The 55,860-nt window shown below is 71.9% G+C and carries 54 protein-coding genes, 2 pseudogenes and 1 riboswitch (1 of these 57 only partly in view); of the genes and pseudogenes, 33 read left to right on the top strand and 23 right to left on the bottom strand.

Going from position 1 to position 55,860, the window contains the following annotated elements; all coding sequences use genetic code 11:
• On the top strand, positions 1-1,045 hold the 3' portion of the coding sequence (gene ftsH, locus AB0G56_RS29620) for an ATP-dependent zinc metalloprotease FtsH (protein ID WP_360974998.1). Its footprint begins 902 nt before the window's first position; only the last 1,045 of its 1,947 coding nucleotides appear in the window; the start codon falls outside the window, past its left edge; it ends in the stop codon at positions 1,043-1,045.
• 74 nt (positions 1,046-1,119) lie between these two features.
• Here ftsH and AB0G56_RS29615 read toward each other — a convergent pair whose 3' ends face one another.
• Entirely contained in the window at positions 1,120-2,085 is a 966-nt protein-coding gene (locus AB0G56_RS29615) for an SAM-dependent methyltransferase (protein WP_360974995.1), read from the bottom strand.
• Between the two features lie 533 nt (positions 2,086-2,618).
• Here AB0G56_RS29615 and AB0G56_RS29610 point away from each other — a divergent pair.
• From AB0G56_RS29610 to AB0G56_RS29530, 17 genes are all read left to right on the top strand, one after another.
• A complete protein-coding gene (locus AB0G56_RS29610; RefSeq protein ID WP_018567945.1) occupies positions 2,619-3,218 on the top strand; it encodes a hypothetical protein in 600 nt (199 codons plus the stop codon).
• Between the two features lie 305 nt (positions 3,219-3,523).
• Positions 3,524-3,937, top strand: coding sequence for a 30S ribosomal protein S16 (gene rpsP, locus AB0G56_RS29605; protein ID WP_360974992.1), 414 nt, complete (start codon positions 3,524-3,526; stop codon positions 3,935-3,937).
• A gap of 5 nt (positions 3,938-3,942) precedes the next feature.
• Positions 3,943-4,182, top strand: coding sequence for an RNA-binding protein (locus AB0G56_RS29600; protein WP_005479813.1), 240 nt, complete (start codon positions 3,943-3,945; stop codon positions 4,180-4,182).
• An 82-nt stretch (positions 4,183-4,264) separates the two neighbouring features.
• Positions 4,265-4,945: a ribosome maturation factor RimM gene (gene rimM / locus AB0G56_RS29595; protein ID WP_360974989.1), complete on the top strand. Its 681-nt coding sequence runs from the start codon at positions 4,265-4,267 to the stop codon at positions 4,943-4,945.
• Positions 4,945-5,778, top strand: coding sequence for a tRNA (guanosine(37)-N1)-methyltransferase TrmD (trmD, locus tag AB0G56_RS29590; RefSeq protein ID WP_360974986.1), 834 nt, complete (start codon positions 4,945-4,947; stop codon positions 5,776-5,778). Before rimM ends, trmD begins: the two co-directional genes overlap by 1 nt.
• 134 nt (positions 5,779-5,912) lie before the next feature.
• Positions 5,913-6,263 (top strand): 50S ribosomal protein L19, encoded by a 351-nt coding sequence (gene rplS / locus AB0G56_RS29585; RefSeq protein WP_360212008.1) that lies wholly within the window; start codon positions 5,913-5,915, stop codon positions 6,261-6,263.
• Positions 6,264-6,308: 45 nt separating this feature from the next.
• Positions 6,309-7,040 carry a signal peptidase I gene (gene lepB, locus AB0G56_RS29580; RefSeq protein WP_360974983.1) on the top strand — a complete coding sequence of 244 codons (732 nt, stop codon included), beginning with the start codon at positions 6,309-6,311 and terminating at the stop codon, positions 7,038-7,040.
• Positions 7,033-8,175, top strand: a complete 1,143-nt coding sequence (gene lepB / locus AB0G56_RS29575) for a signal peptidase I (RefSeq protein ID WP_360974980.1) — start codon at positions 7,033-7,035, stop codon at positions 8,173-8,175. The genes lepB (AB0G56_RS29580) and lepB (AB0G56_RS29575) overlap by 8 nt, the downstream gene beginning before the upstream one ends.
• Positions 8,150-9,022, top strand: a complete 873-nt coding sequence (gene lepB, locus AB0G56_RS29570) for a signal peptidase I (protein ID WP_360974977.1) — start codon at positions 8,150-8,152, stop codon at positions 9,020-9,022. The genes lepB (AB0G56_RS29575) and lepB (AB0G56_RS29570) overlap by 26 nt, the downstream gene beginning before the upstream one ends.
• A 162-nt stretch (positions 9,023-9,184) precedes the next feature.
• Entirely contained in the window at positions 9,185-9,961 is a 777-nt protein-coding gene (gene lepB / locus AB0G56_RS29565) for a signal peptidase I (protein WP_360974974.1), read from the top strand.
• Complete coding sequence (locus tag AB0G56_RS29560; protein WP_360974971.1) at positions 9,951-10,481, top strand: NUDIX hydrolase; 531 nt, start codon at positions 9,951-9,953, stop codon at positions 10,479-10,481. The genes lepB (AB0G56_RS29565) and AB0G56_RS29560 overlap by 11 nt, the downstream gene beginning before the upstream one ends.
• A 56-nt stretch (positions 10,482-10,537) precedes the next feature.
• A complete protein-coding gene (locus tag AB0G56_RS29555; protein ID WP_003965949.1) occupies positions 10,538-10,846 on the top strand; it encodes a DUF2469 domain-containing protein in 309 nt (102 codons plus the stop codon).
• A gap of 142 nt (positions 10,847-10,988) precedes the next feature.
• Positions 10,989-11,360: a YraN family protein gene (locus AB0G56_RS29550; protein WP_360974968.1), complete on the top strand. Its 372-nt coding sequence runs from the start codon at positions 10,989-10,991 to the stop codon at positions 11,358-11,360.
• Positions 11,360-12,988, top strand: coding sequence for a YifB family Mg chelatase-like AAA ATPase (locus tag AB0G56_RS29545; RefSeq protein WP_360974965.1), 1,629 nt, complete (start codon positions 11,360-11,362; stop codon positions 12,986-12,988). The genes AB0G56_RS29550 and AB0G56_RS29545 overlap by 1 nt, the downstream gene beginning before the upstream one ends.
• Positions 12,985-14,166, top strand: a complete 1,182-nt coding sequence (gene dprA, locus AB0G56_RS29540) for a DNA-processing protein DprA (RefSeq protein ID WP_360974962.1) — start codon at positions 12,985-12,987, stop codon at positions 14,164-14,166. Before AB0G56_RS29545 ends, dprA begins: the two co-directional genes overlap by 4 nt.
• A gap of 270 nt (positions 14,167-14,436) precedes the next feature.
• Complete coding sequence (whiG, locus tag AB0G56_RS29535; protein ID WP_360974959.1) at positions 14,437-15,279, top strand: RNA polymerase sigma factor WhiG; 843 nt, start codon at positions 14,437-14,439, stop codon at positions 15,277-15,279.
• Positions 15,280-15,386: 107 nt separating this feature from the next.
• The gene (locus tag AB0G56_RS29530; RefSeq protein ID WP_360975132.1) at positions 15,387-15,941 is read left to right on the top strand and encodes a helix-turn-helix domain-containing protein; all 555 of its coding nucleotides are present in this window, start codon (positions 15,387-15,389) and stop codon (positions 15,939-15,941) included.
• Between the two features lie 126 nt (positions 15,942-16,067).
• Here the strand turns inward: AB0G56_RS29530 and AB0G56_RS29525 are convergent, their stop codons facing one another.
• Positions 16,068-16,670 carry a M23 family metallopeptidase gene (locus tag AB0G56_RS29525; protein WP_360975129.1) on the bottom strand — a complete coding sequence of 201 codons (603 nt, stop codon included), beginning with the start codon at positions 16,668-16,670 and terminating at the stop codon, positions 16,068-16,070.
• Positions 16,671-17,045: 375 nt separating this feature from the next.
• On the opposite strand from AB0G56_RS29525, the gene rpsB reads away from it, so the two are divergent.
• The 5 genes from rpsB to AB0G56_RS29500 all read left to right on the top strand — a co-directional run bounded on the left by rpsB (position 17,046) and on the right by AB0G56_RS29500 (position 21,992).
• The gene (rpsB, locus tag AB0G56_RS29520; protein ID WP_360974956.1) at positions 17,046-17,972 is read left to right on the top strand and encodes a 30S ribosomal protein S2; all 927 of its coding nucleotides are present in this window, start codon (positions 17,046-17,048) and stop codon (positions 17,970-17,972) included.
• 163 nt (positions 17,973-18,135) lie between these two features.
• On the top strand, positions 18,136-18,981 hold the full coding sequence (gene tsf / locus AB0G56_RS29515) for a translation elongation factor Ts (RefSeq protein WP_360974953.1): 846 nt from the start codon (positions 18,136-18,138) through the stop codon (positions 18,979-18,981).
• A 207-nt stretch (positions 18,982-19,188) separates the two neighbouring features.
• Complete coding sequence (gene pyrH / locus AB0G56_RS29510) at positions 19,189-19,947, top strand: UMP kinase (RefSeq protein ID WP_360974950.1); 759 nt, start codon at positions 19,189-19,191, stop codon at positions 19,945-19,947.
• 189 nt (positions 19,948-20,136) lie between these two features.
• Positions 20,137-20,694, top strand: coding sequence for a ribosome recycling factor (gene frr, locus AB0G56_RS29505; protein ID WP_014675285.1), 558 nt, complete (start codon positions 20,137-20,139; stop codon positions 20,692-20,694).
• Positions 20,695-20,834: 140 nt separating this feature from the next.
• Positions 20,835-21,992: a phosphatidate cytidylyltransferase gene (locus AB0G56_RS29500; protein WP_360974947.1), complete on the top strand. Its 1,158-nt coding sequence runs from the start codon at positions 20,835-20,837 to the stop codon at positions 21,990-21,992.
• A gap of 528 nt (positions 21,993-22,520) precedes the next feature.
• Here the strand turns inward: AB0G56_RS29500 and AB0G56_RS29495 are convergent.
• A pseudogene (locus AB0G56_RS29495) lies at positions 22,521-23,447 on the bottom strand (site-specific integrase); the annotation flags it as partial.
• Between AB0G56_RS29495 and AB0G56_RS29490 the strand changes: the two are divergent.
• Positions 23,446-23,724, top strand: a pseudogene (locus tag AB0G56_RS29490) (YdcF family protein); the annotation flags it as partial. The pseudogenes AB0G56_RS29495 and AB0G56_RS29490 overlap by 2 nt on opposite strands.
• A 663-nt stretch (positions 23,725-24,387) precedes the next feature.
• Here AB0G56_RS29490 and AB0G56_RS29485 read toward each other — a convergent pair.
• The 3 genes from AB0G56_RS29485 to AB0G56_RS29475 all read right to left on the bottom strand — a co-directional run bounded on the left by AB0G56_RS29485 (position 24,388) and on the right by AB0G56_RS29475 (position 26,269).
• Positions 24,388-24,618: a hypothetical protein gene (locus AB0G56_RS29485; protein ID WP_360974944.1), complete on the bottom strand. Its 231-nt coding sequence runs from the start codon at positions 24,616-24,618 to the stop codon at positions 24,388-24,390.
• Positions 24,615-25,439, bottom strand: a complete 825-nt coding sequence (locus tag AB0G56_RS29480; RefSeq protein WP_360974941.1) for a hypothetical protein — start codon at positions 25,437-25,439, stop codon at positions 24,615-24,617. Before AB0G56_RS29480 ends, AB0G56_RS29485 begins: the two co-directional genes overlap by 4 nt.
• Before the next feature lie 254 nt (positions 25,440-25,693).
• Complete coding sequence (locus AB0G56_RS29475) at positions 25,694-26,269, bottom strand: hypothetical protein (RefSeq protein WP_360974938.1); 576 nt, start codon at positions 26,267-26,269, stop codon at positions 25,694-25,696.
• Positions 26,270-26,279: 10 nt separating this feature from the next.
• On the opposite strand from AB0G56_RS29475, the gene rlmN reads away from it, so the two are divergent.
• The 4 genes from rlmN to AB0G56_RS29455 all read left to right on the top strand — a co-directional run bounded on the left by rlmN (position 26,280) and on the right by AB0G56_RS29455 (position 31,383).
• A complete protein-coding gene (gene rlmN, locus AB0G56_RS29470; RefSeq protein WP_360974935.1) occupies positions 26,280-27,386 on the top strand; it encodes a 23S rRNA (adenine(2503)-C(2))-methyltransferase RlmN in 1,107 nt (368 codons plus the stop codon).
• A 69-nt stretch (positions 27,387-27,455) separates the two neighbouring features.
• A riboswitch (TPP riboswitch) is annotated at positions 27,456-27,562 on the top strand.
• Between the two features lie 82 nt (positions 27,563-27,644).
• Positions 27,645-28,715, top strand: a complete 1,071-nt coding sequence (locus tag AB0G56_RS29465; protein WP_360974932.1) for a thiamine ABC transporter substrate-binding protein — start codon at positions 27,645-27,647, stop codon at positions 28,713-28,715.
• Between the two features lie 44 nt (positions 28,716-28,759).
• Positions 28,760-30,364, top strand: coding sequence for an iron ABC transporter permease (locus tag AB0G56_RS29460; RefSeq protein WP_360975126.1), 1,605 nt, complete (start codon positions 28,760-28,762; stop codon positions 30,362-30,364).
• Positions 30,364-31,383 carry an ABC transporter ATP-binding protein gene (locus AB0G56_RS29455; RefSeq protein WP_360974929.1) on the top strand — a complete coding sequence of 340 codons (1,020 nt, stop codon included), beginning with the start codon at positions 30,364-30,366 and terminating at the stop codon, positions 31,381-31,383. The genes AB0G56_RS29460 and AB0G56_RS29455 overlap by 1 nt, the downstream gene beginning before the upstream one ends.
• 335 nt (positions 31,384-31,718) lie before the next feature.
• Here AB0G56_RS29455 and AB0G56_RS29450 read toward each other — a convergent pair whose 3' ends face one another.
• The 5 genes from AB0G56_RS29450 to AB0G56_RS29430 form a co-directional block, all read right to left on the bottom strand.
• Positions 31,719-32,135, bottom strand: a complete 417-nt coding sequence (locus AB0G56_RS29450) for a VOC family protein (protein WP_360974926.1) — start codon at positions 32,133-32,135, stop codon at positions 31,719-31,721.
• A gap of 118 nt (positions 32,136-32,253) precedes the next feature.
• On the bottom strand, positions 32,254-33,534 hold the full coding sequence (locus AB0G56_RS29445) for a hypothetical protein (RefSeq protein ID WP_360974923.1): 1,281 nt from the start codon (positions 33,532-33,534) through the stop codon (positions 32,254-32,256).
• Positions 33,516-34,265 (bottom strand): ATP-binding cassette domain-containing protein, encoded by a 750-nt coding sequence (locus AB0G56_RS29440; RefSeq protein WP_360974920.1) that lies wholly within the window; start codon positions 34,263-34,265, stop codon positions 33,516-33,518. Before AB0G56_RS29440 ends, AB0G56_RS29445 begins: the two co-directional genes overlap by 19 nt.
• A gap of 271 nt (positions 34,266-34,536) precedes the next feature.
• Positions 34,537-35,916, bottom strand: coding sequence for an aspartate aminotransferase family protein (locus tag AB0G56_RS29435; RefSeq protein WP_037863979.1), 1,380 nt, complete (start codon positions 35,914-35,916; stop codon positions 34,537-34,539).
• Entirely contained in the window at positions 35,901-36,425 is a 525-nt protein-coding gene (locus AB0G56_RS29430; RefSeq protein WP_360974917.1) for an Lrp/AsnC family transcriptional regulator, read from the bottom strand. The genes AB0G56_RS29435 and AB0G56_RS29430 overlap by 16 nt, the downstream gene beginning before the upstream one ends.
• Positions 36,426-36,596: 171 nt before the next feature.
• Here AB0G56_RS29430 and AB0G56_RS29425 point away from each other — a divergent pair, with 171 nt between their 5' ends.
• Positions 36,597-38,036: a gamma-aminobutyraldehyde dehydrogenase gene (locus AB0G56_RS29425; protein WP_360974914.1), complete on the top strand. Its 1,440-nt coding sequence runs from the start codon at positions 36,597-36,599 to the stop codon at positions 38,034-38,036.
• Between the two features lie 350 nt (positions 38,037-38,386).
• Positions 38,387-39,601 carry a spermidine/putrescine ABC transporter substrate-binding protein gene (locus AB0G56_RS29420; RefSeq protein ID WP_360974911.1) on the top strand — a complete coding sequence of 405 codons (1,215 nt, stop codon included), beginning with the start codon at positions 38,387-38,389 and terminating at the stop codon, positions 39,599-39,601.
• Between the two features lie 36 nt (positions 39,602-39,637).
• Here AB0G56_RS29420 and AB0G56_RS29415 read toward each other — a convergent pair whose 3' ends face one another.
• From AB0G56_RS29415 to AB0G56_RS29380, 8 genes are all read right to left on the bottom strand, one after another.
• Positions 39,638-41,185: a zinc ribbon domain-containing protein gene (locus AB0G56_RS29415; protein ID WP_360974908.1), complete on the bottom strand. Its 1,548-nt coding sequence runs from the start codon at positions 41,183-41,185 to the stop codon at positions 39,638-39,640.
• Positions 41,182-41,766, bottom strand: a complete 585-nt coding sequence (locus AB0G56_RS29410) for a phage tail protein (protein WP_360974906.1) — start codon at positions 41,764-41,766, stop codon at positions 41,182-41,184. The genes AB0G56_RS29415 and AB0G56_RS29410 overlap by 4 nt, the downstream gene beginning before the upstream one ends.
• Positions 41,766-43,727, bottom strand: coding sequence for a putative baseplate assembly protein (locus tag AB0G56_RS29405; protein WP_360974903.1), 1,962 nt, complete (start codon positions 43,725-43,727; stop codon positions 41,766-41,768). The genes AB0G56_RS29410 and AB0G56_RS29405 overlap by 1 nt, the downstream gene beginning before the upstream one ends.
• Positions 43,727-44,161, bottom strand: a complete 435-nt coding sequence (locus AB0G56_RS29400) for a GPW/gp25 family protein (protein ID WP_360974900.1) — start codon at positions 44,159-44,161, stop codon at positions 43,727-43,729. Before AB0G56_RS29400 ends, AB0G56_RS29405 begins: the two co-directional genes overlap by 1 nt.
• Before the next feature lie 76 nt (positions 44,162-44,237).
• Positions 44,238-46,145: a VgrG-related protein gene (locus AB0G56_RS29395; RefSeq protein WP_360974897.1), complete on the bottom strand. Its 1,908-nt coding sequence runs from the start codon at positions 46,143-46,145 to the stop codon at positions 44,238-44,240.
• Positions 46,145-46,870: a tail protein X gene (locus AB0G56_RS29390; protein WP_360974894.1), complete on the bottom strand. Its 726-nt coding sequence runs from the start codon at positions 46,868-46,870 to the stop codon at positions 46,145-46,147. Before AB0G56_RS29390 ends, AB0G56_RS29395 begins: the two co-directional genes overlap by 1 nt.
• Positions 46,871-46,884: 14 nt before the next feature.
• Positions 46,885-47,307 (bottom strand): phage tail protein, encoded by a 423-nt coding sequence (locus AB0G56_RS29385; protein ID WP_360974891.1) that lies wholly within the window; start codon positions 47,305-47,307, stop codon positions 46,885-46,887.
• Positions 47,308-47,414: 107 nt separating this feature from the next.
• Positions 47,415-48,056: an extensin gene (locus AB0G56_RS29380; RefSeq protein WP_360974888.1), complete on the bottom strand. Its 642-nt coding sequence runs from the start codon at positions 48,054-48,056 to the stop codon at positions 47,415-47,417.
• 1,267 nt (positions 48,057-49,323) lie between these two features.
• Between AB0G56_RS29380 and AB0G56_RS29375 the strand changes: the two genes are divergently transcribed.
• Positions 49,324-49,620 carry a hypothetical protein gene (locus AB0G56_RS29375; RefSeq protein WP_360974885.1) on the top strand — a complete coding sequence of 99 codons (297 nt, stop codon included), beginning with the start codon at positions 49,324-49,326 and terminating at the stop codon, positions 49,618-49,620.
• Positions 49,621-51,083: 1,463 nt separating this feature from the next.
• Here AB0G56_RS29375 and AB0G56_RS29370 read toward each other — a convergent pair.
• The 4 genes from AB0G56_RS29370 to AB0G56_RS29355 form a co-directional block, all read right to left on the bottom strand.
• Positions 51,084-51,242 (bottom strand): DUF6760 family protein, encoded by a 159-nt coding sequence (locus tag AB0G56_RS29370; RefSeq protein WP_018568006.1) that lies wholly within the window; start codon positions 51,240-51,242, stop codon positions 51,084-51,086.
• A complete protein-coding gene (locus tag AB0G56_RS29365) occupies positions 51,239-51,763 on the bottom strand; it encodes a hypothetical protein (RefSeq protein ID WP_360974881.1) in 525 nt (174 codons plus the stop codon). Before AB0G56_RS29365 ends, AB0G56_RS29370 begins: the two co-directional genes overlap by 4 nt.
• Positions 51,763-52,206 (bottom strand): phage tail protein, encoded by a 444-nt coding sequence (locus tag AB0G56_RS29360; protein WP_037862822.1) that lies wholly within the window; start codon positions 52,204-52,206, stop codon positions 51,763-51,765. The genes AB0G56_RS29365 and AB0G56_RS29360 overlap by 1 nt, the downstream gene beginning before the upstream one ends.
• Before the next feature lie 67 nt (positions 52,207-52,273).
• Positions 52,274-53,884 (bottom strand): phage tail sheath subtilisin-like domain-containing protein, encoded by a 1,611-nt coding sequence (locus tag AB0G56_RS29355; protein ID WP_360974878.1) that lies wholly within the window; start codon positions 53,882-53,884, stop codon positions 52,274-52,276.
• A gap of 210 nt (positions 53,885-54,094) precedes the next feature.
• Between AB0G56_RS29355 and AB0G56_RS29350 the strand changes: the two genes are divergently transcribed.
• Positions 54,095-54,268: a hypothetical protein gene (locus tag AB0G56_RS29350; protein WP_360974875.1), complete on the top strand. Its 174-nt coding sequence runs from the start codon at positions 54,095-54,097 to the stop codon at positions 54,266-54,268.
• Between the two features lie 8 nt (positions 54,269-54,276).
• Positions 54,277-55,716, top strand: a complete 1,440-nt coding sequence (locus AB0G56_RS29345; RefSeq protein WP_360974872.1) for an RICIN domain-containing protein — start codon at positions 54,277-54,279, stop codon at positions 55,714-55,716.
• Positions 55,717-55,860: the final 144 nt, after the last annotated feature.

Here is a 55,860-nt window from a genome sequence, read left to right as displayed (position 1 = left end):
GATCGACACCATCGGGCGGGCGCGCGGCGGCGGCGCCTCGATGGGCGGCCACGACGAGCGCGAACAGACCCTGAACCAGATCCTGACCGAGATGGACGGCTTCTCCGGTTCCGAGGGCGTGATCGTGCTGGCCGCCACCAACCGCGCCGACGTCCTGGACCCGGCCCTCACCCGCCCCGGCCGGTTCGACCGGGTGGTGAGCGTGGCGCCCCCCGACCGCGGCGGCCGGGAGGCCATCCTGCGCATCCACACCCGCGAGATCCCGCTCGCGGCGGGCGTGGACCTCACCCGGGTGGCCCGTACGACGCCGGGCATGACCGGCGCGGAACTGGCCAACCTCGCCAACGAGGCCGCCCTGCTCGCGGTCAAACGCCGGCAGCGCGAGGTGACCCAGGCCGACTTCTCCGAGGCCCTGGAGAAGGTCCAGCTCGGCGCCGAACGCGCCCTGGTGATGCCCGAGGAGGAACGCCGGCGCACCGCCTACCACGAGAGCGGCCACGCCCTGCTCGGCATGCTCCAGCCCGGTGCCGACCCGGTCCGCAAGATCACCATCGTCCCGCGCGGGCGGGCGCTCGGGGTGACCCTGTCCACGCCGGAATCGGACAAGTACGCGTACACGGAGGAGTACCTGCGCGGCCGGATCATCGGCGCGCTCGGCGGCATGGCGGCCGAGCAGGTCGTCTACGGCGTCATCACGACCGGTTCGGAGAGCGACCTCGAACAGGTCACCAACATCGCGCGCGGGATGGTGGCCCGCTGGGGCATGAGCGAGCACCTGGGCCGCCTGTCCGCCCTGCCGAACGACGCCCAGCAGGCCTACGGGCTCTCCGCCGCCCCGCAGACCCTGGACGCCATCGACACCGAGATGCGGCGCATCGTCGACGAGTGCTACGACGAGGCGTGCCGCAAGCTGCGCGACCACCGTCCGCAACTGGACGCGCTGGCCGAAGCGCTGCTGGAGAACGAGACGCTCGAGGAGGCGCACGCCTACCGGGTCGCCGGCATCACCCGCCTGAAGAAGGACCTGGAGGCGGAGGTGGAATGAGACGGTCCGCTCCTGCGGCGCGTGCCACGGCGTGCGTGCCACGTCGCGCGTGCGTGCCACGGCGCGCGTGCGTGCTACGGCGTGCGTGCGATCAGGTAGCGGAACACGTTGGGCATCCACACCGTGCCGTCGCGCCGCTGGTGGGCGTGGAGGGCCTCGGACAGCTCCTTGTCGACCTGGTCGGGTCCGGCCGCCGCGATCGCCGCGTCGAACAGGCCCGTGGAGAGCATGCCGCGTACCGCGCTGTCCAGGTCCGCGTACCCGAACGGGCAGGCGACGCGGCCGGAGCCGTCCGGGCGCAGTCCCGCGCGGCGGGCCACGTCCTCCAGGCCGTCGCGCGCCACCGGCGGCGGATCGGCCGCCCGGGTGGCCACGCGCAGCACGGCCGACGCCGCGCACCGCTCCGGAGGCCCCCAGCCGGCCAGCACCACCGGCGCTCCGCGCTCGGCGAGCGGCACCGCCGCGACGAGCGCCCCGGCGGGCTCCTCCGTGCCGCCCGCGAGGCATCCGAGCGGCTCGAAGGCGGTGACGAGGGTGTACGCGGCCGTGCCCACGGCCGCGCCGTCCGCGCGGCCGGCGCCGGGGGCTCCGCAGGTCCCGGCCGTGCCGCCGCGCCCGTGGGTCCCTTCGCGGTCCGTGTCGAGCGCTGCGCCGCCGAGGCCGTCGAGCGGTGCGCCCGCGGCGGCGCGGGGTGGCGGCCCCTCGACGATCCGGGCGTCCGCACGCGCGCGCGTGCCCCCTGCCCCGGGGGCCTCGGGCAGCAGCCGCTGCCGTGCGAGGGCCAGCCGTTCGGGACAGGAGTCGACGCCGGTGACCGCGGCGCCTCTGGAGGCCGCCATGAGCAGGGCGAGCCCGGAGCCGCAGCCGCGGGCCAGCAGCCGCGTGCCGGCGCCCACGTCCAGTCGCTCGTAGACGGCCTCGTAGAGCGGCACCAGCATCCGCTCCTGGATCTCGGACCAGTCACGCGCGCGTGCACGCAGGTCCACCTGGGGCGCGGGGCCCGCGGGAGGACGGTGCTGACGCACGAGCGTAGGTGTCATGGATAAGCGCCCCAATCCGCCGAGAATTGCCGCTGTACCGATTCCGTGGCCCCGTGCAGTGCGCGCGCACTTCCGTATGTCAGGTAACTCCCCGCTCCGCATCGCGTCCAGGGGTCGTGAGGGCCTGTTCGTCCGTTCCGGGCGTCCGGCCCGGAGATTTCACATCCCGGAAACCCGGGTCTCGCCCCGCCGTCGCGGAGATTCTGGGGACGGGGCGGTGCGGGACACCTGGGACGCGCCCGGTAACGTCACCGCCGTCGCGCACGCCCGCCGAGGTACAGCCTTCCGCGGGGGATGCGGCCGAAACGTCTCTTGTACACCGCGCGTGCACCTGTGCACCGGCGCGCGTCGAGAGCTACGCGCGGGTGCGTACGCGGGGCTACGCACCACCTTGGTATGAGCTGTGAGGCTTCTCCGCAGATCAGCGCACCCGCCCTCGTCAGGACGCATCAGCGGCAACTGACGGGTACGTGCAAATTATTTGGGATGCCCCGGAATAGGAACACAGTGGCACTCCCGCTCGTTGTCATTACGTGAGCACGACACAGACACCACCTGTTCTCGCAGCGGAGCTGGCGCAGGCGTGGGCCGACATTCAGCGGTACCACCCCGAGCTGCCTGACCTTGCCGCCCCCGAGTCCCTGATCGGGGAGTCGTCGTCCGCGTGCGGGCACGAGCTCTCCTTCGAGCGACTGCTCCATGAGGCAGTCCACGGCATCGCCGCCGCGCGCGGGGTGCGCGACACCTCCCGCGCCGGCCGCTACCACAACCGCCGGTTCCTCGCGATCGCCGAGGAGCTGGGCCTCGACCACCCCGACGAGCCGCACCCGAGCAGCGGCTTCTCCCTGGTCACGCTCAGCCCCGAGGCCAAGCGCCGTTACCGCCCGACGATCGAGCGCCTCCAGCGCGCCCTGAAGGCGCACACGGCGGCCACCTCCGCCGACACCGGCCGCAGCTTCCGCGGTCCGGCCGCCCGGCACGGCTCCTCCGGCGGCGGGGTCCGGGTCAAGGCGGTCTGCGACTGCGGGCGCAACGTACGCGTCGTCCCCTCGGTCCTGGCCCAGGCCCCGATCGTGTGCGGCGGGTGCGGCAAGCCGTTCAGGATCCCCGAGGTCGTGGGCGCGGCGGGCTGAGACCGCGGCTGCTCGTGGCAGCCGCGCTCCGGCCGCCGTCCGGCGATCCGGTCCAGGGCCTGAGGGAGGGGCTTGCGGAGGGCTGACGGCACCCGGCCGCCGGGTGCCCCTGTGGCGTGCCCCGGCGGTGCCCACCCTGCGCCGGAAGGGCATCGCCGGGTATGGCACAATGGCTAGCTGTACTCGACAGCCGCACAGGACCCCTCTCTCCTCCGGCTGACGCGTCCGTCGGGCACTCGGGTACCGCAACCCCACGCGGCGTTCCGCCGTGCCCCACCACGTCAAATCCAGGAGAACCCACTCCCGTGGCAGTCAAGATCAAGCTGAAGCGTCTGGGCAAGATCCGTTCGCCTCACTACCGCATCGTCGTCGCCGACTCCCGTACCCGCCGTGACGGCCGGGCCATCGAGGAGATCGGTCTGTACCACCCGGTGCAGAACCCCTCGCGCATCGAGGTCGACGCCGACCGCGTGGCGTACTGGCTCTCCGTCGGCGCCCAGCCGACCGAGCCCGTGCTCGCCATCCTGAAGAAGACCGGCGACTGGCAGAAGTTCAAGGGCGAGCCCGCCCCGGCTCCGCTGCTGCAGCCGCAGGAGAAGGCCGCGCGTCCGTCGTTCGAGTCGCTCGGCGGCGAGGACGAGGGCAAGGGTGAGGCCATCACCCAGAAGAAGAAGGCTGAGAAGAAGGACGAGGCCGCTGCCGAGTCCACCGAGGCCTGAGCAGCATGCTCGAAGAGGCGCTTGAGCACCTCGTGAAGGGCATCGTCGACAACCCTGACGATGTGCAGGTCGCCTCGCGCGACCTGCGCCGCGGGCGGGTGCTGGAGGTCCGGGTCCACCCCGACGACCTCGGCAAGGTGATCGGCCGCAACGGCCGCACCGCGCGCGCCCTGCGTACCGTCGTGGGCGCCATCGGCGGCCGCGGTGTCCGCGTCGACCTCGTCGACGTGGACCACGTCCGCTGACGCTTCATCGCAACCGGCTCGGGCCGGGGAGGGCCACTGGGCCGTCCCCGGCCCGCAGTCGTATGACAGGAGATCAAGCACAGTGCAGCTGGTAGTCGCACGGATCGGCCGTGCCCATGGCATCAAGGGCGAGGTCACCGTCGAAGTACGCACGGACGAGCCGGAGCTGAGACTCGCCCCCGGCGCCGTACTCGCCACCGACCCCGCCTCCGCCGGGCCGCTGACCATCGCCGCGGGCCGGGTCCACAGCGGCCGGCTGCTCCTGCGCTTCGACGGCGTCACCGACCGCACCGGCGCCGAGGCCCTGCGCAACACCCTGCTGATCGCCGACGTGGACCCGGACGAGCTGCCCGAGGACGAGGACGAGTTCTACGACCATCAGCTCATCGACCTGGACGTGGTCACCGAGGACGGCACCGAGGTCGGCAGGATCACCGAGATCTCGCACCTGCCCTCTCAGGACCTGTTCATCGTGGAACGCCCGGACGGCAGCGAGGTCATGATCCCCTTCGTGGAGGAGATCGTCGCCGAGATCGACCTGGAGGAGCAGAAGGCCGTCATCACGCCGCCGCCCGGCCTGATCGACGACCGCGCCGAGATCGCCTCCGTCCGGGACGCCGCGCCCGACCGGACCACCGCGCGGACCTCGCCGTCCGCGGAGGCCGACGGGAACCCGGAGCCCGATGGGACCGCGGAGGCCGAGTGGAACCCCGAGCCCGACGGGACCCCGGGCTCCGCAGGGAACTCGGGGGACGCGTCGTAATGCGCCTCGACGTCGTCACGATCTTCCCCGAGTACCTCGAACCGCTGAACGTCTCCCTCGTCGGCAAGGCACGCGCGCGCGGGCAGCTCGACGTGCACGTGCACGACCTGCGCGCCTGGACGTACGACCGCCACAACACGGTCGACGACACGCCCTACGGCGGCGGCCCCGGCATGGTCATGAAGACCGAGCCCTGGGGCGACGCACTGGACACCGTCCTCGCCGACGGGTACGAGACGGGCGCCCACGCGCCCGCGCTGATCGTCCCGACCCCCAGCGGCCGCCCCTTCACCCAGGACCTCGCCGTAGAGCTGTCCGAGCGCCCCTGGCTGATCTTCACCCCCGCCCGCTACGAGGGCATCGACCGCCGTGTCATGGACGAGTACGCCACCCGGATACCGGTCTACGAGGTGTCCATCGGCGACTACGTCCTCGCCGGCGGCGAGGCCGCCGTCCTGGTCGTCACCGAAGCCGTGGCCCGCCTGCTGCCCGGGGTCCTCGGCAACGCCGAGTCCCACCGGGACGACTCGTTCGCGCCCGGCGCCATGGCGAGCCTCCTGGAAGGCCCCGTGTACACCAAGCCGCCGCTGTGGCGCGGCCGGGACATCCCGGACGTACTGCTCAGCGGCCACCACGGGAAGATCGCCCGCTGGCGCCGCGACGAGGCCCTGCGGCGCACGACCGCCCACCGCCCCGACCTCATCGAGCGCTGCGCACCCGGCGCCTTCGACAAGAAGGACCGCGAGATGCTGTCCATCCTGGGCTGGTCCCCGGACCCGGCGGGGGAGCCGTACGGCCGATTTTGGCGCAGGACCGACGACGTGGAAGAATAGGCCGCTGCTGTGCGCCGTCCGGTGGGCGCCCCTGCCACAGGGGGACACGACGACCGCCCCGACCGCCCGGCAGACCTCATGGAAAATCCTAGTTCCCGTTGATGACCTGTGGCATCAGCGAAGAAAGCAGAGACATGTCTCACCTGCTCGACACCGTCGACTCCGCGTCGCTCCGCGACGACGTCCCCGCCTTCCGTCCGGGTGACACCGTCAACGTGCACGTCCGCGTCATCGAGGGCAACCGCTCCCGTGTGCAGCAGTTCAAGGGCGTGGTGATCCGCCGCCAGGGTTCCGGCGTGCGCGAGACCTTCACGGTCCGCAAGGTCTCGTTCTCCGTCGGCGTCGAGCGCACCTTCCCGGTGCACACCCCGATCGTCGAGAAGATCGAGCTGGTCACCCGTGGTGACGTGCGCCGCGCCAAGCTGTACTACCTCCGTGAGCTGCGCGGCAAGGCCGCGAAGATCAAGGAGAAGCGCGAGAACTGAGCGCTTTCGGGAGTTCACACCGGGGCGGGATAGCATTCCGCCCCGATGGACACCGAAGCACAGCCGACCGAGCGCGACCGCTCCTTCGGCCCCTCCACAGCCGGAACCGAACAGACTCCGGACGCGCAGGGGCCGAAGGACCGGTCGCGCTCGTCGTTGGCGGCGCGTCTGACCGACGGGGTCCCCGGCGGACGGATCACCCTGTCCGTGGTGATCTGCCTGGTCCTCCTGCTGCTCGTCAACGCGTTCGTGGTGCAGCCGTTCCAGATCCCCAGCGGTTCCATGGAGCAGGGGCTGAGGATCGGGGACCGGGTGCTCGTGAACAAGCTGGCCTACCGTTTCGGCGCCGGCCCGCGGCGCGGCGATGTCGTCGTGTTCGACGGCACCGGATACTTCGGGGACGCCGACTACGTCAAACGCGTTGTGGGTGTGGGGGGAGACCACGTGGTCTGCTGCGACGAGAAGGGCAGGATCGAGGTGAACGGACAGCCGGTCGACGAGTCGGCGTTCCTTCATCCGGGTGACAGTCCCTCCGCGGTGCCCTTCGACGTCGTGGTGCCCGACGGCACCCTCTTCCTGCTGGGCGACCACCGCAGCGACTCCAGCGACTCGCGCGACCACCTGGGCTCCCCGGGCGGCGGCATGGTTCCGGTCGGGGACGTGATCGGCCGGGCCGACTGGATCGCCTGGCCGCCTGGCCACTGGACCCACCTCACCCGGCCCGGCGCCTACGCGCGCGTGCCCGCTCCCGCCTCCGCGGACGGCGGCCATGGGTAGCCGCGGCCGGCCACGCGGCGGACCGGCGGACGCCGCCGACGACCCGCTGCCCACCGGCATCCGGCGCGCGGCGAGCCCGGCCGGCGGGCGCACCCGCGCGGAGCGCCGCAAACTGCAGCGCAAGGTCAAGCGCAAGCGCAGGCGCTCGGCGGTCCGCGAGATACCGCTCCTGGTCGGTGTGGCCGTGCTCATAGCGCTGGTGCTGAAGACCTTCCTCGTGCAGGCCTTCGTGATCCCGTCGGGCTCCATGGAGCAGACGATCCGCATCGGCGACCGGGTCCTCGTCGACAAGCTCACCCCGTGGTTCGGGGCCGAGCCCCGGCGCGGTGACGTCGTCGTCTTCCGCGATCCGGGTGGCTGGCTGGACGGGGAGGGGACCACGCAGAAGAACGACCCGGTCGTGGTCAAACAGGTCAAGGCAGGCCTCACCTTCATCGGCCTGCTGCCCTCAGACAACGAGAAGGACCTGATCAAACGGGTCATCGGGGTCGGCGGTGACCACGTCAAGTGCTGCGACAAGCAGGGGCGGGTGACCGTCAACGGCGTTCCCCTGAACGAGGGGGATTACCTCTACCCGGGCAACGCCCCCTCCGACACCCCGTTCGACATCACGGTCCCCAAGGGCCGGCTGTGGGTGATGGGCGACCACCGCGGCAACTCCGCGGACTCGCGCGCCCACCGCAACACCCCCTATGGCGGTACGGTCTCGGTGAAGTCGGTGGTGGGCCGGGCCCTGGTGATCGGCTGGCCGTTCAGCCACTGGACCACCCTGAGGGAGCCGGAAACCTTCGCCGCGGTCTCCGACTCGGCGGCCGGGTCGGACGCCGCCGACCCGCTGTCGCATAGGGTTGGCCCCTACGATCCCAACAGATCGGTTCAACTCCCGAGCCCTGCGGAACTCCCGCTCGTTATGGGAGTGGTGGGCCTGCCCCGTGCACGGGGCAGGCGGTGGCGCGGAGTGAGGAGTTGGCGTGGGGGATGTGGCGGTTGGCGCACGGTCCGGCAGCGACGGCGAGGAGCACCGCGGACACCCCGTGGACGCGGCGGCCCCCGCTGCGGACAGCGCCGTGACCTCCGGGAACGACAGCAAGGCAGCCGAGGACGGCACGGTGACGGAGCACAACGACAGCGATGAGCAGGCCACCGGCCGCAGCACCCAGGAGGCCAAGAAGCCGCGTTCCTTCTGGAAGGAACTGCCGATCCTGATCGTCATCGCCCTGGTACTGGCGCTGCTGATCAAGACCTTCCTCGTCCAGGCGTTCTCCATCCCGTCCGACTCGATGCAGAACACCCTGCAGCGCGGCGACCGGGTCCTGGTCGACAAGCTGACCCCCTGGTTCGGCTCCGAGCCCGACCGGGGCGAGGTCGTCGTCTTCCACGACCCGGACGACTGGCTGGCCGGCGAACCGACGGCGAGCCCCAACGCCCTGCAGACGGTGCTCAGCTGGATCGGCCTGATGCCGTCCGCCGAGGAGAAGGACCTGATCAAGCGGGTCATCGGGGTCGGCGGCGACACCGTCGAATGCCAGGGCACCGGCCCGCTGAGGGTCAACGGCAGGGCGTTGAACGAGCCGTACGTCTACCCCGGCAACACCCCGTGCAGCCAGGACGACCAGGGCGGCCAGTTCAAGGTCAAGGTGCCGGAGGGCTTCATCTGGGTCATGGGCGACCACCGGCAGAACTCCCGGGACTCGCGCTACAACCAGGCCGACAAGAACCACGGCATGGTCCCGGTCAAGGAGGTCGTGGGCCGTGCCATCGTGCGCGCCTGGCCGGTCAACCGCTGGGGCACCCTGCCCGTCCCCGACACCTTCGACCAGCAGGGCATCGGCCAGCAGTCCTCGGCCGCGGGTGCACTGACGGTGGCACCCGGCGGCGTGGCGCTCACCGCCGCGGTGCCCATGGTGATCTGGCGCCGCAGGCGGATCCTGAAGGCCGAGACCGGCACCGGCACACCGACCACGGCCACCGGGAGCCGCTGACCGACGGCCATGGGGCGGAGCCCTGATCCGTACCAGGAAGCCCTGACCGGTACGGCGGCGCCCTGATCCGTACGAGACGCCTGTGAAGCCCCCGTGGAGCTGTGGCTCCGGCCCCGGAAGGGGGCTGCCCGGGCTCGGTACCGCCGGGTAGGGTGCGGATCCATGGGTGGCGAGAGCACGACGCGTACGGCCCCGCGCAGCGGCGGCACAGGCAGGGCACCGGCAGGCGGCAGGACGGGACAGCGGCTGTCCGGGCTCGCCGTGGCGCTCGGGCTGGTGCTGTTCCTCGGCGGATTCGCCTGGGCTGCGGTGGTGTACCGGCCCTACACCGTGCCCACCAGTTCCATGACACCGACGATCGGCATGGGCGACCGCGTGCTGGCCCAGCGCGTCGACGGCGACGAGGTGCGCCGCGGCGACGTCGTCGTCTTCCACGACAAGACATGGGTGGCGAACGCGCCCGTGGTCAAGCGGGTGGTGGCCGTCGGCGGCGACGAGGTCGCCTGCTGCACCGACGGCAAGCTCACCGTCAACGGCAAGCAGATCGACGAGCCGTACCTGAAGGGCGGCCCCGCCGAGATCACGAACTTCCCGACCGTCAAGGTGCCCGAGGGCCGTCTGTTCCTGCTCGGCGACGAACGCCAGGGCTCCTTGGACTCCACCGCCCACCTCACCGACGCGGCCCGCGGCACGGTCTCCCGCGCCGACGTCACGGCCCGGGTCGACTCCGTGATCTGGCCCGTGAAGGGCATGCTGGAGCGCCCCACCGGCTTCGAGACGCTGGGCGCCCTGTCCCGGCCGGGACCGCTGCGCACGATCGTCGCCCTGATCATCGCGGGCGCGGTGCTGGTCCTGGCCGGTGGTGCCTACGGCCCGATCGCCAAGCTGCTGGGCGGCTCCCGTGGCCGTACGCGGACGGAGCCGGCCCGTGCCCGCTGAGACCGCCGACGCGGGCCCGGACGCGCACGGCTGCGACTCGAAACCGCGCAAGGTGGCCCGGGTGGTCCTGCTCGACCCCACGGACCGCGTCCTGCTGCTGCACGGCCACGAGCCGGACGATCCGGCAGACGACTGGTGGTTCACGCCGGGCGGCGGCCTGGAGGGCGAGGAGAGCCGCGAGGAGGCCGCGCTGCGGGAACTCGCCGAGGAGACCGGCATCACCGACGTGGACCTCGGGCCGGTGCTCTGGCGCCGCCGCTGCTCCTTCCCGTTCGCGGGCCGCCGCTGGGACCAGGACGAGTGGTACTTCCTGGCCCGGACCACCCAGACGGCGACGGCGGCCACTGCCCTGACCGAACTGGAGCGGCGCAGCGTCGTCGGAGCACGCTGGTGGACGTGTCGGGAACTGGCACGCACGCATGAGACCGTGTATCCGACCAGACTCGCCGAGCTGCTGCGCACCGTGCTCGACGAAGGTCCCCCGGCCGCGCCCGTGACCCTCGACACCGAAATCGTCTAGGGGCTCACGGGACTGGCGCACAATGGGGAGACCGTACGGCTGAAGGGGAACATGCCATGAGCGCCGAGGACCTCGAGAAGTACGAGACCGAGATGGAGCTGAAGCTCTACCGGGAGTACCGCGATGTCGTCGGTCTGTTCAAATACGTGATCGAGACCGAGCGGCGCTTCTACCTCACGAACGACTACGAGATGCAGGTCCACTCCGTACAGGGCGAGGTCTTCTTCGAGGTCTCGATGGCCGACGCCTGGGTGTGGGACATGTACCGGCCGGCCCGGTTCGTGAAGCAGGTGCGCGTATTGACGTTCAAGGACGTGAACATCGAGGAGCTGAACAAGAGCGACCTGGAACTCCCCGGCGGCTGAGCCTGCGCGGGAGCCCGTGGCCGGGCAGGCCGGGAAAAACACTCGTGTGGGTGACGGAGTTGTCCACAACCGGTGAGTAACCCACCAAGATCCACACCGCGGACGCGGATCCGTGACGGTGGGCGCCGGAGGTGGTGCCGACATGAGCACGCATCAGGCACGCAGTGCACTCGGCAAGTACGGAGAGGGTCTGGCCGCGCGCCGACTGACCCAGGCAGGCATGACGGTCCTGGAGCGCAACTGGCGCTGCGGCAGGACCGGCGAGATCGACATCGTGGCCCGCGACGGCGACGTCCTGGTCGTCTGCGAGGTGAAGAGCCGCAGGGCCGGAGCGTTCCAGCACCCCATGGCCGCCGTCACACCCGAGAAGGCCGCCCGCCTGCGCGGCCTCGCCGAACGCTGGATCCACTCCCACGGCGGCGCACCTCCCGGCGGCGTCCGCATCGACCTGGTCGGCGTCCTGCTGCCGCGGCGCGGCGCACCCGTCGTCGAACACGTACGGGGGGCAGCCTGATGGGATTCGCACGCACGTGCTCCGTGGCCCTCGTCGGCGTCGAAGGCGTGGTCGTCGAGGTCCAGGCCGACCTCGAACCGGGCGTCGCCGCCTTCACTCTCGTGGGACTACCGGACAAGAGCCTGACCGAGAGCCGGGACCGCGTACGGGCCGCGTTGGTCAACTCCGGCGCCGAGTGGCCGCAGAAGAAACTCACCGTCGGACTCAGCCCCGCCTCGGTACCCAAAGCCGGCAGCGGCTTCGACCTCGCCGTCGCCTGCGCCGTGCTCGGCGCCGCCGAACGGATCGACCCCCGCGTACTCGCCGACATCGTGATGATCGGCGAGCTGGGCCTGGACGGCCGCGTCCGCCCCGTACGCGGCATCCTGCCCGCGGTCCTGGCCGCCGCCGACGCCGGATACGAACAAGTGGTCGTCCCCGAATGCGCCGCCGCCGAGGCCTCCCTGGTCCCAGGCGTCTCCGTGCTCGGCATCCGCAGCCTGCGACAACTCATCGCCGTCCTCACCGACGAACCCGTCCCGGACGAAGAACAGAACGAACACGGCCGCCCCGACCCGCTCCTCGCCGGACTGCGCCTACCCGGCACCGGAGCCGCCACCGGCATGCACAGCATGGGAGCAGCCCAGCACGACCAGGGACACGACCTCGCCGACGTCGTCGGCCAGCGCTCCGCACGCACCGCCCTGGAGGTCGCCGCCGCCGGCGGACACCACCTCTTCCTGCAAGGACCACCCGGCGCGGGCAAGACCATGCTCGCCGAGCGACTGCCCGCCGTCCTGCCCCCGCTCGCCCGCCAGGAATCCCTGGAAGTCACCGCGGTCCACTCCGTGGCCGGACTCCTCCCACCGGGCAAACCACTGATCGACCTCGCCCCCTACTGCGCCCCCCACCACTCCGCGACCATGCAGGCACTCGTCGGCGGCGGCCCCAACGTCGCCCGCCCCGGCGCCGTCTCCCTCGCCCACAGAGGCGTGCTCTTCCTGGACGAGACCCCCGAATTCAGCAGCCACGCCCTCGACGCCCTGCGCCAGCCCCTGGAGGCAGGACACGTCGTCATCGCCCGCAGCGCCGGTGTCGTCCGCTTCCCGGCGAAGTTCCTCATGGTCCTCGCAGCCAACCCTTGCCCCTGCGGACGCTTCTCCCAGCGCGACACCCTCTGCGAATGCCCACCGTCCTCCATCCGCCGCTACCAGTCCCGGCTCTCCGGTCCCCTGCTGGACCGGGTCGACCTACGGGTCGAAGTCGACCCCGTCACCCGCGCCGAACTGGCACAACGCGACGCCCGGGGCGAATCCACACAGACCGTGGCCTGCCGCGTACGCGCCGCCCGGGAACGCGCCGCCACCCGGCTCGCGGACACACCCTGGCGGACCAACAGCGAAATCCCCGGCCGCGAACTGCGCAGCCGCTGGCACGCCGTCCCCGGCGCCATGGACGAGGCCGAACGCAACCTGGAACGCGGCGTCCTCACCGCCCGCGGCCTCGACCGCGTACTGCGCGTCGCCTGGACGGTCGCGGACCTCGTCGGCCACGACCGGCCCGACGCGAGCGACGTCGCGCTGGCCCTCCAACTGCGCACCGGAGTACCCCGCGGAGTGCCCATGGCCACCCTCGGAGCACCGGCATGACCACGACCCCGCACCCCCGAGACCCCCTCGACACACCCGACCCCGAACTGCCGGCCCGGGTCTTCCTCAGCCGCGTCCTGGAGCCCGGCGACGCCACCGGCGGACGCTGGGTGCGGGAGCTGGGCGCGGCGGCCACGGCCCGCCGACTGCTCGACGGCGGACCGCCCCTGCCCGGTGTCTCCCACAAGCGATGGTCGGGACTGTGCGCGCGCGCCGCCCGAGCCGACCCCGAACAGGACCTCGCAGCCGCCCGGGACGCCGGCGTGCGGTTCGTGTACCCCGGCAGCCCGGAATGGCCCGCCCAGCTCGACGACCTCGGGGACGCCCGACCCACCGGACTGTGGGTGCGCGGCCGGGCCGCCCTGCGCATGTGGGCCCTGCGTTCGGTGGCCCTGGTCGGCGCCCGGGCCTGCACCGAGTACGGCGCCCACATGGCCGCCACCCTCGCCGCTGGCCTCGCCGAACGCGGCTGGGTAGTGGTCTCCGGCGGCGCCTACGGAGTCGACGGCGCAGCCCACCGCGGCACACTCGCCGGCGGCGGCGCCACCGTCGCCGTACTCGCCTGCGGCGTCGACCGCCCCTATCCCCGCGGCCACACCGAACTCATCACCAGAATCGCGCACCAGGGACTCGTGATCGGCGAGCTGCCACCCGGCGACCACCCCACACCCAGCAGATTCATCGTGCGCAACCGGGTCATCGCGGCCCTCACCCGCGGCACCGTGGTCGTCGAGGCCGCCCACCGCAGCGGGTCACTCGTCACCGCGCGCGCCGCGCAACGCCTGGGCCGCCACACCATGGGCGTGCCCGGACCGGCCACCAGCGCCCGCTCGGCCGGCGTCCACGCACTGCTCCGCGACGGCGCGACCCTCATCACCGACGCCGCGGAAATCATCGAACTCGTCGGCGACATCGGCGAACTCGCCCCCGACCGGCGCGGCCCCGTCCTCCCGCGCGACCTGCTCGAACCGGAGGCCCGACAGATCCTGGCCGCACTGCCCGCCCGCGGCGCGCCGACCGCCACCGACATCGCCCGCGACGCCCGGACGACCCCGGACGACGCGATCGCCAGACTGTACGAACTCCGTTCGCTCGGTTACGTCGAACGACATGGCGACGGATGGAAGTTGACACGCCAGGCGATGATCTCGGGCCGAGCCGTTCCGGACGGCTGCTGACCGAGCGTGTTCGGCCGTCCGGGGGAACACCGACGCCTGCGTAAATTCCCGCAGTTGGGCGTTACCGCTGTCACCCAGGGTGACGCGGATGACCCGGTGGAGCGCCTTGCGGAACGTATCTGCGCACGCCCCGCGCCCCGCCGTTCGCGCACCGCGACACCCCAGTCACGCTACGCTCACGTGGTTCCGAGGCGGACACCCGATACCGAACCCAGACCGACAGCTCACCCAGAAAGCCGCATCCCACGGCAGAACGGCACAAGGCGACGAATGCCCCAGCACACCTCCGGGTCCGACCGGGCGGCGATCCCCCCAGCCGCCCGCGACGGTGGCAGCGTGCGGCCGCCCGCTCCCTCGACGCTCGACGAGCTGTGGCGGTCGTACAAGGCGACGGGGGACGACAGACTGCGGGAGCAGCTGATCCTGCACTACTCGCCCCTGGTGAAGTACGTCGCGGGACGAGTGAGCGTCGGCCTGCCTCCCAACGTGGAACAGGCCGACTTCGTGTCCTCGGGCGTGTTCGGGCTCATCGACGCGATCGAGAAGTTCGACATCGACCGGGAGATCAAGTTCGAGACGTACGCGATCACCCGCATCCGGGGCGCGATGATCGACGAACTGCGCGCACTGGACTGGATCCCCCGGTCGGTACGGCAGAAGGCACGCAACGTCGAGCGGGCGTACGCCACCCTGGAGGCACGGCTGCGACGCACCCCCTCGGAGACCGAGGTGGCCGCCGAGATGGGAATCGCGGTCGACGACCTCCACGCCGTGTTCAGCCAGTTGTCGCTGGCCAACGTCGTGGCCCTGGAGGAACTGCTGCACGTCGGCGGCGAGGGCGGCGACCGGATGAGCCTCATGGACACACTGGAGGACACCGCAGCCGACAACCCCGTGGAGGTGGCCGAGGACCGGGAACTGCGCCGCTTCCTGGCCCGGGCGATCAACACCCTGCCCGAACGGGAGAAGACCGTCGTCACGCTGTACTACTACGAAGGCCTCACCCTCGCCGAGATCGGCAACGTGCTCGGAGTGACCGAGAGCAGGGTCAGCCAGATCCACACCAAGTCCGTGCTCCAGCTGCGCGCCAAACTCGCGGGCTTCGGACGCTGACGACGAGGAGCGCGGGGGGCCGGCGCGGGCGCCCGGCCCTGTGCGGCTCCCGCCGTGCGCGACGCCTCCGTAAAGTGGTCGACGTGCCAAGGATTCGAGCGGCCTCCGTGGCCGAGCACCGGTCGATGCAGCGTGCCGCCCTGCTGGACGCGGCGCGGACCCTGCTGTCCCAGGGCGGCACGGAGGCGCTGACCTTCCCCGCCCTGGCCGAGCGGACGGGACTCGCCCGGTCGTCGGTGTACGAGTACTTCCGCTCGCGCGCCGCCGTGGTCGAGGAACTGTGCGAGGCCGACTTCCCGGTGTGGGCGGCGGAGGTGTCGGCGGCGATGGCCGCCGCCGACGGCCCCGAGGCCAAGGTCGAGGCGTACGTCCGCAGCCAGCTGGAACTGGTCGGGGACCGGCGGCACCGGGCCGTCGTGGCGATCTCGGCGAGCGAGCTGGACGCAGGCGCCCGGGAGAAGATCCGCGCCGCGCACGGCGGCCTGGTCGCCATGATCGTCGACGCCCTGGAGGGGCTGGGACACACCCAGCCGCGACTGGCGGCGATGCTGCTGCAGGGCGTCGTGGACGCGGCCGTACGACGGATCGAACTGGGAGCCGAGGAGCCGTCGACGGTCGCGGAGGCGGCGGTCGGGATGGCACTGCGGGGGATCGGCAGCTGACACGGGCGCCGCTGGGACGGCATACCGTCGGGACGGCACCGACGCCCAGCGACCGTCTCCCCCGGGCCCCCTCCCCCTCCCCCCGCCTCCCTCCCACCCCCGGAAAAAATCGAGAATCTCCCCCCGCTATCCCGGCAACGGCACCCCCAGCACTGGCAGCAGCCGGGGCGGGCCGCCGTTCAGGAGCCAGGGGGGCAGGAGCAGCAGCGGGTTGAGGTAGGTCTGGTCGCGCAGCAGGCCCCAGTGCAGGCAGGCGTCCCCGCAGTGGGTGCCCGGTGCCGTGGTCTCCAGGGTGCCGATGATCTCGCCGGGCACCACGTGGTCGCCCTTCTCCACCGACGCCCGCACCGGCTGGTACGTCGTGCGCAGGGGCGGGGCGCCCGTTCCTGCCAGCTCCACCGACACCACGCCCCGTCCTGCCACCTTCCCGGCGAAGGAGACGCGGCCCGCGGCCGCCGCCCGTACCTGAGCGCCCGGCGGCGCGCTCAGGTCCACGCCCCGGTGGCCCGGGCCGTAGGGCGTCGCCGGGGGTTCCCAGCCGCGCAGGATCCGCGGCCGCGTCCCCACCGGCCACACCCGGCCCACGGCGGGCACCGGAGCGGCCGGACCGTCCCCGCTCGCCCACTCGGACGGGGCCGGTCCCGAGGCCTGGACCGGTCCCGAAGCCTGGACGGTCCCGGCAGTCGGGAGGGCCGCCGAGGCCGGTGAAGCCGCAGTGACCGGTGACATCGGCCAGCCCGGTGGGCCCGGTGGGGCCGGGCCGGTTGTGATCGTCGCCAGTAGCAGGCCGAGCCAGGGGCCCGCGTATCGCATCGCATGCATCCGTGTCATGCGTCCACGCTCCCGTACATCGCCCGAACCGGCTGGAACCTGTGGACAACTCACCGGTTGTGGACAGCGGCGTCACCCGGCACCTTCCGGGTCCCGTACACTTCTGGTGGCGACCCGGGTCACCGGGTCGACTTCGCACGCCCCGACACACAGCCGGCAACGGCGGTCGTGTCAGCGCCCCTCGGTCCTTCGTGGCAGGGCGCGCCGTGGGCGTCAGGCGCGGGAGCCGTCCGGCACCCGCGGCACAACCGAGAAATTCAAGGAGATACGGCCATGGCCGTCGTCACGATGCGGGAGCTGCTGGAGAGCGGCGTCCACTTCGGTCACCAGACCCGTCGCTGGAACCCGAAGATGAAGCGCTTCATCTTCACCGAGCGCAACGGCATCTACATCATCGACCTGCTCCAGTCGCTGTCGTACATCGACCGCGCCTACGAGTTCGTCAAGGAGACCGTCGCCCACGGCGGCACGGTCATGTTCGTCGGCACGAAGAAGCAGGCGCAGGAGGCCATCGCCGAGCAGGCCACCCGCGTCGGCATGCCCTACGTCAACCAGCGTTGGCTGGGCGGCATGCTCACCAACTTCTCGACCGTCTACAAGCGCCTGCAGCGCCTGAAGGAGCTCGAGCAGATCGACTTCGAGGACGTGGCCGCCTCCGGCCTCACCAAGAAGGAGCTGCTGGTCCTCTCCCGCGAGAAGGCCAAGCTGGAGAAGACCCTCGGCGGTATCCGCGAGATGCAGAAGGTGCCCAGCGCCGTCTGGATCGTGGACACCAAGAAGGAGCACATCGCCGTCGGTGAGGCGCGCAAGCTCAACATCCCGGTCGTCGCGATCCTCGACACCAACTGCGACCCCGACGAGGTCGACTACAAGATCCCGGGCAACGACGACGCGATCCGCTCCGTCACCCTGCTCACCCGTGTGATCGCCGACGCCGTCGCCGAGGGCCTCATCGCCCGTTCCGGCGTCAACGCCGGTGACAAGGGCGAGAAGGCCGCGGGCGAGCCGCTCGCCGAGTGGGAGCGCGACCTGCTCGAGGGCGAGAAGAAGGCCGACGAGGCTCCGGCCGCCGAGGCCGAGAAGCCGGCCGAGGCCGCCGCCACCGAGGCTCCGGCCACCGAGGCTCCGGCCACCGAGGCTGCGGCTGCCGAGGCGCCCGCCGCCGAGGCCCCGGCCGCCGAGGGCGAGCAGCAGGCCTGACCCGTCAGCGTCCGTGTCGACGGCGGGAGCGGCGCATGAAGTCCGCTCCCGCCGTTCACCCGTAGCTCAGCGGCGTGTCAGCGAGCCCCCGCCTCTCGGGCGGTGGGGCCCGCAGACCCCCTGATCTCCGATCTTCCAGACTTCGAGAAAGATTCACAGACTCATGGCGAACTACACCGCCGCCGACGTCAAGAAGCTCCGTGAGCTCACGGGCGCCGGCATGATGGACTGCAAGAAGGCGCTGGACGAGGCCGAGGGCAACGTCGACAAGGCCGTCGAGGCGCTGCGCATCAAGGGCCAGAAGGGCGTCGCCAAGCGCGAGGGCCGCTCCGCCGAGAACGGCGCCGTGGTCTCGATCCTCGCCGACGACAACTCCTCCGGTGTCCTCGTCGAGCTGAAGTGCGAGACGGACTTCGTCGCCAAGGGCGAGAAGTTCCAGGCCGTGGCCAACGCCATCGCCGAGCACGTGGCCAAGACCTCCCCGGCCGACCTGGAAGCCCTGCTCGCCTCCGAGATCGAGGCCGGCAAGACCGTCCAGGCGTTCGTGGACGAAGCCAACGCCAACCTCGGCGAGAAGATCGTCCTGGACCGCTTCGCGCAGTTCACCGGCGGCTTCGTGACCGCGTACATGCACCGCACGATGCCCGACCTGCCCCCGCAGATCGGTGTCCTCGTCGAGTTCGACAAGCAGACGGACGAGATCGCCGCGGTCGCCAAGGGCGTCGCCCAGCACATCGCCGCCTTCGCGCCGAAGTACCTCTCCAAGGAGGACGTGCCGGCCGAGGTCGTCGAGTCCGAGCGCCGCATCGCCGAGGAGACCACCCGCGCCGAGGGCAAGCCCGAGGCCGCGATCGCCAAGATCGTCGAGGGTCGTCTCAACGGCTTCTTCAAGGACGCCACGCTGCTGGGCCAGCCCTACGCGCTGGACAACAAGAAGTCCGTCCAGAAGATCCTGGACGAGGCCGGTGTCACCCTGAAGCGCTTCTCGCGCATCAAGGTCGGCATCTGAGTCTCAAGTCCGTACCGCGACGGACGTCCGACCCGGATAGGGTCGACAGCAGTCGTCCCCGTCGCGCGCGTATGCCGGCACGCGGCCGCGCGTGACGGACGACAGCAGATCTGACGAGGAGGCCATTGCCGCTGCATGGGATGCGAAACACGCCCCACCGGCAATGGCCTTCTTCGCATGTGTACCACGTAAAAGAGGCGGGATCTCATGACCACCAAGGCCCAGAAGAGCGACGACGGCAAAGTGACCGGCCGGTTTCTGCTGAAGCTGTCCGGAGAGGCCTTCTCCGGCGGCGGGGGCCTGGGCGTCGACCCGGACGTGGTGCACGCCATCGCCCGTGAGATCGCGGCCGTCGTCCAGGACGGCGCGCAGATCGCCGTCGTGATCGGCGGCGGCAACTTCTTCCGCGGTGCCGAGCTCCAGCAGCGCGGCATGGACCGCGCCCGCTCGGACTACATGGGCATGCTCGGCACGGTGATGAACTGCCTCGCGCTGCAGGACTTCCTGGAGAAGGAAGGCATCGACAGCCGGGTCCAGACCGCCATCACCATGGGCCAGGTCGCCGAGCCGTACATCCCGCTGCGCGCCGTGCGCCACCTGGAGAAGGGCCGCGTGGTCATCTTCGGCGCCGGTATGGGCATGCCGTACTTCTCCACCGACACCACCGCAGCCCAGCGGGCCCTGGAGATCGACGCCGAGGCGCTGCTCATGGGCAAGAACGGCGTGGACGGGGTGTACGACTCCGACCCGAAGGCCAACCCGGACGCCGTGAAGTTCGACTCCCTCGGCTACGGCGAGGTCATCACCCGCGACCTGAAGGTCGCCGACGCCACGGCGATCACGCTCTGCCGCGACAACCGGCTCCCGATCGTCGTCTTCGAGCTCCTGAAGGAGGGCAATATCGCCCGCGCCGTCAAGGGTGAGAAGATCGGCACGCTCGTGGGTGACCAGGCCGGCCGGAGCTGACCGGCAGCCCCGGGCCGCGGGGCCGCCGGGAAGCCACCTGTCCGGGGGACGGACGGGACGGACCCGGGCCGGGGGATGGACAATGTCCTGCCGGTCGGGAACCGTGCAGGAAGAAGACGCGACGCAGCCGGCCGGCGGCCCCGACCGGGAACCGCAGCCGGGCCTACTCAAGACACGCAGGAGCAAGTGGTGATCGAAGAGACCCTCCTCGAGGCCGAGGAGAAGATGGAGAAGGCCGTCGTGGTCGCCAAGGAGGACTTCGCCGCGATCCGCACCGGCCGTGCGCACCCGGCGATGTTCAACAAGATCGTGGCCGACTACTACGGTGCGCCGACGCCGATCAACCAGCTGGCCTCGTTCTCCGTGCCGGAGCCGCGCATGGCCGTCGTGACCCCGTTCGACAAGAGCGCGCTGCGCAACATCGAGCAGGCGATCCGCGACTCCGACCTGGGCGTCAACCCGAGCAACGACGGCAACATCATCCGTGTGGTGTTCCCCGAGCTGACCGAGGAGCGCCGCCGCGAGTACATCAAGGTGGCCAAGGGCAAGGGCGAGGACGCCAAGGTGTCCATCCGCTCGGTGCGCCGCAAGGCCAAGGACGCCATCGACAAGCTGATCAAGGACGGCGAGGTCGGCGAGGACGAGGGCCGCCGTGCGGAGAAGGAGCTCGACGACACCACCGCGAAGTACGTCGCGCAGGTGGACGAGCTGCTCAAGCACAAGGAAGCGGAGCTGCTCGAGGTCTGATGAACGACTCTTCCCGGGGAGCGCCGCAGCCGGCCGGGTACTGGGGACCCGCGGACGGGGCACCCGGCCAGGGACCCGTCCCGGGCACCACCCCCGCGGGTCCCGCCTACGATGCGCGGGGCGCCCAGCAGACTCGCCCCATGCCCGTCGTGCCCGAGGTGCCCGCACCCGGCGGAAACCAGGATGACGACCGGGGGGCCGCGCGCACGAGCGGCCCCTCGTTCCGCGACGAGCCGCCACAGCAGCAGCCGTACGAGCCGCCACGGCAGCAGCCGTACGACCCCGCACGCGCGCAGCCGTACGACCCGTCGCGCCCGCAGCCGTACGACATGCCGCAGCCGCATCCGCAGCCGTACGAGGCGCCGCAGCCGCGGCCCTACGACACGCCGCGAACGCCGCCCGCCCACGGGTCGGCGCCGCAGAATCCGGAGCCCATGCCCGACGCCCCGCAGCCGGCGCCCGCCCCGCAGGCGCCGCAGAAGAAGAGCGCGGGACGGGACCTGGGCGCTGCCATAGGGGTCGGTCTCGGGCTCGGCGTGGTGATCATCGCCTCGCTGTTCGTCGTCAAGGCCGTCTTCGTCGGCGTCATCGCGGTCGCTGTCGTGGTCGGCCTGTGGGAGCTGACCTCGCGACTCCAGGAACGCAAGGACATCAAGGCGCCCCTCGTACCGCTTGCGGTCGGCGGCGCCGCGATGGTGGTCGCCGGATACGTCCGGGACGCCGAGGGCGCCTGGGTGGCGATGGCGCTGACCGCGCTCGCGGTCCTGGTCTGGCGGATGACCCAGCCACCGGAGGGCTACCTCAAGGACGTCACGGCGGGTGTCTTCGCCGCGTTCTACGTGCCGTTCCTGGCCACGTTCGTGGCGATGATGCTCACCGCGTCCGACGGCCCGTTCCGGGTGCTGACCTTCCTGATCCTCACCGTGGTCAGCGACACCGGCGCGTACGCCGTCGGCTGGCGCTTCGGCAGGCACAAGCTCGCCCCGCGCATCAGCCCGGGCAAGACCCGCGAGGGCCTGGCCGGCGCGGTCGCCTTCGCCATGGTGGCCGGGGCGTTGTGCATGCAGTTCCTGATCGACGACGGAGCCTGGTGGCAGGGACTGGTCCTCGGCCTCGCGGTCGCCGCCAGCGCCACCCTCGGCGACCTCGGCGAGTCCATGATCAAGCGGGACCTGGGCATCAAGGACATGGGCACCCTGCTCCCCGGTCACGGCGGCATCATGGACCGCCTGGACTCCCTCCTGCCGACCGCGCCCGTGGTCTGGCTCCTGATGGTCCTGTTCGTGGGCTCCGCCTGAGCGGCGGTAGCAGGGCCCGTGCGGCCCGCGAGGACCTTTCCGGCGGCCGGGCCCCTCTCCGAGGCCCGGCCGTCGGGGTTCCGTCCCCCGGGGCGGGGGCGGCGGGCGAAGGACTGCGCCTGCCACGGCGATCTGCCGTGCGGTGACGCGAGGCGCTCACCGGCCAGGACGGGCACCGCGGACCGCGCCGCCACCGCGGCGGCCCGCACCGCACGAAGACCTACGACTCCCGCGGCGTCACCGGCATCGCCGCCGTCCGGCCCTGACCACCACCTCGACCGCGCCGCCACGGCGTCGTACCGGTGCGCCCACCTCGACCGCGCCGCCACGGCGTCGTACCGGTGCGCCCACCTCGACCGGGCGGCCCCAGTCGCTCGGCGTCGTACCGGAGCACCCGGCCCGACCGGGCCACCCGAGTGGATCTGCGACACTGGTACCACCATGCCCAAGCCCGGAGAACTGGCAGCGAGCGGGCAGCAACAAGCCCCCCACCAGCGCGTTTAGCGCAGACAGGGGGCCTGCTTCGGGTCACTGGGCCGTCTCTGGGCCGTCAGGCTCGCGTGGGGCCGGGAGAAGCACCCGATCCACAGCCTTCCTCGTACGCTCCTGGCTCGACGGCATCAGGTGCGCGTACACCCGCAGCGTCAACCCAGGGTCGGAGTGGCCCAGGTACTCACTCACGGCCTTGATGCTCTCGTCGGCGTCCAGGAGCACCGAGGCGTAGAAGTGCCGGAGCGCGTGCATGCCGTGCTCACGAGCGGATGCGTACTTGCCGTCCTCCCCGGCCTCCGAGATCAAGCCAGCAGCCGCAAGAGCAGGCTTCCACTCTTGGATGTTGAAGTTGCTGCGCCACACGAGGCCGCTCGCGGTGTTCGTGAACAGGAGGCGGGCCGACACCTTCGGGCCGTCCGGCTTGCGCCAGGGCAAGGTGATCTCGACCGGCTTGAAGGCGTCCATATGCGCCCGAAGAGCCTCAGCCACCGAGGGAGGCAACGGTACGTCCCGCTCCTTGTTGCACTTCGGCGGAGCGAACACGGCCTTGCCGCGGATCAACTTCACTTGCCGGACCACCCGAATGACGCCGCTGTCAAAGTCGAGGGCATCCTCAGCCAGCCCCACGATCTCCCCTTGACGGAGCCCGCATCCGGCGCCCACGTCCACCATGGCCCGGTAGCGCTGGGGGAGCGCGGCGCGAACCGCGTGAACCTGCGCAGGCAGCCAGGGCACGACACGGCGTTGTTCGGTGGCCGGCGGGCGGACGGACTTCGCGGCGCACGGGTTGCGGGGCAACAGCCCGTCGTCAACGGCCGCACTGAGCACGGCCCGCACGTCGCCGTAGATGTTCCGCGCATAGCCGCCGCTCACGGCCGGATCGTTCTCCAGCGCGCTCACCAGGCCCCGGATGTGCTCCGGGCGGAACGAGTCCAGCGGCCGAGAGCCGATCAACCGGAACGAGCGGAGGGCGTACGCCACCGCCCGCAAACTCTGGCCCGAGGTCGAGATCATCAGCGCATCTACCCCGATGTCGCTGGACGAGTACGTCGACTCCATCGGTGACGCCCGACTGGTGATTGACATGCTCGTGGGCGCGCTTCAGCGACTGCTGATCTACCCGGAGCAGGGCTTTATGATCAGCCAGCACGTCCCAGCCGACGTCCTCCAGGCGTACGAACGCTTGCGTCAGCGCGGCTTCACCAGCCGACTCCTTCGGAGCGACGCGACCTCTTCCTGACACCACCGAGCCACCGTGCCGAAACTGCGCCGTGCCGAGCGAGCTGTTACAGGTTTCTCTACCTCATCAAGCCCCGGCTGCGCTCCGCTCCGCCGGGCGCGCTTCCCGGCTCCGCTCCGCGCGCCGCTCCTGCCTTCGGCCCGCTCCGCGCGGGCTGCGCCGACGCGCGCCCACATGTGGATAGGGCCAGCGGCCATGAGCCGAGCACCGCACATCGCTCACCTGACGGTCAGGACAATGCCTCCGGCGGGGGATCGGCCGGCACCGGGATGGAGGGGGCACCGTCGCCGACCGCGGGCACGAAGGGGCGTGCGCGGGGGCTCCCATCCCGTCCACCGCCGACCCAGGCAGAGCCGAGCAGACGCGGCCCAGGGGCGTCAAGGTCGTTCGTACAGGGGCGCGCTCCACCTTGACGCCCCTGAACCACGCCCGCTCCACGGTGTGTGGGTCGACGGCGGACGGGATGGGAGCTGGGGAGAGCGGTGGATAGAGAAAGATGGGAGGGTGCGGCTCAGTGCACGGCCCGTTGCTGCACAGCAGTTGCCAACACGTACTGCGCAGGGAGCCCTCCGCAACCGATGGACGACTCCCGCCAGCTTGACTCGGCATTGAGACTCCACCGGCCTAGAATCTCCAAGCGACGGCGGAACCGAGGATGGTAACTCAAGCCATACGAGCGGCGAGCTCATCCAAGCTGAGAAAATACCGAGCGTGGGTACGCAGCAGGTCAGCGCGGCTCTTGGCGCTCAGCACCACGACCTCAACGTTCCCGTGATCGCGATAGCGCCTCTCAGCCTCAAAACGTGCCATGAACGCTTCTCGCCTGTGCTCAAACTCCTGCTCATGCAGCAAGCGACCGGCCGAGCGGTCATACACAACGAGAACGTTAGTCATGAGCCCACGCTACCAAGATCACCTCGGTCTGAGACAGGTGTCATGCCGCTCATGCGCTCGCGGAACTCGGCGAGGTCTTCACGAACGTCATCCCACAACTCCTGCACCTCAGTCTTGCCTACTCCTGAGACCTCAGCGTCCTCAAGGGCGTCAATGAGGTCACTGAGCGCCACGGCACTCTTCGCAAGAGCCTCATGCCAGCGGTACGACGCGTCGTAGAGCTCGCGGAAGACGGCCGCTTGCTTCGGCGTCTTGCCATCGGTCGCATGCGCCACAGCATCCCACCAGTGCGCAGGCGGCTCACCGTAACGAATGCCGCGGCCGATCAAGTCTGCGAGCTTTTCGAACATGTCAGCCCACTCGTGCTGCCACTGCGTCCTGACCTGGACCTCGACAGGGATGCCGTCGGGATACACGATCACGTGCACTGCCCGGTAGCCCTGGCTAGGCTGCGCCCGACGATCAATGACCTTCGTCTCGCGCTCAGCCGAATCGAAAGCTAGAGCGATTGCTCGCACCGCCTCGTCCTGGACTGCCCTGTCACCATCCAGCACGATCCGCATCCCAGCGAGATCCTGGATGCTCTTGAGCCAGGACCCGCCATGCCGAGCCAGCTTCTCCAAGATCGTTCCAGTGTTCTTCACCCGGCTTGTGGGATCAAACCCCAGGCTCCGAACAACTCCCAAGGCCGAGTCCAAGGTGTCATCGTAGGCAAGAAGCAGTTCACTAAGCGCCGTGAGATCCTCGTCACTCGGCTCGCTCGCCTTGACGAGACGCTCGCCGAGGCGGGTGATCTGCGACTTACTGAAAGGCAGTGCCATGCTGAAGTTCTAACATCCGACGGGACTGACCGCGCCTGCGTTTCGATGGATCGAGCGATGTTCGTGTCCCTCGCGTGCCCGCAGCAGAGAGAGACAGCGGGGAATCACGGGGAACAACAGCGACCGACCCCAGGAACGGCAGGTCAGCGTCTCGCCAGCTCAGTGGCCATCCACATACGCGGTCTTCCAAACTGGTGCCCCAGTACCGAGCGCGCCGGCGCTTGACTGGACCATAAAAACTCAGCTCGAAGCCGCTACGCCGACCTCAGTCGCCTGCGTTTCCGGATCAGCTCAGCCAGCATCCTCTCTGCATCTGGCTCCGTGATCTCCCACCTGTTGAGGTCACCGCTCACTCTGTAGAAGGGCTCAAGAGCCGCCAGCGCCACCTTGGCCTCGTGCATGGAGTCGACGAAGCGGTCAATGCCCCGCTCCCTTAGCCGTTGGTTGTAGTCCTCGACCGTGGCCGCGTCGCCTCCGATGTAGTGCGCGGGGACTCCGTTCGCAAAGTGGCGGGCCACCTGGGCAGTCCGAAGAGCAGAGATCGCCTTGTTGAATGCCTCTCGGCGGGTACGCCTCCATGCCAGGTGAGCAGTCATCCACGGTGCCAACGATGCGCCAACGAACGCCCCTACAAGACCCAGCACGGGTGTCAGCCACGGGCTCATTGCACCCCCCTCTTTCTTGATCTGCGGTGGTAGACGCACCGGCACCGGGCGCAGTTCCGGGCCGTCCCTGGGCCGTCCGAGGCCGCTCAACGGCCACCAGTAACGACCACTACCGACAGTCGTAGCAGCCGACAGCCGCAGGTCACCCAAGTCGATCTGCGACACTGGTACCACCATGCCCAAGCCCGGAGAACTCACTTTCGTCGCCCCGCGCGGAGCCAAGAAGCCGCCGCGGCACCTTGCCGATCTCTCGCCTGCCGAGCGCAAGGAGGCCGTCGCCGCGATCGGCGAGAAGCCGTTCCGTGCCAAGCAGCTCTCGCAGCACTACTTCGCGCGGTACGCGCACGATCCCGAGCAGTGGACGGACATCCCGGCCGGCTCGCGCGCCAAGCTGCGTGAGGCGCTGCTTCCCGAGCTGATGACGGTCGTCAGGCACCTTGCGACCGACGAGGGCACCACGCGCAAGACGCTGTGGCGGCTGTTCGACGGGACGCTCGTCGAGTCGGTGCTGATGCGCTACCCGGACCGGGTCACCATGTGCATCAGCTCCCAGGCCGGCTGCGGCATGAACTGCCCGTTCTGCGCCACCGGCCAGGCCGGACTCGACCGCAACCTGTCGACCGCCGAGATCGTGCACCAGATCGTCGACGGCATGCGGGCCCTGCGCGACGGCGAGGTGCCGGGAGGACCGGCACGGCTGTCCAACATCGTGTTCATGGGCATGGGCGAGCCGCTGGCCAACTACAACCGCGTCGTCGGCGCCGTCCGCGCGCTGACCGACCCCGAGCCCGACGGGCTCGGCCTGTCCCAGCGCGGGATCACCGTCTCCACGGTGGGCCTGGTCCCGGCGATCCACCGGTTCGCCGACGAGGGCTTCAAGTGCCGCCTCGCCATCTCCCTGCACGCCCCCGACGACGAACTGCGCGACACGCTCGTGCCCGTCAACACGCGGTGGAAGGTGCGGGAGGTGCTGGACGCCGGGTTCGAGTACACCGCCCGGTCCGGGCGCCGGCTGTCCATCGAGTACGCGCTGATCCGGGACATCAACGACCAGGCCTGGCGCGGCGACCGGCTCGGCCGCCTCCTCAAGGGCAAGCCGGTGCACGTCAACCTCATCCCGCTCAACCCGACGCCGGGCTCGAAGTGGACCGCCTCGCGGCCCGAGGACGAGAAGGCGTTCGTCGAGGCGATCGCGGCGCACGGCGTGCCCGTCACCGTCCGGGACACCCGCGGCCAGGAGATCGACGGAGCCTGCGGCCAGCTCGCCGCCACCGAGCGGTAGCCGACCGGTAGCCCACCGACAGCCGACCGGTACGCTGAGCCCCACACAACTTCACATCCCGGCATCTTCACATTCCGACAGGGGAGCGCCACAGCGCTGAGAGTGCGGCATCCGGCCGCAGACCCTCTGAACCTCGCCCAGGTCATTCTGGGTAGGAAGTTCGGTCATCACTCGAGCTGTTGCGCCCTGCCCGGCATCCTTCGCGGATCCCGGGCAGGGCCGCGTCTCTTCCTGGCCACCACCCAGGAGGAAAATCCAGTGCACCGCAAGACGTTCGTCGCCGCGGCGGTCGGACTCGGCCTGGTCACGCTCTCCGCGTGCGGGTCCTCCGGCGGCGAGGCGGCGGACTCCAGGACCGTGACCCTGGTCAGCCACGACTCGTGGGCCGCCTCCAAGAGCGTGATCGCGGACTTCGAGAAGACGTCCGGCTACAAGGTCAGGGTGCTCAAGGACGGCGACGCCGGACAGGCCGTCAACAAGGCCGTCCTCACCAAGGACAACCCGCAGGGCGACGTCTTCTTCGGCGTCGACAACACGCTGCTGTCCCGTGCGCTCGACAACGGACTGTTCCAGTCGTACGAGCCGAAGGACTCCGACAAGGTCGCGCCTCAGTACCGGGTCGACCAGGCGAAGCACCGCGTCACCCCCGTCGACACCGGCGACATCTGCGTCAACTACGACAAGAAGTACTTCGCCGACCACAGGCTGGCCCCGCCCGCCTCCTTCGACGACCTCCTGAAGCCGCAGTACAAGAACCTCCTCGTCACCGAGAACGCCGCGACCTCCTCGCCCGGCCTCGGCTTCCTGCTCGGCACCGCCGCGAAGTACGGGGACACCGGCTGGCAGGGCTACTGGAAGAAGCTGAAGGACAACGGCGTCAAGGTCGTCGACGGCTGGGAGCAGGCCTACAACCAGGAGTTCTCCGGTTCCGCCGGCGGGAGGAAGGCCAAGGGGGACCGGCCGCTCGCCGTCTCCTACGCCTCCTCGCCGCCCGCCGAGGTCATCTACGCCGACCCCAAGCCGAAGACCGCGCCGACCGGCGTCGTGCAGGACACCTGCTTCCGGCAGGTCGAGTACGCCGGCCTGCTCGGCAACGCGAAGAACACCAAGGGCGGCAAGGCGTTCCTCGACTTCCTGATCAGCCGGGAGTTCCAGGAGGACATGCCGCTGAACATGTTCGTCTACCCGGTGCGCGAGAAGGCCGCGGTGCCGGCCGAGTTCGCGAAGTACGGTCCGCAGGCCGAGCACCCCCAGACCATGGCCCCGGACAAGATCGCCGCCAACCGTGACCAGTGGGTCAGGTCGTGGACCTCGCTCGCAGTGAAGTGACCCGCGCGCGCCGCCGGTCGGGGAACGCGGTGCGGCTCGCCCTGATGGCCGCGCCCGTCGCGTTCTTCGCGGTGTTCTTCGCCTACCCGGTGACCGCGATCGTCCGGCGCGGCCTGCAGAGCGACGGCACCTGGCACATCGGGCGGATCGCGGACGTGCTCGGCCGCTCCGACATCCGGCACGTGCTGTGGTTCACCACCTGGCAGGCGCTCGCCTCCACGGCGCTCACCCTGCTGATCGCCCTGCCCGGCGCGTACGTCTTCGCCCGCTACGACTTCCCCGGACGCCACGTCCTGCGGGCCGTGGTCACCGTGCCGTTCGTGCTGCCCACGGTCGTCGCCGGCACCGCGTTCCTCGCCCTGCTCGGGCGCGGCGGACTCCTCGACGAACTGTGGGGGGTGCGGCTGGACACCACCGTGTGGGCCATCCTCCTCGCGCACGTCTTCTTCAACTACGCCGTCGTCGTACGGACCGTGGGCGGCCTGTGGTCGCAGCTCGACCCGCGGCAGGAGGAGGCCGCGCGGATGCTCGGCGCGGCGCCGCTGACCGCCTGGCGCAAGGTCACCCTGCCCGCCCTGGCGCCCGCGGTCGCCGCCGCCGCGCTCATGGTGTTCCTCTTCACCTTCACCTCCTTCGGCGTGGTGCAGATCCTCGGCGGCCCCGCCTTCTCCACCCTGGAGGTGGAGATCTACCGGCAGACGTCCGAACTCTTCGACCTGTCCACCGCCGCCGTCCTGACGATCGTGCAGTTCCTCGCGGTGGGCGCGATCCTCGCCGTGCACGCCCGCACCGTACGGCGCAGGGAGAGCGCGCTGAAACTGGTGGACCCCTCCCGCACCGCCCGCCGCCCGCGCGGCGCCGGGCAGTGGACGCTGCTGGCCGCCGTCCTCACGAGCATCGCCCTGCTCCTGCTGCTGCCGCTCGCCGTACTGGTGCAGCGCTCGCTCACCGCCCCCGGATTCGGCTACTACCGTGCACTGACCGACCCCGACGGCGGCACCTTCCTCGTCGCCCCGATCCACGCGGTCGGCGCCTCGCTGTCCTACGCCGCCGCCGCGACCGCCATCGCCGTCGTCATCGGCTCCCTCGCCGCCGCCGCGCTCACCCGCCGGGACACCGGCCGGCTCGTCCGCGGCTTCGACGCGCTGCTGATGCTGCCGCTCGGGGTGTCGGCGGTGACCGTCGGCTTCGGTTTCCTGATCTCCCTGGACAAGCCGCCGCTGGACCTCAGGCAGTCCTGGATCCTGGTCCCCCTCGCCCAGGCCCTGGTCGGCGTGCCGTTCGTCGTACGGACCATGCTGCCGGTGCTGCGCGCGGTGGACGTACGGCTGCGGGAGGCGGCGGCCGTGCTCGGGGCGTCGCCGTGGCGGGTGTGGCGGGAGGTGGACCTGCCACTGGTGCGGCGGGCACTGCTGGTCGCCGCCGGGTTCGCCTTCGCCGTCTCCCTCGGGGAGTTCGGCGCGACGGTGTTCATCGCCCGCCCCGACAACCCGACCCTGCCGGTGGCCGTGGCCCGGCTGCTCGCCCGGCCCGGCGACCTCAACTACGGCCAGGCCATGGCCCTGTCGACGATTCTCATGGTGGTGTGCGCGGTGTCCCTGCTCGTGCTGGAGAGACTGCGCAGTGCGGACCGGACGGGGGAGTTCTGATGCTGCTGAGCCTTGCGGCGGCCACCGTCCGCTTCGGCGGCCGGGCCGTCCTGGACACCGTCGACCTGGCGGTCGCCGAACACGAGATCGTGTGCGTGCTCGGCCCCAGCGGCAGCGGCAAGTCGACGCTGCTGCGGGCCGTGGCCGGACTGCAGCCGCTGGACTTCGGCCGGGTGCTGCTCGACGGGCGCGACCAGGCGGGGGTGCCGGTGCACCGCCGCGAGGTCGGCCTGATGTTCCAGGACCACCAGCTGTTCCCGCAGCGGGACGTGGCGGGCAACGTCGGCTTCGGGCTGCGGATGCACGGCACGGCCCGGCAGGAGAGGACGGCCCGAGTGGCCGAACTGCTGGAACTGGTCGGCCTCCCGGGCGCGGGAGCACGGGCCGTCGCCGCCCTGTCCGGCGGCGAGCAGCAGCGTGTCGCCCTGGCCCGGGCGCTGGCGCCCCGGCCCCGCCTGCTCATGCTGGACGAACCGCTCGGCCAGCTCGACCGCTCGCTGCGCGAACGCCTCGTCGTCGAACTGCGCGAGCTGTTCGGCCGGCTGGGCACCACCGTCCTCGCCGTCACCCACGACCAGGGTGAGGCGTTCGCGCTCGCCGACCGCGTGGTGGTGATGCGCGAGGGCCGAATCGCCCAGTCCGGTACGCCTCTTGAGGTGTGGCAGCACCCGGCGGACGCCTTCGTGGCCCGCTTCCTCGGATTCGAGAACGTCGTCGAGGCGAAGGTGGACGGCGAGAGAGCGATCACTCCGTGGGGCAAGGTCCCGGTGCCCGCGGGCGCCCCGCAGGGCACCCGGAGCGTCCTCGTACGGCCGGCCGGTGTCCGCCTCGTCCCCGTGGACGAGGGCCTGCGCAGCACGGTGGTCGCCCGCACGTTCAAGGGCACCCATGTCGCCGTCCGCCTCCAGCCGCCAAACGCGCCGCGGCTGGAGGCGGCCTGCCCGCTGCGGTCGGCCCCCGAGGTCGGGGACGAGACGGGCGTGGCGTTCGACCCGGACGACATCGTGGTGCTGGGCTGACCGGCGCCCCGCGCGAGAGGCCGAGCGGAGGGCGCGTCAGGGGAGGGGGAGCGGAGCGGCGCGTCAGCCGTCGGCGCGTGCGCCGCGTCGGCGCGGCGGGAGATGGCCAAGACGGTCACGGTGCCCTTCACAGATGCGCAAGTGCGGGGGTGCCGGGGCGCTCCGGGGAAGACCCCGGAGCGCCCCGGCACCCCGGGGGCGCTGGTCTGCGAGCGCTCCGGAGCGGGTGTCGACGCATGCGTCCCGCGGGGGCGCCCGCTTTGCCCTTCCTTGACCGCCCGCAGGTTCCCGCATCTACGGGGCCCCGCGCACCGTGTCCGTCCGGCTGTGTCCCGTCAGCCCTGGACCGCCGCCGGGTCCATCCACATGACCTCCCAGGTGTGGCCGTCGAGGTCGTCGAAGGCGCGGCCGTACATGTGGCCGTAGTCCTGGGTCTTGCCGGTCACCGTGCCGCCCGCGGCGACCGCCTTCTCGACCAGCTCGTCGACCTTCTCGCGGCTCTCGGCGCTCAGACAGATCAGCACCTCGCTGGTGCGGGTGGAGTCCGCGATCTCCTTCTCGGTGAAGTCCGCGTAGCGCTTCTTGCCGAGGAGCATCGCGATGATCGTGTCGCTGATGACGACGCAGGCGCAGTCGTCGGTGGAGAACTGCGGGTTGATGGTGTAGCCCAGCTCGGTGAAGAACTTCCTGGACGCGGCCACGTCCTCTGTCGCCAGGTTCACGAAGATCATCTGCTGGTAGCTGTTCGACATGGTGGGTCTCTCCCTCTGCGGTGCCGCCGTTCGTGCTGTTCGATGGGGTGGACCGGACACGCGCCCGGAACTCATCGGTGCCGCGGAACTTTTCTCGTACGGGTTTTCGTGCGGGCGTTCAGCGCGCCAGGGGCAGCGCGGCGAGGCCCGCGACCGCCAGGGTCAGCGGGACGAACAGGGCCAGCAGGGCGCCCGCGCGCAGGGCGGCGGCGGACCGGAGCGTGGTGGCGGGGGCGCCGAGCCTGCGCAGGGCGGCGATGGTGGCGGACCGGGACTGGCGGGCCTCCACGGCGGCGGTGAGCAGGGCCGCCACCGCGCAGCCGGCCACGAGGAGTCCGCCGAGGGCGGTCAGGGGGCCGAGGGAGGGTGCCGAGCCGCCGGACAGGGCGACCGCGGCGTACGCGCCGGAGGCAACCGCGCAGACGACCCCCAGCGGCCGGCCGATGCGGCCCGCCTCCTCCATCAGCACCCTGCCCGCCAGCAGCCGTACCGCGCCGGGGCGCACCGCTTGCAGGACGCGGCCGCACAGGTGGGTCAGGCCGGGGCCGGCCAGGGCCAGGCCGAGGGCGGTGAGCAGCCAGCCGGCGAGGACCGGCGCGGAGTCGGCGGCGAGTCCGCCGGGCAGGGCCGTGCGGGAGGCGGAGCGGCCCGCGTAGGCCTCCACGGTGAGGCCCACCGCCAGGACGGCCACTCCCCAGGGCAGACCGGCGGGCGGCCGGCGGGGCGGCAGCGGGCGGTGCGGGTCGGCGTCGTCCACGGGGGCGGCCTCGCAACCGGCTTCGGCGGCGGCCCCCGGACCTGCTTCGACGGTGGCGTCCTCGGGACCGGCGGCGGGCGCCTCGTCCCGCACGGGGGACGCGGTCCCGGCGGCGCGGACCGCCGGCCGGGGCTCGCGCGGGCGCAGGGACCAGGCGACCGCCGCCGACGCCAGCACCGGGACGACCGCCAGCAGCGTCAGCGCGCCCGGCACCGGCAGCCGCCTGCCCGCGGCGAGGAACCCCGAGGCGGCGCCGTCGAACGGCAGCCAGGTGAGGTCACCGCGCAGGTGCAGGAAGAGCAGCAGCGCGAGGAGGGAACCGGCCGTGCAGGACAGGACGGTGGTGGCGGCCGAGACGGCCATCAGGCGGCCCGGTCCCAGGCCGAGCGCGGACAGCGCGGCGCGGGGCCGGGTGGCGGGGTCGGTGCGGGCCACGACGACCGTGAGGTACACCGTGGCGGTCAGCGGTACCACGCACCAGGACAGCCGCAGCAGCGCGGCGCCGGATTCCTCCGGGTGGCCGAGGGCGTAGGCCAGGCTGCACAGCAGCAGGAAGCCGGTGCCCGCCGAGGCGGCGACGACCGTCAGACGGCGCAGCTGGACGGCGGGGTGGGCGACGCGGGTCAGACGGAGAGCGAGCACGCCGCCCGGCCTTCCGTCGTGTCGCCGTCGCCGGCCGGGGGCAGGTGCACGCTCTTCACGCACCGCCCGTCCTGAAGGGCCACCGTGCGGTCGGCGAGGGCCGCGGTCTGAGCGTCGTGGGTGGCCAGCAGGACGGTGATGCCGTGCGAGCGGGCCGCTGTGGTGAGGGTGCGCAGCACGTGGGCGCGGTCGGCGCGGTGCAGCGGGGCGGTCGGTTCGTCGGCGAACAGCACGGTGGGCGCGGGGGCCAGCGCGCGGGCGATGCAGACGCGCTGCCGTTCGGCCTGGCGCAGCTGGTGCGGGCGTCTGCGGGCCAGTTCACCGACGTCCAGGCGTTCCAGCCACTCCAGGGCGGCCACCTTGGCCCGGCGCCTGCCGGTGCCGCGCAGCATGAGCGGCAGGGCGGTGTTCTCCCAGGCGTTCAGTTCCGGGACGAGGGCGGGGGCGGGGTCGATCCAGCCGAACCGGTCGCGGCGCAGCCGCTCGCGGGCCAGCGGGCCGAGAGTGTGCACGGGGGCGCTGTTGAACCAGACCTCGCCCTCGCGGACCCGCACCATGCCGGACAGACAGCGCAGCAAGGTGGTCTTGCCACTGCCGCACGGTCCGGCGACGGCGAGGATCTCGCCCTGGCGGACGCCGAGCGAGACGCCGCTGAGGGCGGGCGAGCCGTCCTTGTGGGTGTAGTGCAGGGCGCGTGCCCAGAGCACGTCGTTGTCCGGCGGGGCCACCATGGCATGCACCTCGGTTCGGATCAGGAATGCCGCGCGGGGTGCCGTGCGGGTCCGGGGATCCCTCGTGCCCGTTCTCCGTACGAATCCCTCGTACGGGGGAACGAAGGCGGAGCCGATCGGTCACGACGCACGCTAGGCAGCCGGGGCCGTGGCGCCGGACAGCACACGGCCCCGGGCCGCCGTTTCCCACTCGAACGGACGGCTCCGGGGCCGGTGATGATCATCTGATCGGAGGTACGCGCCTCAGCGGGCGCTCACCGTGACGCGTCGGTCACAGCTTGGTCCAGGCCTCCGTCAGGACCGCGCGCAGGATCTGCTCGATCTCGTCGAAGGTCTCCTGGTTGGAGATCAGCGGCGGGGCGAGCTGGACGACCGGGTCGCCGCGGTCGTCGGCACGGCAGTACAGGCCGTTGTCGTACAGCGCCTTGGAGAGGAAGCCGTACAGGACGCGCTCGGTCTCCTCGTCGTTGAAGGACTCCTTGGTGTTCTTGTCCTTGACCAGCTCGATGCCGTAGAAGAAGCCGTTGCCGCGGACGTCGCCGACGATCGGCAGGTCGTGCAGCTTCTGCAGCGTGGACAGGAAGGCGCCCTCGTTGTCCAGCACGTGCTGGTTGAGGCCCTCGCGCTCGAACAGGTCGAGGTTGGCCAGGCCGACGGCGGCGGAGACCGGGTGGCCGCCGAAGGTGTAGCCGTGCAGGAAGGTGTTGTCGCCCTTGTAGAACGGCTCGGCCAGGCGGTCGGAGATGATGCAGGCGCCGATCGGGGAGTAGCCCGAGGTCATGCCCTTGGCGCAGGTGATCATGTCCGGGACGTAGCCGAACTTGTCGCAGGCGAACATCGTGCCCAGGCGGCCGAAGGCGCAGATGACCTCGTCGGAGACGAGCAGCACGTCGTACTGGTCGCAGATCTCGCGCACGCGCTGGAAGTACCCGGGCGGCGGCGGGAAGCAGCCGCCGGCGTTCTGCACCGGCTCCAGGAAGACGGCGGCGACCGTCTCCGGGCCCTCGAAGAGGATCTGCTGCTCGATCTGGTCGGCGGCCCAGCGGCCGAAGGCCTCGGGGTCGTCGCCGAAGATCGGGGCGCGGTAGATGTTGGTGTTCGGGACCTTGTGTGCGCCCGGCACCAGCGGCTCGAAGGGGGCCTTCAGACCCGGCAGGCCGGTGATGGACAGGGCGCCCTGCGGGGTGCCGTGGTAGGCGACCGCACGCGAGATGACCTTGTGCTTCATCGGCTTGCCGGTGAGCTTGAAGTACTGCTTGGCGAGCTTCCAGGCGGTCTCGACGGCCTCGCCGCCGCCGGTGGTGAAGAAGACCTTGTTCAGGTCGCCCGGCGCGTAGTCGGCGAGGCGCTCGGCCAGCTCGACGGCCTTGGGGTGGGCGTAGGACCAGACCGGGAAGAAGGCCAGTTCCTGGGCCTGCTTGAAGGCGGTCTCGGCCAGCTCGGTGCGGCCGTGGCCGGCCTGGACCACGAACAGGCCCGCGAGACCGTCGAGGTAGCGCTTGCCCTGGTCGTCGTAGATGTAGGTGCCCTCACCGCGCACGATGGTCGGCACGGGGGCGTTCTCGTACGAGGACATGCGGGTGAAGTGCATCCACAGGTGGTCGTACGCGGTACGGCTGAGGTCCTTGCTCACGGTTATCGGGTTCCCCACATGTAGGTCTGCTTCTTGAGCTTCAGGTAGACGAAGCTCTCGGTGGAGCGCACGCCGGGCAGGGCCCGGATGCGTTTGTTGATGACGTCCAGCAGGTGGTCGTCGTCCTCGCAGACGATCTCCGCGAGGATGTCGAACGAGCCCGCGGTCATCACCACGTACTCGACTTCCGACATGTCAGTCAGCGCGTCCGCGATGGACTCGACATCGCCCTCGACGTTCACCCCGACCATCGCCTGCCGGCGGAAGCCCACGGTGAGCGGGTCCGTGACGGCGACGATCTGCATGACGCCCTGGTCCAGCAGCTTCTGCACGCGCTGGCGCACGGCCGCCTCGGAGAGGCCGACGGCCTTGCCGATCGCCGCGTAGGGCCGGCGGCCGTCCTCCTGGAGCTGCTGGATGATGGCGAGGGAGACGGCGTCCAGCTGGGGGGTGCCGTTCCCGTTGCGGGACTCGCGGGACGAGTCCCTCTGCTCTGCGCTTCGACTGGCCACGTCCTCACTCTGCACGACGTCTCGACAGTTCCGCAAGCCCGAAGCGATGAAATTCGTTGTTTACGGCTTCCACTCTTGCGGATTTCGCAGATGTGATGGTGGCGGGGGTGTTGAAAACGTCGGAGTGGCGACTAGGGTGGGTGTCTCAGTGATTGGACACCTTGAACCAACCCAGGAGGGCCGGCAGTGAGCACCGAGCTGCGTCGTCTGCGCAACTACATCGACGGTGAGTTCCGGGACGCCGCCGACGGACGGACCACCGAGGTGGTCAATCCCGCGACCGGTGAGGCGTACGCGACCGCCCCGCTGTCCGGTCAGGCGGACGTCGACGCCGCCATGGCGGCGGCCGCCGCGGCCTTCCCGGCCTGGCGCGACACCACCCCGGCCGAGCGGCAGAAGGCGCTGCTGAAGATCGCGGACGCCTTCGAGGAGCGCGCGGAGGAACTGATCGCGGCCGAGGTGGAGAACACGGGCAAGCCGATCGGGCTCACCCGCTCCGAGGAGATCCCGCCGATGGTCGACCAGATCCGCTTCTTCGCGGGCGCGGCGCGGATGCTGGAGGGCCGTTCGGCCGGCGAGTACATGGAAGGCCTGACCTCGATCGTCCGCCGCGAGCCGATCGGCGTCTGCGCGCAGGTCGCGCCGTGGAACTATCCGATGATGATGGCCGTGTGGAAGTTCGCCCCGGCGCTCGCGGCCGGCAACACGGTCGTCCTCAAGCCGTCGGACACCACCCCGGCATCCACCGTCCTGATCGCCGACATCATCGGCTCGATCCTGCCCAAGGGCGTCTTCAACGTCATCTGCGGCGACCGCGACACCGGCCGCCTCATGGTCGAGCACGAGACCCCGGCGATGGCCTCCATCACCGGCTCCGTCCGGGCCGGCATGTCGGTGGCCGAGTCCGCCTCCAAGGACCTCAAGCGGGTCCACCTGGAACTGGGCGGCAAGGCCCCCGTCGTCGTCTTCGAGGACACCGACATCGACAAGGCCGTCGAGGACATCGCCACGGCCGGCTACTTCAACGCCGGCCAGGACTGCACGGCCGCGACCCGCGTCCTCGTCCACGAGTCGATCCACGACGCGTTCGTCTCCGCGCTCGCCAAGGCCGCCGAGGACACGAAGACCGGGCAGCCCGACGACGAGGACGTCCTGTACGGCCCGCTGAACAACCCCAACCAGCTCAAGCAGGTCGCCGGCTTCATCGAGCGGCTGCCCGCCCACGCCAAGGTCGAGGCCGGCGGTCACCAGGTCGGCGACAAGGGCTACTTCTACGCCCCGACCGTCGTCTCCGGCCTCAAGCAGGACGACGAGATCATCCAGAAGGAGGTCTTCGGCCCGGTCATCACCGTCCAGTCCTTCACCGACGAGGACCAGGCCGTCGAGTGGGCCAACGGCGTCGAGTACGCGCTGGCCTCCTCGGTGTGGACCAAGAACCACGCCCGCGCCATGCGGATGTCCAAGAAGCTCGACTTCGGCTGCGTGTGGATCAACACCCACATCCCGCTGGTCGCCGAGATGCCCCACGGCGGCTTCAAGAAGTCCGGTTACGGCAAGGACCTGTCGGCGTACGGCTTCGAGGACTACACGCGCGTCAAGCACGTGATGACCTCGCTGGAGGGCTGAGGCCCCGGCGGCGCCACCGCGGCCACCGCGGCCACCGCAGCCCCGGACGGAGGACGGACCGTCCGGGGCCGCGGTGTGCCGTCGTGCGGACGTGGCGTACGGCGGGGCTGCGGTGTGCCGTCGTGCCGGATGCCGAGTGAGACGGTGCGCGGGACGCCCCCGCGCCGGACGCGGCGTACGACGGCCCGCGGGATGCCGCCGGGCCGCCGCCCCGGCAGCGGCGGACGGCCGGCCCCCGCCGGCCGGGCGGGGGCCGGCCCCGGGCGTGATCGACAAGGTGTCGGGAAGGCCCCGCCGGGCTCGACGGAGCGTCGATTGTCCGGGGCGGGCGCGGGCGGCATGCTGCGGGGATGCCCCGGACTCCGCTGACGCCCCGCACACCGCCGCGCAACGCGCCCGCCTCCTCCCGCCGTTCCCTGCTGCGCGCCCTCGGCTCCACCGCCGCGCTCGGCACGCTCGCCGGCTGCGGGGTGCCCGCCGCCTACGTCGCTCCGGGCGACCGCTTCGGACCGGACCGATCGGCCACCGACAAGCGGCTGACCTGGTCGAACTGGCCGCTCTACATCGACACCGACGACAAGAACCCGAACCGGCGGCCCACCCTGGAGGCCTTCGAGAAGAGCACCGGGATCTCCGTCGACTACTCCGAGGAGATCAACGACAACGACGAGTTCTTCGGCAAGATCAGCCCGTCCCTGATGAACCACCAGAAGCCCGGCCGCGACCTCATCGTCATCAGCGACTGGATGTGCGCGCGCTTCGTCCGCCTGGGCTGGGTGCAGGAGATGGACCGGGCCCGGCAGCCGAACGTCGCCGAGTATCTGGATCCGCTGCTGCGTTCGCCCGCCTTCGACCCCGGGCGGAAGTTCACCGTGCCCTACCAGTCGGGCATCACCGGCATCGCCTACGACCGCCGCCGGCTCGGCCGTGACATCCAGCGCGTCTCGGACCTGTGGGCGAGCGACCTCAAGGGCAGGGTGACGCTGCTGTCCGGCCTGGACGAGTCCTTCGCACTGCTGATGCAGGGCAACGGCGTCGACATCAGGAAGTGGACCGCGAACGACTTCCACCAGGTCTGCGACCAGGTGGAGAAGCAGGTCGCCCGCGGCCAGATCCGCCGCTTCACCGGCAACGACTACACCAAGGACCTGGTCAGCGGTGACGTCCTGGCCTGCCAGGCCTACTCGGGCGACGTGATCCAGCTCCAGGCGGACAACCCCGGCATCCGCTTCGTCGTGCCCGAGGAGGGCGCCGAGCTGTGGTCGGACTCCCTGATGATCCCCAACCGGGCCGCCCACAAGGCCAACGCCGAGCGGCTGATCGACTACTACTGCCGGCCCGAGGTGGCCGCCGACCTCGCCGCCTGGGTGAACTACGTCTGCCCGGTCCCGGCGGCCAGGGAGGTGCTGGCCGCCTCCGACGACAAGGAGACGGCCGCCCTGGCCGAGAACCCGCTGATCTTCCCCGACGCCACCATGCGGCGGCGCCTGGCCATCGCCCGCGACATCACCTCCACGGAACGGGTGGAGTTCGCCCGGCGGTGGAACAAGATCGTGGGACTGTGAAACAAGGAGGAGCAGGGGCCCGTACGGGCCCCTCGCTCAGCTGCTGCTCGCGTTCGACGCGCCGAAGAACTCGATCTCGGCGATGGACACCTGCTTGGACGCGGAGGTCTGGTACGCCGACTTGATCGTGAAGCGGACCGAGGTGACCTTGCCGACGCGGAAGGAGCGGGTCTGGGGCCCCGGGCCCTGGTCGAGGACGAGTTCACGGGTCGTGGTCTTGCCGTCGGCCAGCGTGATCAGGGCCTCCAGGCGGTGCGGGAGCGCCGACTTGGAGAGCTGGTCGGCGCGGATGGACTGCCCCGGGGTGATGATCAGGTTCAGCAGCCGCGTCGGCTCGTCGAAGCGTGCCTCGATCCACTGGCCCTGGCCCGACTCGGAGACGCCCGGACCCCACCACGTGTTGTTCAGCTTGTCGAAGGCCAGGTCGGGCTTGTGCCCGGGGTACGAGCGGGAGGCCCTGAACCCGTCGGGAGCGACCGGGGCCCGCTTGGCGAAGTGGTCGCGGGTCGCCTGCACCCCGTCGGGGATCTGCACGGCCAGCACGATCACCAGGGTCAGCACGATCGCCGCGCCCAGCCAGGTCAGTACGCGGTCGAAGGCGCGGCGCAGCCGGGGGCGGTCGCCGGCCCACGGCGCCTCGCGGTTGCCGCCCCGCGTCAGCCGCCGCCACCACGGCAGCCGCGCCGGCGCCTGACGGTCACCGGCCATCGGCATCGCGCACCGCGTGCAGTAGTGCCGGTCAGGGCGGTTGCGGGTGGCGCACCAGGGGCACGGGAGGCCGCCGTCCGCGCCGAGTTCCTCGCCCGGGGCCCGCACGGACTGCGGGCGCTGGGCGACGGGACGGCCGGGCAGCACCGGCGCGACGGAGGGCGTCGGCGCGGGCTGGGCCTCGGGGTCGGCGACCGGGATGAGCAGGCGCCGCGCCCGGTCCGCCGGGTCCTCCGGGGTGCCGTGGGCCGGGGTGGCCGGGGCGGCCGACGGGGTCCCGTCGGCGGGCGGGGCGTAGGTGGGCCCGGAAGGGGCGGCGGGGGCCGCCGGGGGCGTGGCGGCGGGCGGTGCGGCCGGGTCGGGGGCGGCGGCCGGGTCCGAGAAGTACTGCAGCCCCGGTGACATGTTCGGCAGGGTGTCGTCCTCGCGGGAGCGGGGCGGCTCGCTCCAGCCGCGCTCGTCCGGCGCGGCACCCGCCCCGGCGGCCGGGGCGGCCGGTTCGGGACCGGCGCCTTCCGGGCGCGGGGAGTCGGGCCACCGCGGCGCGTCCGGGGCGGGCACCGGGTCCGGGGCGGCGCCGGAGGAGGCGGGGGCGGCGGGGGGCGTGGACGCGGCGGCGGGCGCCGGTTCGCGGGTGTCGGATCCGCCCGGCCCGCGACCGCTGCCGCGCACGTCCGCCGCTGCCGCGCCGGACGTCTCGCCGCGCCCCTGCGCGGCGTCGGCGGCCCCGGCCGCCGCCGGGACCCGGGACGCGGCGGACGGCGCCCGGGACGCCGCCGGGTCCGTCCAGCTCAGTACCGCCCCGCAGGCGTCGCAGAACGACTGGCCCGGTTCCGCGCGGGTGCCGCAGTCGGCGCAGTTCTGGGGGGTCGTCATCTCTCGGGGGTCCTTTCGGCGGGTTCGGCGGGTACGGCGGTTTCGGCCGCGGTCACCTGCACCGTGTAGGGCATGTGGGCGGGGCGGGCGGCGGCCACCAGGGAGTCCAGGCGGTAGCGGTCCGCGGGGGTCGGGTCGGGCAGCCGCAGGTGCACGTGCAGGCGCGGCCGTGCCTCACCGGGCACCGGACCGAGCGGGCGGGCGTTCCAGGCGGCGGCCCCGCTCTCGCTGATCTCCGGCTCCACACCGAAGGCGAGCCGTACGGCCTCGGACAGCCCGCGCCGGGTGCCGCGGACCCGGTGCAGGTACGCGGCGGCGGCCACGGCGGCCCGCAGCAGCGGCTCGGGTTCGCTGCCGTCGGTCTCCGCCCCGACCCAGCCGCCCAGCCACTGGGCGAAGTCCAGCGGGGCCAGGGACGGCCGGAAGTACGTGTCCAGGCAGTCGAGGACGCTCAGGATCGGCGCGATCACCTCGTCGAGCCCGCCGACGAACCGCTGCGCGAGGTCGTCGTCGGCGAACACGGCGGGCAGCATCATGCCGATCGGCGCGGACGAACCCAGGCCGTCGATCGAGCCGCGCATCAGGCACCGTCCCCGATCACGCGCACCCGGTGGTCGAAGGAGAAGACGAGGGACGGCGCGGACAGGTCGATGCGGTCGGTCGCCTCGCCGCGCTTGCCGGTCAGCGGGTCCGCCGGGTGCAGGACCACCTGGTCGACGAGTTCGACGCCCGGCACGCGCTGCAGCACCGCGAACACCTCACCGGACTGCACCGGGCGCCCGAACGGCCAGCCCGTGCCGCTCGCCCCGCCGGTCAGCGGGTCCAGGTGCCGGTACAGCGCGTCATGGGCGTCCCGCCGCACCCGGTCGGTGTCCACGCCCCGGAACGCGTGCACCGTGGCCACCACCGTCACACCCTGGTAGTACGGCGGGCCGACCGCCAGCCTGGTCCCGATCAGCCGCCGTTCGTCCAGGTGCCGGGTGATCCGGTCCAGCAGCGCGTCACCGGGCACCAACTGCTCGAAACGGAGCCGGCCGCCCGGGTCCGGCACCGCCTGCGGCACCACCAGCACCCGTACCGCGTACGCGCCGTGCTCACCCTCCTCGCCCTCCAGGCAGGTGATCCGCGCGGTCTCCGGGGCGGCGCGTCTGGCCAGCTCCTCGTAGTCCCGCAGGGTCACCGCCCGCTCCTGGGCGCGCAGCGTGATCGGCGCCCGGACCTTCGCCTCCTCCACGGTCTCCCCGTCCACCCCGCCGCGCGCCGCCTCGCGGTTGGCGACCTCGGAGACGTACGGGATGGAGGTGCGCAGGATCTGCACGGCGCCGCGGGCCACGTTGCCGGCCCGGCCGCCGCCGGTGCGGTAGCGGCGGGCGCGGATCGGCGACCCCTTGGGGGCCACCGTCCCGTACTGGCGCAGGGAGCCGTCGGGTTCGCGCACGGCCGGGCCGAAGGCGATCTCGCCGGTGGTGGCGTCCAGGGTGATGTGCCGGTCCTCCGGCCCGGAGGCGGCGAAGTTCGGGACGACCTGCCAGTCCACCCAGCCGTCGTGCTCGGCGGTCTGCAGCAGCACCGGCGGGTCGTCCCCGACGACCGGCGCGTGCGTGAGACGCAGCCGCTGCCCCGGCAGCCCGGTGGACTCGCCGAGCGCCTCGTCGTACACGGTCTCGGCGTGCACGGTGCCGGTGGTGCCGCCGACCGTGAACGCCTCGGCGGCCCGGATGGTGGGGGAGGTGGTGTAGAAGGGCTGGCCGGGGTGGGGTTCGGTGACCCGGCAGCGCAGCCAGCCCGCCTCCTGACCGGCGTTGCGGGACAGCACGTGCCCGCCGGGGACGTGCAGGACCACCTCACCGGGGCGGTTGAGACCGCCGGTGCCGTCCCGGTCGACCTCGCAGGACTGCCAGCCGTCCGCCGTCCACGCCTCCCACACCAGCGGCGGCTGGCGCGGGTCCACGCCCACACCGTCGACGCGGCTGTCCAGGTCCAGAGAGACCGCGCAGTGCGGCACCGCCGCGGACAGGCCGAGCAGCATGCAGTCGCCGGGGTCGGGGGACTCCGCGAAGCACAGCAGGTCCTTGTCCTCCTCGGCGAGGTCATGGGTGCGGTCCACCGCCGCCTCGCCCCGGTGCTGCACCAGCAGGTTGCGCAACTCGCACGGTACGACGGTCAGTTCGCGCTCGGTGGCGAAGACCACCGCCTCCTCGCTCTCGGTGCGCACGGTCGCCACCTCGGTGCCCACCGGCACCGCCACCGGCTCCTCCTGCGGCGCCGACAGCCAGAACGTGACGTCCGTGCGGGCGGCCGACGGCGGGAACAGGGTGATCCCCACCAGGTCCAGGAAGGCCAGGTGGTTCTTCTCCGGCACCCGGTTGAGCCGGTAGACGATCTGGTCGGCCATGTGGGCGACCGTCTCGACCAGGGTGACGCCCGGGTCGGAGACGTTGTGGTCGGTCCACTCCGGAGCACGCTGCTGGATGTAGCGCTTGGCGTCGTCGACGAACTGCTGGAAGCGGCGGTCGTCGAGGTTGGGGGAGGGCAGTGCCATCAGCGATCGCTTTCCGGAGCCGGGGCGGTGCCGTCCGGCTCGTCGTGGGACGGAATGACGTAGAACGGGAAGACGAGGCTGCGCGGGTTGTTCGTGCCGCGGATCGAGTAGCGCACGTCGATGTACAGGACGCTCTGGTCGCCGCCCGCCGACACCTCGACGTCGTCGACCTCGATGCGCGGCTCCCAGCGGTCCAGGCTGACGTACACCTCGTGCTGGATGCGGCCCGCGGTCTGCTCGTTGACCGGGGCGAACACCAGATCGTGGATGGCGCAGCCGAAGTCGGGCCGCATGGGCCGCTCGCCCGGCGCCGTCGACAGCACCAGGCGGATCGCCTCCTCGACCTCCCGCTCGCCGCTGACCAGCGCGATCCCGCCGGTCGGCCCGATGCGCAACGGGAACGACCAGCCGGACCCCACGAACTGCTCGGCCATCAGGACCACACCCGCCTTCCACGGAAACGGCAACGGCGGCAACGGCCGCGGGGACCGCCACGGCCCCAGGGACGGCTCACGGAATCACCATCGGCACGGGAATGGTGGTGACCCCGAAGACGGGGGACGCGACCATGGTGGTCGGCGCCTTGATCGTCGTGTTGACGAACGAGGAGATCTGCACGGTGCCCTTGCCGGTGAGGTTGGCCATACCGCCCGCCGACAGGTTCAGCAAGCCCCCGGCGTCGACCCCGATCTCGGCCGCTGCCCGTACGTTGACCATGCTGGCGCTCTGGATGCTGAGCGGGCCGCCGCTCTTGAGGGTCAGGCTGCGCCCGGCGCTCAGCGACAGGTCGGTGCCCGCCTCCACCGACACCGACCGGCTGCCCTTGATCGTCACCGAGCCCTTGCTGTCCACGATGATCTCGGTGTTCGTCCGGTCCAGGTTGATCGTCAGCCGCTTGTCCCCGGAGACCAGCCGGACACCCTGCTTGCGGCCGCCCGTCTTCTGGCTGAGCAGGTCCATGCGGTTGCCGTCCCGGTCGGAGACGGTGTGCCGGCTCGCCTTCTTGCGCACCGCGTCGTGCAGCGGCACGTCGCTGACGGTCGTCGGCTTGTCCCGGCCGTTGTAGAGCCCGCCGATGACGAACGGATGGTCCAGGGCGCCCCGGTCGAAGGCGACCAGCACCTCGTCGTTGACGTCCATCGGGAAGATCCCGCCGCCGTCCAGGCCGCCCATCTGCACGGTCCGCGTCCAGTCGCTGACGTAACGGTCGTCCAGCCACGGGAACTGCAACCGCACCCGCCCCTGCTTCAGCGGGTCGTTCACGTCCGTCACCAGCGCGTTGGCCACACTGGGCAGCCGCGGCGCGGTGTCCGAGCCGCCCGAGGCGAGACCGTACAGCGAACGCCACTGCCGCCCGCTGACCGTCACCCACACCTCGTAGTGCTTGCCGTCGCCGAACACGTGCCGCACCGAGGTGACCGTGTACTTGCCCTCGAAGGGCACACCCACGTCCGCCAGCGCCACCGGAACCCCCGGACGCAGCAGCGGATTTCCGCGCGCGACGACCTCCAGCTCACCGAACGAGCCCGTCACGTCGTCGGCGAGGGCGTCGGCCGCGAACTTCACCTCGTTCTGCTTGTCGTAGGGCGTGCCCGTCTCGACCAGTTTGGCCGTCTTGAACTTGGCGGCGGCGGCGCCCGGCGTGGTGCCGATGGTGATGCCCGGGTTCTCGGTGGCGGGCGCGGTCGCCGTGAGCTTCTTCTTCGTCGTCACGTCCCAGCCGCGCGACTCGACCTTGCCCACCTGGTCGGCGGCGGTGACCGCGGCCCGCAGCCGCAGGATGTCGTGCCCCGCCTGGAGCACGAAGGGACTCTTCTCGCCGTCGGTGCTCGGCGAGGGCGCCCCGGAGGCCGATTTCGGCTTCACGAACTGGAACTTGCCGTCCGCGTCGACCGACATCACCATCTCGTTCTCGTCGGCGAGCCGCGCGAGGAAGTCCCAGTCGGTGACGTTGGACTGGCTGATGAACTCGTACACCGTCCGCGTCGACTCGATCCGCCCGATGGGCACCCCGTCCTGGCCGGCCAGTTTGCGGGCGATGTCGGAGGCGCTCTGGTTGCGGTACGCCGCCACCCGGCGCTGGCGCAGCAGACGGTGCCCGAGGTCGTAGCCGCGCACGACGGTGAAGCTGCCGGTGCCGTCGTAGTCGGCCTCCAGACCGGTGACCTCGCCGGTCAGCAGGGGATCACCGGCGCCCTCGCCGTCCGCCACCGGCGCGAGCACCACCTTGGTGCCGAACGTGATGTTCAGCTTGCCCAGCAGCAGCCGGTAGGGGTCGCGGAAGGTGAGCCGGAACGCCGCCGGGACGCCGACACCCTGGTCGACATAGCTGTCCACGAGGTCGGCGGCGAACTCCGGGGGCAGTTTGGCGCCCCCGACCTTGACGTCGATGACATTGGAGAACGCGGACTGCACCATCAGCCACGCACCTCCTCGGCGGACGGCAGCACCAGCTCGACACCGGTCGGCAGGACGGACGGGTCGTCGATGCCGTTGGCCTCGGCGATGGCCCGCCAGGCGGACGCGTTGCCGTACTCCCGCCAGGCCAGCGACTGCAGCGAGTCACCGGCCACGACCCGGTGCACGCGCTGCGCGGTGAGCGCGCCCGACGTCGGGTTCTGCCCCTTGGTCCGGCTCGGGATCTCGTGCAGCTGGAGCCGGCAGGTGGCGCGGATCGGCACACCGGTCGTCCCGAACAGCGTGTAACTCGCCTCCACCGAGCTGACGTACGCCGTGAAGCGGGCCGTCGAGAACGAACCCCACTGGAAGACGACCCACGGCGGCGAGGGCTGCTTGGCGGCGACGCTCTGCGCCGTCACCTCGCAGCAGGAGAGCAGCGACTCGACCTTCTTCAGCACGGTGTTGCTCGTCGGCTCGTCGGACGTGTCGAGGAAGATCTCGACACTCATCTCACGGGACTGCGTGCCCAGGAACTCCGGCAGCGGGCCCTTGCGTTCGATCTGGGAGGGGGTGACCTTCCAGTTGGCGCGGCGGGTCAGCGACAGCTGCGCCGGGTTGAAGTCGAAACCGAACGTCTTGATGATCCCGCCGGGCGTCCTGCTCTTGCCCTTCGGCGGCTGGTGGATCGCGAGTGTGGCCCGCACCAGGCTCTTGCCGGCGCCGCCCCTGCTGCCCTTCGCCATCTGTCCCGCTCCCCTCAGTCCGTGAACCCGTGGTGGGCGATCTCCAGCACCTCGGTCGCCACGGCGGGACTCGCCGGGTCGAGGGTGGGGCCGGTCCAGCTCACCGGGAGCACGTCGATCAGCCCCCAGCGGGCCACTTCGGACCCGTCCGCGCGCAGCGCCGCGATCTGCGCGGTGGGCCGCTTGATCCCCGTCTGCACGGACGAGATCCACTTGGCGACCTTGGTGGTGTCCGGGGTGAGCGGGCGGGTCAGCCGGATCGTGGAGAACGTGACGCGGGTCGGCAACTGCCAGACGAAGCCGTTGTTGCCGCCCTCCTGGTGGTGCTCGACCTCCACCTGCGACGACAGCCCCTCGCAGCCGTTGAAGTAGCCGAGGCTCTCGCCGTCGATGCTGAGGGTGAACCAGATGGTGGAACCCGGGTCCTGGCGGGACATCGAGGGTGGGCCCTTCTTTCGTTTCCGTCGTCGTTCTGGTCAGTGTTTCCCGGTGGGCTCCGGTGGGCCCCCGTCGTCTTCGACCGGCTCCGGGGGCGCGCCGGCGCTCAGTGGCGGGGGTCGCGGAGCTTGCCGATCCGCTCGCGGTCCAGGCGGAGTTCGGTACGGATCAGCCGGGTGATCCGGCCGATGATCCGGTGCACCAGCTCGTCGAGCTGGAAGTCGGTCAGCTCCCTCGGGTCGAACGCGCCCGGCGGGATCGCCTCGTACTCCGGCGGACCGGACGGGGGCGTCGGCGGGGCGCCTGCGGCGGCGTGCGGCGTGTACGGGGGCGGCTGACCGTCGGTGCGGTGGGCGGTCTGCGGTGCCGTGTGGGCTGCGGGAGGCGCGGCCGGCACGGGCCGCGAGGGCGGCGCCGCCGGTGCGGTGGGGGCGGGGGCGGGGGCGGGCGTCGTCCGCTTGGTGAGGGACGTTTTCGTGCCGGACTTCCTCCACCAGGAGCGCTGGACGACCGGCAGCGGCACGGCCGGTTGTGCCGCGGAGCCGGCCGGCGAGCCCGGCAGCGGAGCGGGCTGCTGGGTGAGGCGTGCCACGGGGAGGGGGCGCAGGGGTGCGTCGGGCTCGGGAGCGGAGAGGGAGGCGGACGTGAAGGTGGGGACCGAGGGGGCCGGTGCCGGCGGGACGGCGGCGGACGGCATGGGCGGCAGGGCCGACATGGTGGGCGCGGATCGGTGGATGCTGCGCTGCACCGTGGGCGCTGCCGGGAGCGGTGCGGGAAGCGCTGACGGCAGTGGTGCCGGCAGTGGTGCGGGGAGGGGCGACTGTGCCGATGCCGGTGGCATGGGGGCGGTCGCCGGGGCCGGGGATGTCGCAGTGGTGGGCTGCGGGGGCGTGGCGGCGACCGGCGCGGAGTCGGTGGGGGGCGTGGTCAGGGGCGCCCCGAGGGGTGAGCGGCGCACCGGGGTGACCGGGGCGGCCGGCGAGGCCGGACCCGTGGAGGCGCGGCGGAGCTGGACGGCGGGCGTCGCCGTGCCGCCGGGTGAGGGGAGCGGTGACTGAGCCGGTGCCGGTGCCGGTGCCGGTGCCGGGGCCGGTGCTGGTGCCTGGGTCGGTTCCGTCGTCCGTACGGGTGCTGCTGAGGAGGGCGCGGGAGAGGCCGCGGTGGCCGAGGGGCCGGGCGCGGGCGGGGCGGAGGCCTCGGTGGCTGCCGGGGGGTTGGTTCCGGACGCCGGGACCGCGGGTGCGGCGGGGCGTGAGGAGACCGGCGCGCCGAGACCGGGGCGGGGCGCACTGCCGGCCGGCGCGGCTGCCGGGCGCGGGGAGGACGCGGCGCGCTGCACGGGCGGAGGCGTGGACGTGGGCGTGGACGTGGGCGTGGACGGGTGGGTGGCCGAGGGTGCCGGGGTGCCGGTGGCGGCCCGCTGCACGGGGGCTCCGAGGGCAGGCGCAGAGGGCGCGGTGGACGAGCCCGTACGGCTGCCTCCGGATGCCGACCGGCGTTGTACGACGCCGGGTGCCCCGCCGGACGTGGACCCGGGCCCCGGAGCCGGACTCGGGCGCGGGGCAGGAGCCGCGGCAGCCGGGGCGGACGCGGACGACGGAGCCGGGGACGCGGCCGGAGGCGAGGGAGAAGACGGTGCAGACGGTGAGGCCGACGAGGAGGACGACGACGAAGAAGCCGAGGGAGACGGCGAAGGGGCAGCCGAGGGCGCGGCGGGGGCGGAAGCCGGGCGGGACGCCTTGGCCGAACGCTGGACCGGAGCCGGAGCCGACGGCGTTGCCGAGCCCGAGCCCGGCCGCGGGGCCGCGGCCGGGGACGAGCCGGGAGCCGAAGTCGGCGCCGTGGGCGGGTTGTCGACGGAGGCCTGGGCTGGTGCCGTGGCCGGCCGGGGGGCCGGAGCCCGCGGCGGAACCGGGGCCGACGGCGAGGCAGGGCCCGCTGCCGGGCCGGAAGCCGGACGCGCGGACGCACTCGTGGCCGGACCGGGGGCTGACGCCTTGCCCGGGGCTGACGTCTTGCCCGAGACGGGCGCCTTGCCCGCGGCCGTGGTCGAGCGCTGGACCGGGAACGACGGCGAGGCCGACTCGGGAGCCGTACCGGAGGCCGGGGCGGTTCCCGCGCTTCGGCGCGCAGGAGCGGCCGGAGCCGGGGCCGCGGCCGGAGTCGTCGCCGTGGTCCGGCTCTGCGGAGGAGTGGCGGGTGCGCCCGGTGCGGCCGGCGCCGGTGAGTCGCCGGACGGTGTGTTCCCGCCGGGGTTCGGGGGCATCGGGGCGGGGGCGGCCGGAGGCGAGTCGGTGCCGCCGGACGGCTGAGTAGCGCCCTGGGTGACCGACCGCTGGACGGCGGGCACCGCCTCGGCACCCGAGGTCGCGCGCTCGACTCGCGGGGCGGCGGGGGGCGTTGCCGCTGCTGGGCGCACCGGGCCGGTCGCAGCCGCCGGCTCCGGTGCCACGGTCGGGGCGCCGGGGCCGCCGCTGTCCTGGCCGCGCTCGGCGGCGGGCGCCGGCGCGGGCGGGGCCGCCGCACCCCTGGTGGTGCCGGACGCGTTCCCGGCGGGTGCCTTCTGCACCGCGGGTGCGTCACCGCCCGAGGCCACCGCGACCGGCGGGGCCACGGGAAGCGACCTCCGTTGCACGGCCGGGGCCCGCCGCTGGGCGCGCGTGAGCGACCCCGGACGCGACGACGAGCCCGGCGCGACCGGAGTCAGCCGGGGGCCAGAGACGGGCAGCGGCGCAACCGCTGCCCCGACCGCCGGCGGTTCGGGCGACACCACGGGAGTGCCCGGACCCGAGGACGCCGGTGCCGGTGCCGGTGCCGGCGACACGCCCGCCGTCGAACGCTGCACCGCGGGCGTGTTCGCCTGCGTGGCGGACGTAGCGGGCGTGGCGGACGACGTAGCGGAGCGAGCCGGTGCCGGACCCGCGGCGCCCGGCCCGGGCGGTGCGGTCGGGCCGCTGGGCCCCTCGGCGCCCCCGCTCGGCCCCGCCGCCGCTGCTCCCGTTCCCGAGGGCCCGACGGCGCCCGCGCGCTGCACCGCAGGAGCGGCGGCAGCGGGAGCACCCTGGGCGGACACGCCAGGCGATGCCGCAGCCGAAGGGGCCGAAGGGGCTGCGGGCGTCCGGGACACGGGCGCAGGCATCCCGGGCGCGGCGGACGCGGACGGCGCCGGCCGTACCGTCCCGGGCGCGGGGGAGCCGCCGGCGCGCGCGGTGGACGCACCGCCGGGACGTGTGCCGGGCGTGCCCCCCGGCACGCCCGGCACACGCGGCGGGATGAACCGCAGCGGCACCGCCGGCGCCCGCTGCACCACCGGCTCCTGGCCGGCGGCCGTGGGCAGGGCGGTGGCGGGCCGCTCCAGGCCCGTGGTCGGACGTGCGGTGCCCTGGTGGACCATGCCGCCGAGCACCGTGCTCGACCGCCCGTCCAGGACCGCGTGGGACGCCGAGGCGGCGAACGACGGGTTCTGCCACGTGGGCAGTCGTCCGCCGAACGCGGAATCGGCGACACCGCCCGGGGCAGGGGCGAGGGCACGCTGGATCGGCGGCAGCGCGGACCAGGTCGGCGCCACCGCCGCCCGTGTGTCCGAGGCGGCCGCGGGGCCGGTCGAGCCCCCGCCTGCCCCACCGCCCGCCGCGTCCGTGACGCCCGCACCGTCCGTGACGTCAGCGGCGCGTGCCACGTCCGTCACGGCACCGTCCGCCGTCTCGCCGCGCGCGGCGGAACCCCGCCTGCGGGTGCGCTCGCGCGGTTCCAGCCGGTCCAGGAAACCCACTGCTCAGCCCTCCGCCCCGGCGCGCGTCACCAGGGAGGCGATCGCCTCCGTGTAACGGCGGCGATCGTGGTGTTCCAGGTCCAGGATCTCCTCCAGGCTCCAGTGGAAGTGGTAGGCCACGTACGCGATCTCCTCCTGCAGCCGGTCGGTCGCGTACGTCACGATTCCCCCAGGCGGCTCCCGCCGAGTTCCACTTCGAAGGGTTCCGAGCAGTGCGGGCACCGGACGGCGGCGCGGGTGTGGCCCTCGGCGTTGATCTGCCGGTAGAAGTCCTGCAGGAACGCCAGGTCCGAGGCGAACATGTTCTCCACGATGCCGTCGTGGACCAGGGGCAGCGTGCCGAGCCGGGTGATGACCCGGCCCAGCAGCACCACCGACAGGTACGCCGGGTTCTCCTGCACGCGCACGTCCCGCAGCGGGACGAGTTCGTCGCGTGCCGTCGACAGCCGCATGGTCCCGTCCCGGTGGACGGTGCCCGACTCGTCGACGTAGCCGCGGGGCAGCTGGAAGGGGAACTCGGTGCGCAGCGGTTCCTGCGGCAGGGACTGCGGCGCCGCCGGCTGCGGTGCCGCGGCCTGCTGCGCCGGCGGAGCCTGCACTCCCGTCTCCGGGGCGGGCTCCGCCGCCGCGTCCTGGCCGGCGTACGCGACGGCGCTGCCGGCCCGGCCTGCCGTACGCCGCATTACTCGATGACCAGTTCTTCGAACGCGATCGTCACGGTCTCGGTCAGAGCGGCGGCCTCGCCCGCCTTGACCGTGCTCGCGTCGATCTTGCTGCACCAGGCGTTGCGCAGGTGGTAGCGCTTCACCGGGTTGTTCTGGAAGTCCATCATGATGATGGACGCGTTCTTGCGGGCGGTGGTCATCTGCCCGCTGATGGACTGGTTGATCCACTGGGTGAACGACGCCGACTGGGTCATGCCGCGCACGACCGTGCAGGTGCCGTTCTTCTTCACGCCCGGCAGGTTCTTGACGACGTTCTGGCCGCCCGGGGTGTTCTGCTGGTACGTGATGACGTCCTGCTCGATGCTCAGACCGCTGACCTCGGCCAGGTACTCGACCATCACGCCGTCGATCTGCAGGCCGAAATTGTGCGAGGTGAGGGCGTCACCCGGCTGGAGACTCATGTGTTCGCTGTCCTTCTCGAAGACCTAGCTAGCTGGGGGGAAGAGGAGCGGAGGGCGGGCGCGGGGCCTACTCCTCCAGCTCACCGCTGCCGCTGGAGAACTGAGCCAGCCGGAAGATCACGAACTCGGCCGGCTTGACCGGCGCGATGCCGATCTCGCAGACGACCCGGCCGACGTCGACCGACTCCGGCGGGTTCGTCTCCTCGTCGCACTTGACGTAGAACGCCTCCTCGGGACGCTGGCCGAACAGGGCGCCGCTGCGCCACTCGTTGACCATGAACGCCGAGATGTTGCGCCGGATACGAGCCCACAGCGCGTGGTCGTTCGGCTCGAACACCGTCCACTGGGTACCGATGAGGATGGACTCCTCAAGGTAGTTGAAGTAGCGGCGGATGTTCAGGTAGCGCCAGGCCGGGTCGGAGGAGAGGGTGCGGGCACCCCAGATGCGGATGCCGCGGCCCGGGAAGGCGCGGATGCAGTTGACGCCGATCGGGTTGAGCAGGTCCTGCTCGCCGCGGGTGATCTGGTTCTCCAGGTCGATCGCGCCGCGCACGACCTCGTTGGCGGGCGCCTTGTGGACGCCGCGCTCGGCGTCGTTGCGGGCCCACACGCCGGCGACGTGGCCGCTCGGCGGGATCAGCCGGGCCTGGCCGCTGCTCGGGTCGAACGTCTTGATCCAGGGGTAGTACAGGGCGGCGTACTTGGAGTCGTAGCCGGCCGTCTCCTGGCGCCACACCCGGATCTGCTGGGCGTTCAGGCCCGGCGGCGGGTCGATGACGGCGACCCGGTCGCCCATCAGTTCGCAGTGCGCGATCAGACCGAGCTGGACGGCCTTGACGGCCTCCAGGTCGATCGCGCCGCGCTGGTAGGCGGCCATCAGGTCGGGGACGGCGACCATGGAGACCTCGTCGACGGCCTCCAGGCCGCCGAAGCCGGTGCGGTCCGCGGAGTCGCCGAGGTACTCGGCCGGGCCGGGGTGGCCGCCCGGCACCGACTCCTGGGCGGGCGGCGTGGCGGGGACCGCGACGGGCGCCGGGGCCGGCAGGGCCAGCGTCTGGTTCTCCGGGCGGGCCAGCTGCGCGGCCGGCGCGGCCTCGGTCACGGTGATGAGCTTCGAGCGCTCCTTCACCTGCGTGACGACGTAGTTGCGGCCGCTCTTCTTGGCGGTGACGTCGAAGGTCTCGACGGCCTTGTCGCCGTCCTTGACGACCAGCTTGAACCGCTCGGCGGGGCCCTCGCCCTCCGGGTCGGCGACCTCGACGCTCAGCCCGCCCTTGGCGTTGGCGATGGCGGTCACCGTGAACGTGCCGAGCTGGCGCGGCTCACCGGCCGGCAGCGCGGCCGGAGCGGCGGAACCGCTCACCGCGGCGGGCGTCGAAGAGGCGCGGCCGACCGCGCCGTCGGTGCCCTCGGCGGAGCCTCCGACGCGGACGACGTAGGCCGCCGTGCCGCCGTTCTGGAAGAACCCGTACACCGAGTGGGCCAGGTAGTACCCGTCGGTGAACTCACCGAAGGCCGCCACGTACTGGCTCCAGTTGGTCACCAGGGTCGGCTCGTTGAGCGGCCCGGCCGGCGCGAGGCCCACGAAGGCCGCCACCGAGGTGCCGACCCCCTCGATCGGACGTGAACCGCTGGCCACCTCCTCGACGTAGACGCCGGGTGACAGGTAGGACGGCATGCTCTGCTCTCCTCGGGGTACGAGACAGGAACGGGCTCCACCCTCACGCGCGAAGCGCGTCGTTCGAAACGTCCTGCGGTACCTCTTCGCGGGCACGCCGATTGCCCCGACGGGCAGTCCGCCCGGCCCCGCTGCCCCCATGGCCGGGCCCGCTGCCCGCGCGACTGCCCCCGCGTCCCTTCCCTCCGCCCGCGCGCGCGGACCAGGCTGGTGAGCGCCGGCAGCGGAGGGGAGCGCGGCGCGCGTACGGGCAGGTGGACGCGGCGACTGGGGCGGGGCCGAAGCGGCGCCCGCCGGGGTGCGCCGGCGGCAGCCATGTCGTCCGCCGACGGCGACCTCGTCGAGTACGCCGAGCACCACGCCACGAAGACCCCGGAGCAGTGACCTGACAGATGAGCCTTTGGACCTCTCTGGAACCCGCTTCCGCGACCGTCGATCCGGGGGGCAGCACCCGCGTGCGGCTGCGGCTGCGCAACACCGGTGACGTCGTCGACGAGTACCGCTTCGAACCGGTCGGGGACATCGCGCCCTGGACGATCGTGGAACCGCAGACGCTGCGGCTCTACCCGGGCACGACGGGCACGGTGGAGCTGACCTTCTCCCCGCCGCGCACTCCCGACGCCACGGCCGGACCGAACCCGTACGCCGTCCGCATCACCCCGACCGAGCACCCCGAGGCCGTCACCGTCCCCGAGGGCAACCTCACCATCACGCCCTTCACCGAGATCCGGGCGGAACTGGTCCCGCACACCGTCAAGGGCCGGTTCCGCGGGCGCCCCCGCCTCGCGGTCGACAACCTCGGCAACACCAAGGTCACCGCCTCCCTGAGCGGCAGCGACAACGGCGACCAGCTCTCCTACGACCTGCACCCGAGCAACGTGCAGATCGAGCCGGGGCGGGCCGCCTTCGTCAAGGCCACCCTGAAGCCGCGGAAGATCATCTGGTTCGGGTCCAAGGAGCAGCGGCCGTACACCCTCGCCGTCCAGCGCTCGGGCGCGAGCGCCCTGCCCGTGGAAGGCACCTACGTGCAGCGCGGCTTCCTGCCGCGCTGGCTCGCCACGTTCTTCGGCGTGCTGCTGGCCCTGTCCATCACCTTCGTGATGCTCTGGATCGCCTACAAGCCCAGGGTCGGCACCGGCGCCAACGAGAAGGTCGCCGAGGCCGGCACCACGCTCGCACCGTCCCCGAGTTCGAGCCCGGCCCTGGCCCCCGCGCCGCCGCCCCCCTCTCCCGAGCAGCCGCAGCAGCCCGCGGCCCCGCAGAACACCGAGGAGGCCAAGGGCGGCGGGGACGGCGGAGGCGGCGGAGGCGCGCCCGCGAAGAAGAAGAAGCCCAAGCCGGTGGTGCCCGCCGAGAACGTGCTGCTGCGCAACACCACGACGAAGAAGTGCGCGGACATCCCGGGCTACGACAACGGCACGAAGACCGGGCAGGTGCGCGAGTACGACTGCGACGGGACCTCGCACGACAACCAGTTGTGGGACCTGGACGTGACGGACGCCAGGGGCGGCCCCGGCGGCACCCCCCTCTTCCTGATCCGCAACGTCAAGGACAGGTTCTGCATGGACGTGACCGGCTACGACGCCGCTCCCGTGCGGTCCCCGATCATGGAGTACACGTGCAACCCCACCCAGGCCGACAACCAGCTGTGGTGGGCGGACAAGCAGAAGAGCGGCGCCTACTGGATCCGCAACTTCGCCAGCCAGAACCTGTGCCTCGACGTGGCGGGCAACGGCGACGGCGTCAACGACACCAACCTCACCCTGTTCTACTGCTCCACGAGCGACGACCAGGAATGGCAGATCCTCCCGCAGAAGAAGGACGGCGAGTGACAGCCGCGACGGCGTAGCGAAGGGGTGGGGTGGGAGACCCGCGGGTCTCCCACCCCCCCCCCAGTCCAAGCAGGACCCCCCCGACACAACCCACAGCCCGACGCGCCACCCAGCCCCCCCCCGGAGCCGCACAGCGGGGCGCCC

Origin of the sequence: Streptomyces sp. NPDC021356, assembly GCF_040641015.1 — a bacterium.
GTDB lineage: Bacteria > Actinomycetota > Actinomycetes > Streptomycetales > Streptomycetaceae > Streptomyces.
This window is presented reverse-complemented; position numbering and strand designations above follow the sequence as displayed.

Excerpts from the sequence above, each read along its gene's own strand:
- AB0G56_RS29615 (WP_360974995.1), bottom strand. The coding sequence starts at position 2,085 with ATGACACCTACGCTCGTGCGTCAGCACCGTCCTCCCGCGGGCCCCGCG.
- AB0G56_RS29600 (WP_005479813.1), top strand. The coding sequence starts at position 3,943 with ATGCTCGAAGAGGCGCTTGAGCACCTCGTGAAGGGCATCGTCGACAAC.
- trmD (WP_360974986.1), top strand. The coding sequence starts at position 4,945 with ATGCGCCTCGACGTCGTCACGATCTTCCCCGAGTACCTCGAACCGCTG.
- rplS (WP_360212008.1), top strand. The coding sequence starts at position 5,913 with ATGTCTCACCTGCTCGACACCGTCGACTCCGCGTCGCTCCGCGACGAC.
- lepB (WP_360974983.1), top strand. The coding sequence starts at position 6,309 with ATGGACACCGAAGCACAGCCGACCGAGCGCGACCGCTCCTTCGGCCCC.
- lepB (WP_360974980.1), top strand. The coding sequence starts at position 7,033 with ATGGGTAGCCGCGGCCGGCCACGCGGCGGACCGGCGGACGCCGCCGAC.
- lepB (WP_360974974.1), top strand. The coding sequence starts at position 9,185 with ATGGGTGGCGAGAGCACGACGCGTACGGCCCCGCGCAGCGGCGGCACA.
- AB0G56_RS29555 (WP_003965949.1), top strand. The coding sequence starts at position 10,538 with ATGAGCGCCGAGGACCTCGAGAAGTACGAGACCGAGATGGAGCTGAAG.
- AB0G56_RS29550 (WP_360974968.1), top strand. The coding sequence starts at position 10,989 with ATGAGCACGCATCAGGCACGCAGTGCACTCGGCAAGTACGGAGAGGGT.
- AB0G56_RS29545 (WP_360974965.1), top strand. The coding sequence starts at position 11,360 with ATGGGATTCGCACGCACGTGCTCCGTGGCCCTCGTCGGCGTCGAAGGC.
- dprA (WP_360974962.1), top strand. The coding sequence starts at position 12,985 with ATGACCACGACCCCGCACCCCCGAGACCCCCTCGACACACCCGACCCC.
- whiG (WP_360974959.1), top strand. The coding sequence starts at position 14,437 with ATGCCCCAGCACACCTCCGGGTCCGACCGGGCGGCGATCCCCCCAGCC.
- AB0G56_RS29525 (WP_360975129.1), bottom strand. The coding sequence starts at position 16,670 with ATGTCACCGGTCACTGCGGCTTCACCGGCCTCGGCGGCCCTCCCGACT.
- rpsB (WP_360974956.1), top strand. The coding sequence starts at position 17,046 with ATGGCCGTCGTCACGATGCGGGAGCTGCTGGAGAGCGGCGTCCACTTC.
- tsf (WP_360974953.1), top strand. The coding sequence starts at position 18,136 with ATGGCGAACTACACCGCCGCCGACGTCAAGAAGCTCCGTGAGCTCACG.
- pyrH (WP_360974950.1), top strand. The coding sequence starts at position 19,189 with ATGACCACCAAGGCCCAGAAGAGCGACGACGGCAAAGTGACCGGCCGG.
- AB0G56_RS29500 (WP_360974947.1), top strand. The coding sequence starts at position 20,835 with ATGCCCGTCGTGCCCGAGGTGCCCGCACCCGGCGGAAACCAGGATGAC.
- AB0G56_RS29485 (WP_360974944.1), bottom strand. The coding sequence starts at position 24,618 with ATGACTAACGTTCTCGTTGTGTATGACCGCTCGGCCGGTCGCTTGCTG.
- AB0G56_RS29480 (WP_360974941.1), bottom strand. The coding sequence starts at position 25,439 with ATGGCACTGCCTTTCAGTAAGTCGCAGATCACCCGCCTCGGCGAGCGT.
- rlmN (WP_360974935.1), top strand. The coding sequence starts at position 26,280 with ATGCCCAAGCCCGGAGAACTCACTTTCGTCGCCCCGCGCGGAGCCAAG.
- AB0G56_RS29460 (WP_360975126.1), top strand. The coding sequence starts at position 28,760 with ATGGCCGCGCCCGTCGCGTTCTTCGCGGTGTTCTTCGCCTACCCGGTG.
- AB0G56_RS29455 (WP_360974929.1), top strand. The coding sequence starts at position 30,364 with ATGCTGCTGAGCCTTGCGGCGGCCACCGTCCGCTTCGGCGGCCGGGCC.
- AB0G56_RS29450 (WP_360974926.1), bottom strand. The coding sequence starts at position 32,135 with ATGTCGAACAGCTACCAGCAGATGATCTTCGTGAACCTGGCGACAGAG.
- AB0G56_RS29440 (WP_360974920.1), bottom strand. The coding sequence starts at position 34,265 with ATGGTGGCCCCGCCGGACAACGACGTGCTCTGGGCACGCGCCCTGCAC.
- AB0G56_RS29420 (WP_360974911.1), top strand. The coding sequence starts at position 38,387 with ATGCCCCGGACTCCGCTGACGCCCCGCACACCGCCGCGCAACGCGCCC.
- AB0G56_RS29415 (WP_360974908.1), bottom strand. The coding sequence starts at position 41,185 with ATGACGACCCCCCAGAACTGCGCCGACTGCGGCACCCGCGCGGAACCG.
- AB0G56_RS29410 (WP_360974906.1), bottom strand. The coding sequence starts at position 41,766 with ATGCGCGGCTCGATCGACGGCCTGGGTTCGTCCGCGCCGATCGGCATG.
- AB0G56_RS29405 (WP_360974903.1), bottom strand. The coding sequence starts at position 43,727 with ATGGCACTGCCCTCCCCCAACCTCGACGACCGCCGCTTCCAGCAGTTC.
- AB0G56_RS29400 (WP_360974900.1), bottom strand. The coding sequence starts at position 44,161 with ATGGCCGAGCAGTTCGTGGGGTCCGGCTGGTCGTTCCCGTTGCGCATC.
- AB0G56_RS29395 (WP_360974897.1), bottom strand. The coding sequence starts at position 46,145 with ATGGTGCAGTCCGCGTTCTCCAATGTCATCGACGTCAAGGTCGGGGGC.
- AB0G56_RS29390 (WP_360974894.1), bottom strand. The coding sequence starts at position 46,870 with ATGGCGAAGGGCAGCAGGGGCGGCGCCGGCAAGAGCCTGGTGCGGGCC.
- AB0G56_RS29385 (WP_360974891.1), bottom strand. The coding sequence starts at position 47,307 with ATGTCCCGCCAGGACCCGGGTTCCACCATCTGGTTCACCCTCAGCATC.
- AB0G56_RS29365 (WP_360974881.1), bottom strand. The coding sequence starts at position 51,763 with ATGCGGCGTACGGCAGGCCGGGCCGGCAGCGCCGTCGCGTACGCCGGC.
- AB0G56_RS29360 (WP_037862822.1), bottom strand. The coding sequence starts at position 52,206 with ATGAGTCTCCAGCCGGGTGACGCCCTCACCTCGCACAATTTCGGCCTG.
- AB0G56_RS29355 (WP_360974878.1), bottom strand. The coding sequence starts at position 53,884 with ATGCCGTCCTACCTGTCACCCGGCGTCTACGTCGAGGAGGTGGCCAGC.
- AB0G56_RS29345 (WP_360974872.1), top strand. The coding sequence starts at position 54,277 with ATGAGCCTTTGGACCTCTCTGGAACCCGCTTCCGCGACCGTCGATCCG.